This window comes from Enterobacter chuandaensis, assembly GCF_039718975.1.
GTDB lineage: Bacteria > Pseudomonadota > Gammaproteobacteria > Enterobacterales > Enterobacteriaceae > Enterobacter > Enterobacter chuandaensis.
In genome coordinates this window covers 1-57,671 of sequence record NZ_CP097174.1, presented here as the reverse complement: position 1 = coordinate 57,671, position 57,671 = coordinate 1, and the positions used below count along the sequence as shown (strand labels likewise).

General features: G+C 58.4%; 45 protein-coding genes and 5 pseudogenes (1 of these 50 running past the window's edge). 32 read left to right on the top strand and 18 right to left on the bottom strand.

Going from position 1 to position 57,671, the window contains the following annotated elements; genetic code table 11:
* On the top strand, positions 1–988 hold the 3' portion of the coding sequence (locus MX657_RS22635) for an Ig-like domain-containing protein (protein WP_258004138.1). 383 nt of this gene lie to the left of the window's left edge; the window shows 988 of its 1,371 coding nt (coding positions 384–1,371); its start codon lies beyond the left edge, outside the window; its stop codon occupies positions 986–988.
* Positions 989–2,095: 1,107 nt separating this feature from the next.
* Positions 2,096–3,184, top strand: a complete 1,089-nt coding sequence (gene repHI2 / locus MX657_RS22630; protein WP_000159528.1) for an IncHI-type plasmid replication initiator protein RepHI2 — start codon at positions 2,096–2,098, stop codon at positions 3,182–3,184.
* A gap of 2,170 nt (positions 3,185–5,354) precedes the next feature.
* On the opposite strand, the gene MX657_RS22625 is transcribed toward repHI2, so the two are convergent.
* Positions 5,355–6,323, bottom strand: a complete 969-nt coding sequence (locus tag MX657_RS22625; protein WP_185953913.1) for an IS5 family transposase — start codon at positions 6,321–6,323, stop codon at positions 5,355–5,357.
* 272 nt (positions 6,324–6,595) lie between these two features.
* Here MX657_RS22625 and MX657_RS22620 point away from each other — a divergent pair, with 272 nt between their 5' ends.
* The 11 genes and pseudogenes from MX657_RS22620 to crtB all read left to right on the top strand — a co-directional run bounded on the left by MX657_RS22620 (position 6,596) and on the right by crtB (position 14,043).
* The gene (locus MX657_RS22620; protein ID WP_001052325.1) at positions 6,596–6,853 is read left to right on the top strand and encodes a hypothetical protein; all 258 of its coding nucleotides are present in this window, start codon (positions 6,596–6,598) and stop codon (positions 6,851–6,853) included.
* 229 nt (positions 6,854–7,082) lie between these two features.
* On the top strand, positions 7,083–7,694 hold the full coding sequence (locus MX657_RS22615; RefSeq protein ID WP_346808605.1) for a hypothetical protein: 612 nt from the start codon (positions 7,083–7,085) through the stop codon (positions 7,692–7,694).
* A gap of 230 nt (positions 7,695–7,924) precedes the next feature.
* Entirely contained in the window at positions 7,925–8,374 is a 450-nt protein-coding gene (locus MX657_RS22610) for a hypothetical protein (RefSeq protein ID WP_346808604.1), read from the top strand.
* 168 nt (positions 8,375–8,542) lie between these two features.
* Complete coding sequence (locus MX657_RS22605) at positions 8,543–10,927, top strand: phosphoadenosine phosphosulfate reductase family protein (RefSeq protein WP_346808603.1); 2,385 nt, start codon at positions 8,543–8,545, stop codon at positions 10,925–10,927.
* Positions 10,928–11,176: 249 nt separating this feature from the next.
* Positions 11,177–11,416: a hypothetical protein gene (locus MX657_RS22600; RefSeq protein WP_346808602.1), complete on the top strand. Its 240-nt coding sequence runs from the start codon at positions 11,177–11,179 to the stop codon at positions 11,414–11,416.
* 62 nt (positions 11,417–11,478) lie between these two features.
* Positions 11,479–11,787 carry a hypothetical protein gene (locus tag MX657_RS22595; protein WP_346808601.1) on the top strand — a complete coding sequence of 103 codons (309 nt, stop codon included), beginning with the start codon at positions 11,479–11,481 and terminating at the stop codon, positions 11,785–11,787.
* On the top strand, positions 11,788–11,976 hold the full coding sequence (locus tag MX657_RS22590; protein WP_239910473.1) for a hypothetical protein: 189 nt from the start codon (positions 11,788–11,790) through the stop codon (positions 11,974–11,976).
* Positions 11,977–12,036: 60 nt separating this feature from the next.
* Positions 12,037–12,570, top strand: a complete 534-nt coding sequence (locus MX657_RS22585; protein WP_346808600.1) for an HNH endonuclease — start codon at positions 12,037–12,039, stop codon at positions 12,568–12,570.
* Positions 12,571–12,638: 68 nt separating this feature from the next.
* Positions 12,639–12,983: pseudogene (locus MX657_RS22580) on the top strand (DUF6012 family protein); the annotation flags it as partial.
* Positions 12,984–12,989: 6 nt separating this feature from the next.
* Positions 12,990–13,139 (top strand): annotated as a pseudogene (locus MX657_RS22575) (FAD-dependent oxidoreductase); the annotation flags it as partial.
* Positions 13,136–14,043 (top strand): annotated as a pseudogene (gene crtB, locus MX657_RS22570) (15-cis-phytoene synthase CrtB). The pseudogenes MX657_RS22575 and crtB, both read left to right, overlap by 4 nt.
* On the opposite strand, the gene MX657_RS22565 reads toward crtB, so the two are convergent.
* Together MX657_RS22565 and MX657_RS22560 are read right to left on the bottom strand one after the other, a co-directional pair.
* Entirely contained in the window at positions 13,961–14,530 is a 570-nt protein-coding gene (locus MX657_RS22565; protein ID WP_346808599.1) for a sterol desaturase family protein, read from the bottom strand. The pseudogene crtB and the gene MX657_RS22565 overlap by 83 nt on opposite strands.
* Before the next feature lie 162 nt (positions 14,531–14,692).
* Positions 14,693–15,703 carry a LacI family DNA-binding transcriptional regulator gene (locus MX657_RS22560; protein WP_346808614.1) on the bottom strand — a complete coding sequence of 337 codons (1,011 nt, stop codon included), beginning with the start codon at positions 15,701–15,703 and terminating at the stop codon, positions 14,693–14,695.
* A 904-nt stretch (positions 15,704–16,607) separates the two neighbouring features.
* Between MX657_RS22560 and ascF the strand changes: the two are divergent.
* The 5 genes and pseudogenes from ascF to MX657_RS22535 all read left to right on the top strand — a co-directional run bounded on the left by ascF (position 16,608) and on the right by MX657_RS22535 (position 27,321).
* Positions 16,608–18,070, top strand: a pseudogene (ascF, locus tag MX657_RS22555) (PTS cellobiose/arbutin/salicin transporter subunit IIBC).
* A gap of 12 nt (positions 18,071–18,082) precedes the next feature.
* A complete protein-coding gene (locus MX657_RS22550; protein ID WP_346808598.1) occupies positions 18,083–19,510 on the top strand; it encodes a 6-phospho-beta-glucosidase in 1,428 nt (475 codons plus the stop codon).
* Between the two features lie 653 nt (positions 19,511–20,163).
* On the top strand, positions 20,164–23,196 hold the full coding sequence (locus MX657_RS22545; protein ID WP_346808613.1) for an autotransporter outer membrane beta-barrel domain-containing protein: 3,033 nt from the start codon (positions 20,164–20,166) through the stop codon (positions 23,194–23,196).
* Between the two features lie 363 nt (positions 23,197–23,559).
* Positions 23,560–24,948, top strand: coding sequence for an MFS transporter (locus MX657_RS22540; RefSeq protein WP_346808597.1), 1,389 nt, complete (start codon positions 23,560–23,562; stop codon positions 24,946–24,948).
* Positions 24,949–24,951: 3 nt separating this feature from the next.
* Positions 24,952–27,321, top strand: a complete 2,370-nt coding sequence (locus MX657_RS22535) for a glycoside hydrolase family 3 N-terminal domain-containing protein (RefSeq protein WP_152391599.1) — start codon at positions 24,952–24,954, stop codon at positions 27,319–27,321.
* A gap of 78 nt (positions 27,322–27,399) precedes the next feature.
* Here MX657_RS22535 and MX657_RS22530 read toward each other — a convergent pair whose 3' ends face one another.
* The 3 genes from MX657_RS22530 to MX657_RS22520 form a co-directional block, all read right to left on the bottom strand.
* A complete protein-coding gene (locus tag MX657_RS22530) occupies positions 27,400–28,041 on the bottom strand; it encodes a response regulator (RefSeq protein ID WP_084971144.1) in 642 nt (213 codons plus the stop codon).
* Between the two features lie 7 nt (positions 28,042–28,048).
* The gene (locus tag MX657_RS22525) at positions 28,049–29,533 is read right to left on the bottom strand and encodes a PAS domain-containing sensor histidine kinase (protein WP_102752022.1); all 1,485 of its coding nucleotides are present in this window, start codon (positions 29,531–29,533) and stop codon (positions 28,049–28,051) included.
* A 115-nt stretch (positions 29,534–29,648) separates the two neighbouring features.
* Positions 29,649–30,194 (bottom strand): RNA polymerase sigma factor, encoded by a 546-nt coding sequence (locus MX657_RS22520; protein ID WP_102752021.1) that lies wholly within the window; start codon positions 30,192–30,194, stop codon positions 29,649–29,651.
* A gap of 286 nt (positions 30,195–30,480) precedes the next feature.
* Here MX657_RS22520 and sctW point away from each other — a divergent pair, with 286 nt between their 5' ends.
* From sctW to sctU, 11 genes are read left to right on the top strand one after another with little or no spacing between them, the layout of a single operon-like run.
* Complete coding sequence (gene sctW, locus MX657_RS22515; RefSeq protein WP_102752020.1) at positions 30,481–31,599, top strand: type III secretion system gatekeeper subunit SctW; 1,119 nt, start codon at positions 30,481–30,483, stop codon at positions 31,597–31,599.
* A 24-nt stretch (positions 31,600–31,623) separates the two neighbouring features.
* Positions 31,624–33,834, top strand: a complete 2,211-nt coding sequence (locus MX657_RS22510; protein WP_102752019.1) for an FHIPEP family type III secretion protein — start codon at positions 31,624–31,626, stop codon at positions 33,832–33,834.
* The gene (locus MX657_RS22505; protein WP_102752018.1) at positions 33,834–34,694 is read left to right on the top strand and encodes an FHA domain-containing protein; all 861 of its coding nucleotides are present in this window, start codon (positions 33,834–33,836) and stop codon (positions 34,692–34,694) included. Before MX657_RS22510 ends, MX657_RS22505 begins: the two co-directional genes overlap by 1 nt.
* Entirely contained in the window at positions 34,688–36,043 is a 1,356-nt protein-coding gene (gene sctN, locus MX657_RS22500) for a type III secretion system ATPase SctN (protein ID WP_346808596.1), read from the top strand. Before MX657_RS22505 ends, sctN begins: the two co-directional genes overlap by 7 nt.
* Positions 36,027–36,482: a type III secretion protein gene (locus MX657_RS22495; protein ID WP_152391597.1), complete on the top strand. Its 456-nt coding sequence runs from the start codon at positions 36,027–36,029 to the stop codon at positions 36,480–36,482. Before sctN ends, MX657_RS22495 begins: the two co-directional genes overlap by 17 nt.
* A complete protein-coding gene (locus MX657_RS22490) occupies positions 36,479–37,141 on the top strand; it encodes a type III secretion system HrpP C-terminal domain-containing protein (protein ID WP_102752015.1) in 663 nt (220 codons plus the stop codon). The genes MX657_RS22495 and MX657_RS22490 overlap by 4 nt, the downstream gene beginning before the upstream one ends.
* Positions 37,138–38,178 (top strand): FliM/FliN family flagellar motor switch protein, encoded by a 1,041-nt coding sequence (locus MX657_RS22485; protein WP_102752014.1) that lies wholly within the window; start codon positions 37,138–37,140, stop codon positions 38,176–38,178. The genes MX657_RS22490 and MX657_RS22485 overlap by 4 nt, the downstream gene beginning before the upstream one ends.
* A gap of 12 nt (positions 38,179–38,190) precedes the next feature.
* A complete protein-coding gene (gene sctR / locus MX657_RS22480; protein WP_102752026.1) occupies positions 38,191–38,838 on the top strand; it encodes a type III secretion system export apparatus subunit SctR in 648 nt (215 codons plus the stop codon).
* A gap of 7 nt (positions 38,839–38,845) precedes the next feature.
* Positions 38,846–39,106, top strand: a complete 261-nt coding sequence (gene sctS / locus MX657_RS22475) for a type III secretion system export apparatus subunit SctS (protein ID WP_038628616.1) — start codon at positions 38,846–38,848, stop codon at positions 39,104–39,106.
* Positions 39,106–39,921 (top strand): type III secretion system export apparatus subunit SctT, encoded by an 816-nt coding sequence (gene sctT, locus MX657_RS22470; RefSeq protein ID WP_102752013.1) that lies wholly within the window; start codon positions 39,106–39,108, stop codon positions 39,919–39,921. The genes sctS and sctT overlap by 1 nt, the downstream gene beginning before the upstream one ends.
* Entirely contained in the window at positions 39,914–40,999 is a 1,086-nt protein-coding gene (sctU, locus tag MX657_RS22465) for a type III secretion system export apparatus subunit SctU (protein WP_102752012.1), read from the top strand. Before sctT ends, sctU begins: the two co-directional genes overlap by 8 nt.
* Before the next feature lie 126 nt (positions 41,000–41,125).
* Here sctU and MX657_RS22460 read toward each other — a convergent pair whose 3' ends face one another.
* The 11 genes from MX657_RS22460 to MX657_RS22410 form a co-directional block, all read right to left on the bottom strand.
* Positions 41,126–41,557 carry a type III secretion system chaperone gene (locus MX657_RS22460; protein ID WP_038628609.1) on the bottom strand — a complete coding sequence of 144 codons (432 nt, stop codon included), beginning with the start codon at positions 41,555–41,557 and terminating at the stop codon, positions 41,126–41,128.
* Between the two features lie 12 nt (positions 41,558–41,569).
* Positions 41,570–46,945 carry an AvrE-family type 3 secretion system effector gene (locus MX657_RS22455; RefSeq protein WP_261300407.1) on the bottom strand — a complete coding sequence of 1,792 codons (5,376 nt, stop codon included), beginning with the start codon at positions 46,943–46,945 and terminating at the stop codon, positions 41,570–41,572.
* Positions 46,946–47,131: 186 nt separating this feature from the next.
* Entirely contained in the window at positions 47,132–47,320 is a 189-nt protein-coding gene (gene hrpT / locus MX657_RS22450) for an HrpT family type III secretion system protein (protein WP_102752010.1), read from the bottom strand.
* 8 nt (positions 47,321–47,328) lie between these two features.
* Entirely contained in the window at positions 47,329–49,392 is a 2,064-nt protein-coding gene (sctC, locus tag MX657_RS22445; RefSeq protein ID WP_258004099.1) for a type III secretion system outer membrane ring subunit SctC, read from the bottom strand.
* A 101-nt stretch (positions 49,393–49,493) separates the two neighbouring features.
* On the bottom strand, positions 49,494–49,721 hold the full coding sequence (locus MX657_RS22440) for an HrpF protein (RefSeq protein WP_102752009.1): 228 nt from the start codon (positions 49,719–49,721) through the stop codon (positions 49,494–49,496).
* Positions 49,722–49,795: 74 nt separating this feature from the next.
* A complete protein-coding gene (gene sctL / locus MX657_RS22435) occupies positions 49,796–50,398 on the bottom strand; it encodes a type III secretion system stator protein SctL (RefSeq protein ID WP_038628601.1) in 603 nt (200 codons plus the stop codon).
* On the bottom strand, positions 50,385–50,987 hold the full coding sequence (locus MX657_RS22430; RefSeq protein WP_346808595.1) for a serine kinase: 603 nt from the start codon (positions 50,985–50,987) through the stop codon (positions 50,385–50,387). Before MX657_RS22430 ends, sctL begins: the two co-directional genes overlap by 14 nt.
* Entirely contained in the window at positions 50,984–51,760 is a 777-nt protein-coding gene (sctJ, locus tag MX657_RS22425) for a type III secretion system inner membrane ring lipoprotein SctJ (protein ID WP_346808594.1), read from the bottom strand. The genes MX657_RS22430 and sctJ overlap by 4 nt, the downstream gene beginning before the upstream one ends.
* 5 nt (positions 51,761–51,765) lie before the next feature.
* Positions 51,766–52,137 (bottom strand): EscI/YscI/HrpB family type III secretion system inner rod protein, encoded by a 372-nt coding sequence (locus MX657_RS22420; protein ID WP_038628597.1) that lies wholly within the window; start codon positions 52,135–52,137, stop codon positions 51,766–51,768.
* Positions 52,138–52,204: 67 nt separating this feature from the next.
* Positions 52,205–52,444, bottom strand: a complete 240-nt coding sequence (locus tag MX657_RS22415) for a hypothetical protein (RefSeq protein ID WP_102752008.1) — start codon at positions 52,442–52,444, stop codon at positions 52,205–52,207.
* A 166-nt stretch (positions 52,445–52,610) separates the two neighbouring features.
* The gene (locus MX657_RS22410; RefSeq protein WP_102752007.1) at positions 52,611–53,603 is read right to left on the bottom strand and encodes a sigma 54-interacting transcriptional regulator; all 993 of its coding nucleotides are present in this window, start codon (positions 53,601–53,603) and stop codon (positions 52,611–52,613) included.
* Positions 53,604–54,069: 466 nt separating this feature from the next.
* On the opposite strand from MX657_RS22410, the gene MX657_RS22405 reads away from it, so the two are divergent.
* Positions 54,070–54,840: a hypothetical protein gene (locus MX657_RS22405; protein ID WP_038628591.1), complete on the top strand. Its 771-nt coding sequence runs from the start codon at positions 54,070–54,072 to the stop codon at positions 54,838–54,840.
* The gene (locus MX657_RS22400; protein ID WP_102752006.1) at positions 54,840–55,931 is read left to right on the top strand and encodes a hypothetical protein; all 1,092 of its coding nucleotides are present in this window, start codon (positions 54,840–54,842) and stop codon (positions 55,929–55,931) included. The genes MX657_RS22405 and MX657_RS22400 overlap by 1 nt, the downstream gene beginning before the upstream one ends.
* 107 nt (positions 55,932–56,038) lie before the next feature.
* On the opposite strand, the gene MX657_RS22395 is transcribed toward MX657_RS22400, so the two are convergent.
* Positions 56,039–57,028, bottom strand: a complete 990-nt coding sequence (locus MX657_RS22395; RefSeq protein WP_102752005.1) for a lytic transglycosylase domain-containing protein — start codon at positions 57,026–57,028, stop codon at positions 56,039–56,041.
* 191 nt (positions 57,029–57,219) lie between these two features.
* On the opposite strand from MX657_RS22395, the pseudogene MX657_RS22390 reads away from it, so the two are divergent.
* A pseudogene (locus MX657_RS22390) lies at positions 57,220–57,671 on the top strand (sigma 54-interacting transcriptional regulator); the annotation flags it as partial.

Below are 57,671 nucleotides of genomic sequence, written 5' to 3'. Positions count from 1 at the left end.
GGAGAATATAGCCTGGCATACACTGGGTCCCTCCGTCACTGGATTTGATTACAATGAAACCACCAACATTCTCCAGGTTTACGTGAATCAACCTGGAGATGGTTCATATTTCGACCATGTTTATGTAAATCGAGTTTGGTTGTCAGATAAAAACCGTAACAACGCAGAAATAAGCGTAACCGGCAAACAAACAGGTAGAAATATGGCGTCTGGGAACTACACGTATGAGTTCAACATGAAAGAGGTACCAGAAGGCAGTTATAACGTGGTAATTAATGCCCAAGATACATTCAACAATACCGGTAACCTCCCTTATCAAACTGTTGTCGTTGATAATACAGCACCATCTGTAAGTATTAGCTACGAAGGAAAACCGATCAGCAAAAACGTAACAGTATATGGGCTGGAGAACGTCCGTATACAGCTCACCGATGCTCTAACTAAACCATCCTTAAGCCGTATGACTCTTCGCGGTGGCCCTGTTTCTGATGCGGTGGAATTGTCTTGGGTGAATCTGGGAAACAACCTGTATGCACCTAATTATCCCAAGATCTTTCCGTCTCTTAATGAAGGCGAAACATACACTCTCACAGTTCAGGCCAAAGATGAGATGAACAACGTTAAAGAAAGCTCAGTCGAATTTAACTACCTTCCAAACAATCTCGTCAGGCTAGAGAATCTGAAAACCTTAGCTGTCAATGCTTCTCTCAAAACATCTGACAATACTCCTCTGGCTGTTCTGTATGCCAGCCAGCTGCGTAAAAAGGATGGTTCAATCGCTACAGGGCTTCAGGACGCAGTGCTTACTGTCCGTAAGGACGCTGCATTCGGCGTGACTGTAAATGGTGTTTCTGCGATGCCAGGTGAAAGCAAAGAGCTTCAACTGGATTTGGGGCTCGGGGACAGCCGTAGCTTTCCTATTTTCCCTGCTGTATCCGGCCTTACAGGCAGATCTGAGTTCATGATTAACATTGAAGAATTAAAATAAAGCAGGGCTGTTTTGCTGAAGCACAACGGCCGTCTTCTGATGCGCCGTAGCCCATGTTGTTGCAAATCAGTCCGACGTTCATTGCGTAAGTAACGCTTACTGCGGACCATGGTAGTGATTAGACTCACTACCATGGTCATTTCACCACATATCTTCTCTGCATTGCTCTTGTTGGGCAGACTAGTAACTCGTCACTAAATTGCAGCTTTTGTCTTGCTAAGTCGCTGGTATAACTGCACTACGAAATCGTCAAAAGATTTTATCCCTCATGTAGATCCAATAAATGATCCCAAAGGTGCCAGAGAGTACAAAGAAGATCCCGGTACGCTGTAGGCCGCATGGTTACTGGGCTGGAGCATTGTCACTGACAACAGTAGCGACATAAGTGACAACGGGAGTGACTTAAAAGACAATGGTAGAGACTATTTCGACGTTGGTAATGATTTTAAGTGACAATGGTAGTGAGGTTAGACTTAAACTTCCACTGTGAGGTAAGGTGACTCGCATTATTTAAATAAATTATTACTTTCAATTACTTGCGACACGAGTCTGCATGTATGCTTCTATTTCTCAAAAATTTATCCACCGAAAATGCCTGTGGCTGTGATTTAGCTTTGACGACAGTTTTTATGAGGGAGGCAAGTTGAGACCTGTATAAGAACTAAGCATTTATTTATCCCCATTTTCCACAAGGTAGTTCCAATAATTAGTACCTTAGTGTTCCTGATAGATCAAAAGAGATCCCCGCTGCCTCCAGGCCAGACGGCACAAGGCCTGAGACGTGATCAGTGACAACAGTAGTGATTATTTTGTCATTGGTAGTGATTATTATAACGTTGGTAATGAGTTTTTTGACATCAGTAGTGATCAGAGCGACAATAGTAGTGACTTTTCATTAGATCTTTTTAACTTGATCTGATCCGTTGTTGATAAGAGTTGCAGGTCATTGTATGCAAAGAGTTTTTGCCAAGTTTTAATGAGTGGAGTCGTTTTTTTAGGTAGAACTTATGCACAGATATGGATCATCACAATGACCCATCCAGTGACATAGAGTTCGCTGGGGCTTACTATTCACCAATCTGTTTACACATTCAGTGATAACTTATTATGACTAAAGAGAAAGATACTGAGCAGCAGGACCTGGTCACCAGGGCTTTCTCTGTTAGAGAGAAAGAATCAGGTAAAGACATCATTTTGCGTCCTAACAGCAACCGTACGGTGCAGTCTATTGCTTTGATGCGGCTCGGGCTGTTCGTCCCATCACCAAAGAGTGTGGGGCGTCAAAATCGGGAATATAAAACGGTTGGCTTTGACGCAACGAAAGAGTTACAGACGCTCTCTTTAATGGAGAGCGAGGGGTTCACCAATATTTCAATTGTCGGTGAGCGTCTTGATATGTCAGTAGATTTTAAGACGTGGATGGGCATCATTCGAACCTATGCCAATCATCCGATTAACAATGACACGATAAGCTTAAAATTCACTGAATTCCTCAAGCTATGTACGCCTGAAAATTATCGCTCATCTACAGCGTCCAGAAAACGTATAGACGCCTCCTTACGCAGGTTAGCATCCGTTACCTTGTCGTTCACCAGTAATAACTCGTCCAAAGTCTATACAACGCATCTGGTACAGTCTGCCCTGTTAGACCCGGAATCAGATCAGGTTGTCCTTCAGGTTGATCCTAAGATTTTCGAGCTCTATCAATACGATCATAAGGTTTTGATGCAGCTGAAGGCAATTAAGGAGTTGGCCAAGAAGGAAAGCGCCCAGGCTCTCTATACGTTCATAGAGTCATTACCGCCAAATCCTATACCGATATCCCTTACTCGGCTGAAAAATCGTCTGAACCTCAAAACACGAGCAAATAGTCAGAATGCTACCGTGAGAAAGGCTCTTGAAGAGTTGGCATCGATAGGATACCTCCAGTACACCGAAATTAAGAAAGACGGAAAAGTATACTTCCAGATTCATAAGCGGGATCCCGATCTGAATTTGAACAATACTCAGCCTCCTTTAGAAGTGGTTGAAGATGAAGAAGAGAACTCAGGGTCTTCTGTTTTAGAAGGTGAGTTATGCCCACCAGCTGACCCGATAGACGGCGATGATGTTCTTACCGTCCATGATTTAACCGCTGAAGAACTGCGCTATATTCGTAGTCTTCGAAGCCAGAAAAAGAACAGCAACGCCAGCTAAAGTTAACCCGGCGGTTCAGGCTCCGGGTGCTAAATTACTTCTTCGATTTTCGTTAGTCCCAGCCCGCTCTTTCACGTCAACGGTAATGAGTCAAAAGTCATTACCGTTGTCATTGTTCTCTACCACCCTATGTAGATCGAGATTGCGAATTCAACGCTTTCTCCTGAGTCACCTGTTAACACCCGGTTTCTACGCTTTACTTCATTGGCCAGTACATCCAACGGAAAATATCGTAACGGGGTGACAATGGCAGTGAGTTGACCCACTCACTACCATCGACATTCAAATCCCGGCTTCTCTGGTAGCTATAGTGACAATGGTAATGATGTGTACCTTACTGGCATTGTCATTGTCCTCCGAGTGTGCGTTCAGCTTTGGGAGGACACCGGAACTTAATGCGGCGAGTCACGGCCATTGTGAATCTCGATTGGATTGGCGAATACGGCTTCCGGTTGGGCCAGATGTCAATGGTTATGCTTCATCCAGCTCATTACTGTAGTCATTGCCGTTCAGCTGAGCTGATGCTCCTCTCATTCTATGTGGCGACAACGGTAGTGAGCCCAGAAAGTGACTACCGTTGTCATGGCCGTCCAGTAGAGCGGGTCAACCTCTTAAATCACAGGGTGACAACGGTATTGAGCCCAGAAAGTCACTACCGTTGTCATGGACGTCTGGTTAAGCGGATCTACCTCTCAATTCACAGGGTGACAATGGTAGTGAGCCCAGCAAGTCACTACCGTTGTCATAGTCGTCCCGTTGAGCAGATCAACCTCTTAACTTACAGGATGACAACGGTAGTGAGCCTATTAAGTCATTACCGTTGTCATTGCCATCCAGAAGAGCGGATGATCCTCTCAATTCATACGGCGACAATGGCACTGAGCCCAGCAAGTCACTTCCGTTGTCATAGCCTTCCAGAAGAGCAGATGAGCCTCTTAATTAACAGGGTGACAACGGTAGTGAGCTCATTAAGTCATTACTATTGTCATGGCCGTACAGCTGAGCTGATCATCCTCTCAATTCACACGCCGACAATGGTAGTGAGCTATTAAAGTCACTACCATTGTCATAGACGTCCAGTTAAGTGGACCATCCTCTCAATACACACGGTGACAACGGTAGTGAGCCATTAGAATCACTACCGTTGTCATTGCTTTTCAGGTGCACTGATAAGGCTCTCAATAGACACGACGACAATGGCAGTGAGCAATTAGAGTCACTTCCGTTGTCATTGCTTTCAGCTGAGCTGATAAGGTACGTCATTTACACGATGACAATGGCAGTGAGCCAATCGAGTCACTACCGTTGTTAATGCCGACCAACCGAGGGAAGGGTCCGCTCAAAGAACTGAGTGACAACAGTAGTGAGATCATCCAATCACTACCATTGTCAGCTTAAACCTGTAGGACGAAGAGGCTTGTCCGATAAAATGACGACAATGGAAATGAGCCTATCCATCACTACCACTGTCATTAAAGTCCAGCGGTTCAACGTTAATCAGTAGCTCCGGATGACAATGGTTGTGAGTCAGGCAATTCCAAGCATTAGGTGACAGCAGCGTAACACCTCTAAGCTCACTCCTGTTGTCAGGGGTTAGGGTATTGAGTCTCTACCGTCGTCAGTGTTTCTGAGACACCAGTATTGCAGATCACTACAATTGTCACTTAAGTATCGACGGGGGAATAGATGCAAGTGACTGGCTAACCAGTACCAGTTTAGATTCAAAACGATCCCATCTTTGTGGATGCACTTGAGTAAGCTCGTATGACGATATGTCAGAGAAGTGACAACGGGAGTGAGTTGCCGGACTCACTACCGTTGTCATCCCCGGTTGAAGGAAGAGGATCCCCGGGGCTGTATATTTACCGGGTATCTTTACTCAAGGGTTTCGACACTCACTCCCATTGTCGTAATCAACGAGTGTGCATTGTCTTTTAAAAGCATCGCTGGAAACGTACGATTAAAGTAACTTTTCTTTCGGTTCTTCCTTGCGAATCTCTGAAGACGTACTGGCTGATCGGAGTCAAGGAGGGCAGTAAAATTGAAGCCGTCAGTTTTACTGTCGGCTCCGGGTAGTTACTTCAACTCGTCGATCTGAATCATGAATTCTGAGGGGCTTTGTTGAATAAATCAGATTTCGGGTAAGTCTCCCCCGTAGCGGGTTGTGTTTTCAGGCAATACGCACGCTTTCAGGCATACCTGCTTTCGTCATTTTGTTCAGCGCTCGTACCAGGGCCATAGCCTCCGCAACCTGACCATCGTAGTCACGCAGCGTCAGTGAACCCCCGAACAGCTGTTTTACCCGGTACATCGCCGTTTCCGCTATCGAGCGACGGTTGTAATCTGTTGTCCATTTCCACCGCGCATTACTCCCGGTCATTCGCTGATTAGCCACTGCACGGTTACGGTCTGCATATTCACCGGGCCAGTAACCCGCACCTTTTCGGGGTGGGATAAGCGCGCTGATTTTCTTACGCCGCAGTTCATCGTGACAGAGCCGGGTGTCGTAAGCGCCGTCTGCCGATGCTGCCCTGATTTTTCTGTGAGTCTGCCGGATAAGACCCGGGAAGGCTTCTGAGTCCGTCACATTGTTCAGCGACAGGTCTGCACAGATGATTTCATGTGTGTTGCTGTCAACTGCCAGATGCAACTTTCGCCATATACGACGGCGTTCTTTGCCGTGTTTTTTGACTTTCCATTCGCCTTCACCAAAGACCTTCAGCCCGGTGGAATCAATCACCAGATGCGCGATTTCACCTCGGGTGAACGTTTTGAAACTGACATTAACCGACTTTGCGCGCTTGCTGACACTGGTGTAATCCGGGCAGCGCAACGGAACATTCATCAGTGTAAAAATGGAATCAATAAAACCCTGTGCAGCCCGCAGGGTCAACCTGAACACGCGTTTAATGACCAGAACGGTGGTGATGGCGAGATCAGAATAGCGCTGAGGTCTTCCCCGTGATGAAGGCGTTGCCGACTCATACCAGGCCTGAATAGCTTCATCATCCAGCCAGAAAGTTATGGAGCCACGGTTGATGAGGGCTTTATTGTAGGTGGGCCAGTTGGTGATTTTGAACTTTTGCTTTGCCACGGAACGGTCTGCGTTGTCGGGAAGATACGTGATCTGATCCTTCAACTCAGCAAAAGTTCGATTTATTCAACAAAGCCCTGGTCACTGTGCGGAAAAGATCCTCACCCAGAGTGGAGAAAGATGTCAGTAGATGAGTATCAGAAATTTGGACGCTCTGAAATGCTGCGTTATGCCACACCAGGTGAAATTCTCAGGGTGGCATCCGCTATTGGCCAGCCAATGAGCTTCCTCGATGGCAACCCTGCGTTTTAGCCCGAACCCTGGCGACGCCTTTTAAACCGGCGTCATTCTTTTTACGAGCAACAGACGGAGAAAAAATGAATCTGAACGAACGAAGCACGAGCGCAGCAACGCCAGATTTGAGCCGACTTTATCTCATTTCCGGGCGCATTATGTTTGATGATGATGATCAGGCCTACCTGGTCGAAGCCGACTCCCCTGGTGATGCAGAGGAGGCTTTCCGGCATCATATTGCTGACAGTGCCGACGACTTAGAAAAGGTGATTATAGTTTCCTCTACAAGTTTCGCTTCAGCTCACAGCAGTCGCGTAATTTGTCGGCCTGCCGTGAAGTAATTTCAACTTCCAATGATATTTCCCTCTTTATAAAAGCCGCCGTCTGGCGGTTTTTATTTGCAAAAATGAATATTAATCCTGAATGATATTAATTTAAGATGAGGTAGTGTTCATATTCTTCTTCTTAATATTTTTTCTAAAAAAACGCCTTAAGGTTATTAGTTGGTATTAGTGTATTTGTTATGATCTTCTCATCAAATACATTAATTAAATAATCAAGGAGTCAACTGTGGCAGATAATTATACTCAGGCGTCGTTTATTATTCCCTGCACTCAGGAGCAGGCAAAAATGGCACAAGAAGCAATCACATTCGTTACCGAAGCAGAAATTGCAGAAGGTGAGCGTTTGCTTGATAAGCCACTGACAGATTGTTCTCTGACTGAGAAGCTGATCCTCAGTATTATCGAGAACCACCCTGAGTATGACCCTTCTGAGCCGAGCTTTGGGCAACCATCCTGCCCAGACTGCAATTATGAACTGTTGTTCGCAACAGAAGTTACCAGCATTGGGCTGGCAGTTTTTCATGGAGAGACCATTGATCTTGACCATGCAATTTGCCTCACAACTGCCGTGCTGTCGGTATTCGACCTCCCGGAAATGGTAACAATTACTGCTGCATTTACATGCAGTAAAAGCCGGACAGATGAATTTGGGGGTATGACTATTCTGGTCACAAAGGATACCCACTATTACCAGGATGGCTGTCAGTTTTCTCGTCTCATGAATGAGGCTCACAAAGCCGGTATCCAGTATGCTCTGTGTAAAGTGACGCATTACCACGGTGAGAGCAGCTATGTGGCAAGCTATGTCCTGAGCTGCGACGTAGCGGATTCAGCATAGGAGGTCGTTAACAGACGACTGAAGGCGTGTGCCGGAAAAGAGCCAGAAGACGGAATCTATATTCTGAGTGAAGAAGACAACACCAGTCTTTCGGTCGAATTCGTTACAGAACTGTCTCCGCTCGATTACGACAAGCTGAGCAAGCTTCTCCCTTCCCTTGACACCCTTTGCGGCGCTTAAGCCTGCCAATTACCGTAGCCACCGGTTTCCCCGGTGGCCTGGAGCCTGCCATGACCAATAAATTCATAGTTTCTACCGTTGATTGTATCAATGAATATGCAAGTGACGTTCCGCAAAGTGTTTCCTTACGGATAGATACAATGCTTGAACAGCGTATCCGCAAATTGGCGGCATACGTGAAAGAAAACGATCTTCATTTAACTGAGTTTTACTTCTATGACGCTAACTGGTCATTTTGTGGTGAAGATGAAATTCAAGAAATAAAAGACATGGATGAATATAAGCATAGCGACAGCATAAAGCAGGAAGCGATGCTGCGGGAAGTAATGCCATCAGCACGTACGGAATGCCCGGTTATTAGGGTGATGAAAGATTCATTTCAGCTTTCAGCTCTACCACGCCATTGTGGTGATGACATGACTCTTAACACTCCTTCTATTCCGCTGTCTGAGTTGAAAACAAATAATACGGCATTTATTACGCCGCCAACCTATAACTAATGGCTGAGCCGGGTGATTAAATTACAATGGATTATTTTTATATATTTTTGCATTAAATCCGCGTGATTTTGATTTAATATAATTTCGCTAAATGGTTGCGCTGTGGTTATTTTAAAGTTCTAATAATAATATCAGTGATGCAGCATATACCGTGGTTCAGGAAAATATATGTTTATTGAAAAAAGCGACTCATTCCTTGAATTATCCTCAGAAGTTATTTTTCCTGAGGCGGCTAATGCTGCCATTTTGAAACATGATAAATGGGCGGATGTTTGGGAGACCCTGACAACCGATGCCGATCTGAACTATACCGATGAAAAGGAGACTGTGAGTCTTTCTTCTCTGGTCATGTCAGCCACATCTGCTATTTATCAGGCTATTACGGACGGCTGGACGATGTGCGTGGGATACAGTGGCGGCAAAGACTCCCATTCTCTTCTGCACCTGTTTCTGATGGCATTGATCAGGGCAGTACGTAACGGCACAAATATCAGCGAACATCATTTCATTCAGATGTCCGATACGCTGATCGAAAACCCTGAGATGCACTATCAGGCTTCACAGGTTCTCAACCAGCTCAGAATGTTCATTGCTGAACACCAGCTACCGGTCACAGTTCTTGTCGCCCGACCGTCTCTTACGCAGAGCTGGGTCGGCCGCATTCTGACTGGGCGCGGACTTCCGACCTGGACAAACTCCGCTACACGACAGTGTACAACCGATCTAAAGATCGCCCCCCTGCGCAAGGCCAAAGCGCTTTTTTTGAAAAACGCCCATGCATCCGTACGAAAAAGAGTTTGCCTGATGCTGGGTTCCAGGGATGATGAAAGCGCCCGTAGGGCCGGAAATATCCTCAAAATGGGAGGGCAGGCAAGTAAAGTTACCCTTACTGAGCACGGTGGTGAACTCTATCCGGTAAAGAAGTGGCGTACTCAGGACATCTGGTCCTTTCTGATGGCCTGTGGTTCCGAATCCCGCTTCCCTTTACCAAGCTTTATGCCGGATAACTTCAGCCTGGCAACGCTTTATAAAGACGCTACCGGAGAGTGTATCTGGTCCCCTGAGAAGTCCACACGCACCTCAGCTTGTGGGGCTCGCTATGGTTGTTCACTTTGCACAGCCGTCTTAGTTAACCACTCAATGGAAGCGCTTATACATGCTGACCCGGAGAAGTACGGTTATCAGGCAGGCCTGAGTCGTCTTCAGCGATTTCTTTCTAAGATCCAGTATGACTGGAGCCTGCGGGATTATATCGGTCGTAAAGTGTTTGAAGGCGGTTATGTACGTCTTCAACCCAATATCTTTTCTTCATCCCTGACTGAACGTCTCTTTCATGTCTGTTGCAGCCTTGATTATGTTGAAGCCAGACGTGCGGCAGAGAATCGCAGAAAGCTACTTTCCGGCGAGGTGGACGATACGGCTTATAACCGTCGTATGGCTGAGCCACAATTTCGGCTTGTACAGGAAGCAAACGTGATCCACGTTGATTTCCTCTGGTCGTTGCACTGTTTCAACCCTCGCCCGTTTCGGGCAATTGAGATCTATCGTAGGGTCTGGGAAGAGGCCGATCTGGACCTTCTTGAGGATGAGCCTGACATGCAGCCTGTGCCCCGTACACCAATGCCAGCTCCACTCTGGTTGAAACTGCCCGGAGGCCGGTTCGGTACAGCTTATGATGGACTGACTGATACGTTGCCGCTGATGACCTATTTTGACGGGCAGGCGGACCCCAGGGCTTCACGTAGCCTAAAGACCGGAGAGAGCAGTTCTGTCGTCGTGGCATTCGAGGAAGAGGATGAGCTGACTGTTGAAGAAGATACGGCGTCCTGGATTATCTGGCATGAATACGACGGGTTACGCCAGCCCATCGCTGGCGGTGAGTTTACTCCAACGACTGCTGCTCAGTATCTTCTTCGTTATGGCGCGGTCCGAATTTCAAAAGGCAAGGGCGCTGTCTATCATCGTCTCGCACAACGGGGACAAACCTTTTCCCGCCTGGGGATAGGCGACAGAGTGTCGCTTCCAGAGCTGGTTGCCAGTCGGCGTTTTAAAATACTCAGTGATTCTGCATACCGTCAGGTTGTAGCCCGGAAATTGCGTGGACAGATAAAAAAGTTCAGATTCTGGGCATGCGTAGCTGCCTGTGTTCAGTTGCACGTACACAACAAGACGGCACTCGGAGAAAGAATTTTAACGTTACTCGAAGGTGAGAGGGAACAGCAACAAGGTGCGATCCAGGCGAAGCTGAAGGCGGGAATGATGGATGCAGTTTTAACTCTGTGTAACCAGCGACTCCGGGTGAAAGAAAATACTAACCAGCCAGAGGAGTTCTGCTATTACCGTGCCGTTAGAGCTCGTTTCATGCGCCATTTATCTGAATGCCTTAAGCCAGAAAATGGCGGCGTTATCCGTGACGTTATCTGGGAACTGAGAGTGCTGAGCAGTGCTCACGGTACGACCAAAACAGGTTTTTACTATGTCGATAGCAATCGCCCGACAGCGAAAGGACTGTTAAACCGCCTTCTGATGAGGATGGTCAGGCAGGTCGTATAAGCGTCTGAAACGCGAAACACACGAAAATGGAGGGGTTATACAAAAAAAACTTAACTTTGATCGTGATGTAATGTGGACATCATGTCCAAGCGTTGCTGCATCCAGAAAAGTAACTTTAAACCTGTTGATACAGCCCTTGCATTACCTGTTTACGCATAGCCTGGAAACGTTCTAATTAAACCAGACAAATATAAATTTAAATTAATTCACTCACCCCCGGAATCGGGGAACTAAACAAAAGGATCATCAATGCAAAATCAAAATACACCCGCTCAGGAAAAACACACCGTATACCTTTTTAATGCCGAACATGCTGACAAGACAGCCGCCAAGCAAGCCGGGAAACTTTTCACGCTGGACATTGAACACCCAATGACCCTCAACGATCTCTCGCTGCTGTGTGAGTCGGTCGCGGACGCTGTGGGAGCCCCTGGCGGAATTAAATATGCAATCACAACAGAGCCTAATGGGGTTCAGGAGGAATACTGAATCAGTGTGGTGTGTGTCCATTTTAATTTGAGGTTTCATGAGTTCTATCGAGAGGCTGAAGTATGACTTTGAAAATGGGAAGTTCCGGGACTTCCAAGCCTGAGGGGCCATTTGTATTAATCACTTTTGAGGGGGACGAATTTCTTTTTGATGACAGACATAATGTCGTCAAGATAAATGGCAGGCCAAAAAAAATGGATGTAAAGCGACATTATTTTGAGTCCGATCTGGGAGAAGGGAAAGCGAAATACTGGACTTTAAATATCGAAGAGGCTCATCGGTTCAATTCGATTGATGAAGCGACAGAACAGCTTTGTAAACTGAATCGCCCTCATCTGATCAAAATTCGCAAAGTTGAGGGGGGTATCTGAATGACCAAAGAGATGTTTTTACGCATTTTAAATGAGGCACAGGCTCGTGTGGATAACGATTCGCTTCCGCTTGATGTTCGTATCCGGTCACGCACCACGGTAAATGATTGCGTCATCCGGGCAGATAAAGAGGGGTGGCCTATTGAGTATAAACAGAAGGTCTGGGTAGATGCAGTCAGTGGCTGTTAACTTCAGCGGTTACTTAAGCCAGTTCCTGTGCCCGTGAGTTTAGTAAAGGCGGAAAATGATATGGTCAAGGTGATAAATATCAACGGGAATTTAGTTGAATTACCTGAGCCCTCAGCAAAGTTATCCAAAGCTGAATCACCTGATGGTAGGTTCTCAAAACCTAAAAATAAGATCTCTAAAATACAGCGAGCTGAGCTGCGAATGAAATTTGGGGGGCGTTGTGCCTATTGTGGTTGCAAGCTTCCTGAAAAAGGGTGGCATGCCGATCATGTTGAGCCTGTTCGACGCGACTTTGAACTGGTGAGAGCCCCGGTCGGCAGCGGCGTAACTCATGTTGCCCGAAATACGGGTAAGGTTATGCACCCTGAACTGCATGCTATAGAAAACTTATTTCCATCATGCGCCCCCTGCAACCTTTTTAAAGGAGCTTTTAGTGTTGAAGGAATGAGAAAAGAAATTACCAAACAGGTTGAACGGGCTCGCGCATATAGCGTGAATTTCCGTACCGCAGAACGTTTTGGTTTGCTTCATATTGTAGAAAAACCGGTCGTCTTCTGGTTTGAGCAGTATAACGAACAGAAACAAAACGAATAATTTCTGTGAAACATAAAAGAAGTTAATCAGCAGTGGTTTACTAATTAAAGAGTGATTTAAATATTTTGATGCTGCTGAGGAGCTGCCTGGTATATCCTTCAAAGGAGAAAATGATGTATCTGCATCTTGTGCCCCGTATTCTTCACCATATGAAAAACAAGTGTACTCTCGTGTCAGTTTCTGTACCTGAATTGTCACTTGAGCTTAAAGCTGATTCGCTGGTGGCAATGAAACCCTATCCCAACAAGTCCTACCACGTTGTCATGTTGAAGGGGCGACGTGCATTAAATGGCTTTCTGGTAAAAAGCCCACGGACTTTAACTGAGTTCACAATGATAACAATCTGGGAAATTGAAGGTTTTGGAAAAATTAGTCATACCGTAAAAACGCTCGTTCAGGACAAAGACTATGACATGGTCTCCGCCTGGTTCCGCCCGCACAACCGCGACAGCCGTATTCCCAATCTCTATCTGGTCGGCGCGGGCACCCATCCGGGCGCGGGGATTCCCGGCGTGATCGGCTCGGCGAAAGCGACCGCCGGCCTGATGCTGGAGGCGCTGTCACGATGAACGGCACGCTGATGGATCACGCCACCGAAACCATGGCGGCAGGCTCGAAAAGCTTTAATACCGCTGCAAAGCTGTTTAACGCGTCGACCCGTCGCAGCGCGCTGATGCTCTACGCCTGGTGCCGCTATTGCGACGATGTGATTGACGGTCAGGCGCTGGGTTTCCGCGATGCGTCCGCCCTCAGCGGCAGCGCGACGCAGCGGCTGGCGATGTTGAAAACGCAAACGCAGCGCGCTTTTGCTGGCGCGGAGATGCAGGAGCCTGCCTTCGCCGCCTTTCAGGAGGTGGCGACGCGCCATGCCATTCCGCCGCAGCAGGCGTTCGATCATCTGGAAGGGTTCGCGATGGACGTGCGCGACACCCATTACGAAACCTTGGAGGATACGCTGCGCTACTGCTATCACGTCGCGGGCGTGGTGGGGCTGATGATGGCGCGGGTTATGGGCGTACGTAATGAAGCGGTGCTGGATCGCGCCTGCGATCTGGGGCTGGCGTTTCAGCTGACCAACATTGCGCGCGATATTGTTGAAGATGCGGAAACAGGGCGCTGTTATCTACCGGCGCAGTGGCTGGCGGAGGAGGGGATCGGCAGGCAGCAGATCGCCGATCCGGTTAACCGCGAGAAGCTGGCGCGTCTGGCTCAGCGGCTGGTGGCGGCCGCCGAGCCTTACTACGACTCCGCGCGCGTCGGGCTGGCTGGCCTGCCGCTGCGTTCCGCCTGGGCGATCGCGTCGGCGCACGGGGTTTATCGGGAGATCGGCGTCAGGGCACCAGCCGCGCGGAGAAAATCGCGCTGCTAATGAAAGGCGCGGCGCTGGCGATCAGTTCCCGCGTCGCGTCGACGCCGCCGCGTTCTTCCGATCTTTGGCAGCGTCCGCATCGGCATGGCGGTCACGCGGAGTAGCGTTTTCGCCGCGCGACGCTCTGGTGTTGCGGCTGCGCAGCACCGCCTGCAATTTTGACACCGGCGGCGCATAGAGAAAGCCGAAGGAGACGCAATCCTCTTTGCCGCGCACCGCATGATGCAGGCGGTGCGCCATATACAGCCGTTTCAGGTAGCCGCGGCGCGGAATATAGCGAAACGGCCAGCGCTGATGCACCAGGCCGTCATGCACCATAAAATAGAGCGCGCCGTAGAGCGTCATACCGGCGCCGATCCACTGCAACGGCCAGACGCCGGAGGTGCCGACAGCGATCAGCACAATCGCCAGCACGGCGAACAGCAATGCATAGAGATCGTTGACTTCGAACCAGCCGGTGCGCGGTTCATGGTGTGAAAGATGCCAGCCCCATCCCCAGCCGTGCATGATGTATTTGTGCGCCAGCGTCGCCACGATTTCCATGACGGCGACGGTCGCCAGCACAATCAGGGTGTTCCACAGCACGAGCATCGTGACTCCTGTTTTAGCGGATAAATAGCGTGTCCATCGCATTAAACGGCAAGGGCTCTGCTTTGCGTTGCCCGTGGTTGCAGGCGACTGAAAGGCGTCAGCCGCTTCGATGAGTGTACGTGATGCAGAGTATAGCAACAGAGTCGGCGGGCTGCCGCGTGCTCAGGAGGTGGCGTCGCTTACCGATTCGCGCAGCACCAGTCCGGAAATAAGCGCCTGCTGTGGGGTCATGTCGCCGCCGTCGAGCATTGAGATCAGGCGGTCGATCACCTCATGGATCATGCCGGTAACGGGATCTTTAACGCTGGAGAGCGCGGGGAGCAGGAAGGGAGCGACGGGGATGTCGTCAAAGCCGAGTAGCGAGACATCATCCGGCACGCGCAGTCCGGCCTGAGCCAGCTGCCTCAGGGCGCCGACCGCCATATCATCGTTGCTGGCGATCAGCGCGCTGAAGGCGACGTTGTTTGCCAGCAGGGTCGCCACCGCTTTTGCGCCGCAGGCGGGCGTCCATTTTCCTTCAACGATGCGCTGCGGTTCGACGACGATATCAGCCTGGCGCAGCGCCTCTTTATAACCGGCAAGGCGTTCCAGCGCAGTGGGTGAATCGAGCGATCCGGTAATAAAGGCGATTTCCCGGTGGCCGCGTTCGATCAGCGCCATGGCGGCATTAAACGCCGATCCTTTATGGTCGCAGAAGACGGCGTGGCTGGGATGTTTACGCAGCCGACGATTGACCACCATAATCGGCTGGCGCGTCTGCCCGATGATGTCGTCCATGTCGTCGATGGTGAGAAAGCGCGGGTAGAGGATAATGGCGTCACAGCGCAGATCGAGCAGGAATTCGATCGCCTCGCGCTCCTGCTGCGCGCTGTGTTTGCCGTCAACGAGGATCAGTTGTCGGCCGCTTTCTTCCACTTTTTTCGCCGCCTGGGAGAGGATTTCGCTGAAGTAGCTGCCGCTGTAGAGAGTGTTGGTGACGACCATGCCGATGCACTGGGATTTGCTGGTCGCCAGGTTACGCGCCAGCAGGTTAGGGCGGTAGCCCGCGGCTTCGATGGCGGCGAAGACCTGTTTGCGGGTTTCTTCGCTGACATAGCCTTTGCCTGACAGCACACGCGAGACCGTCGCTTTGGAGACGCCCGCTTTTTTCGCCACTTCCTGCATTGTTGACATCATCTTCCCCCAACCGTGATCCCTTGCGGCTCATTCTAAACATTTTTACGTCAGGATCGCGGATTATGTTGCGTGGTCCCTGGTGAACACGTCAAAGGCAACGCTTTCTTCAAGCTATATAAAACTCAGCACCCCAGTACCGAACCACAGAGTTGGGGGCGCAGGGGCAGGAACCTGCAGGCGGGTTGTTTGGGCAGCGGCGATGCGGCGTTGGCTGGCTGCTTAGTGAGTCAGCGGCGGTGCGGTGTTGGCTGGCTGTTTGGTGGGGCAGCGGCGATGCGGTGTTGGCGGGTTTTTCAGTGAGTCAGCGGCGGGCGGGCCGTTTCGTAAAGACGTCGTCAATCCATCCCTGGAGACTCCGCCGCGTCATCCCTGACGCGGAGGCTTTACTACACGGCCCGCCCGCCGCTTCCTTTAGCTTCAGTGTTGCCCGCGCCGCTGGGTGTCGCTTTGGAAGTCGTCTGTGCTGCTTTGCCTGGCTGATGTGAAACACAGAATTCACATACTAAAGCACAGAGTTAGGGGAGCGAGGGGGCCGGAACCTGTAGGCGGACCTCCCGCGCCAGGGAAGGCGCGGGCGGAGGCGCCATGGATGGCTTTATGCCGTTCCGCCGAAAGGTCCGGCCCCCTTGCGACCGGCACCTGACAGGGCCGCAAACCGACGCCCACCCGACCACGACCAGCACACGCGCGATCCTTATCACAAATCTGAAAGCTCAAAAAGAAATCAGTTGATCTCCATTCACAACTTAACCAATCTGATGTGAAACCGGTTACCTATTTTGTTGCAGACGGGAAGCGCCAGTGAAAACTTATGCAGGTTGCTTCCACAACTACCTGAATAAACTATAAAAATGCCGTCTACCCTACGGCACGGTGCGTCATAACGAGAGGTTTCACACTCATGTCAAAGAATTACGCAACAATCTCGCGTTCAATCGTTGAGGCGATAGGTGGTGGTGATAACGTGGCGGCAGTGACTCACTGCATGACGCGCCTGCGCTTTGTGCTGAACGACAGCACCAGCGTCAACAGCGCTGCGCTGAAGGCCATTCCCGGCGTCATGGGCGTGGTGCAAAACGACAACCAGTGCCAGGTTATCATCGGCAACACCGTTTCTCAGGCCTACGCTGAAGTCCTCAAACTGCTTCCCGCCGGGGCACAGGTGCTACGGGCCGAACCGCCAAAAGGGAAACTCACCCTGAGACGCATCGGCGCAGGGATCCTGGATGCATTGATCGGCACCATGTCCCCCCCCTGATCCCGGCGATCATTGGCGGATCGATGGTCAAACTGCTGGCGATGATCCTCGACATGACCGGTCTCTTTCCGAAAGGATCTTCCACCATCGCCATCCTGAACTTTATCGGCGACGGCGCTTTCTTCTTCCTGCCGGTTATGGTCGCCGCCTCCGCCGCGATCAAATTTAAAACCAATATGTCGCTGGCGATCGCCATTGCCGGCGTGCTGGTCCATCCCGGTTTTATCGATCTCATGGCGCAGGCGGCGAAGGGACAGCCCGTCGACTTCTTCGGCGTGCCGGTCACCGCGGTCAAATATACCTATACCGTCATCCCGGCGCTCTGCATGACCTGGATACTCTCGTATATCGAAAGATGGGTGGATAAAATCACCCCGGCTGTCACTAAAAACTTCCTCAAGCCGATGCTGATCGTCCTGTTCGCCGCGCCGATCACCATCCTGCTGATTGGGCCGATCGGCATCTGGATCGGCAGCGGCATCTCGGCGGTGGTCTATACCATCCACCACTATCTCGGTTGGCTCTCCGTCGCCATCATGGGCGCGCTCTGGCCGCTGCTGGTCATGACCGGTATGCACCGCGTCTTCACGCCGACCATCATTCAAACCATCGCTGAAACCGGCAAAGAGGGCATGGTCATGCCGTCTGAAATCGGCGCCAATCTCTCGCTGAGCGGATCTTCGCTGGCGGTCGCCTGGCGCACCAAAAACCCGGAGCTGCGTCAAACCGCCCTGGCGGCGGCGGCTTCCGCAATAGTGGCGGGCATCTCCGAGCCCGCGCTCTACGGCGTGGCGATTCGGCTCAAACGCCCGCTGGTGGCCAGCCTGATCAGCGGCTTTATCTGCGGCGCGGTGGCGGGCCTGGCCGGACTGGCGAGTCACTCCATGGCGGCGCCGGGGCTGTTCACCAGCGTGCAGTTCTTCGACCCCGCCAACCCGATGAGTATCGTCTGGGTATTTGCGGTTATGGCGCTGGCGGTCGTGATCTCCTTTATCACCACCCTGATTTTAGGCTTTGAAGACATTCCGGTGACGCCGGAGCAGACCAACGCGGTGTCAGCATCCGCCGACTGGCCCGCAAACTCTCAGGCCGTTAAAACGCATTAACAGAGGATGTATATGGAAACCAAATTTCCCGCAGGATTTTTATGGGGCGGCGCGATTGCGGCGAATCAGGCCGAGGGCGCCTGGCGCGAGGGCGGCAAAGGGCCAGGGACGATAGATATGAGCCCGCACGGCCCCGAGCGCATGGCGGTAAAGCTGGGCCAGCAGAAGCGTTTTAGCTGCCGTGACGACGAGTTTTATCCGTCGCACGAGGCGATCGATTTTTATCATCGCTACAAAGAAGATATCGCTCTGATGGCGGAAATGGGCTTTACGGTATTTCGCACCTCCATCGCCTGGAGCCGCATCTATCCGCAGGGCGACGAGCTGACGCCCAATGCGGAGGGCATTGCCTTTTACCGCGACCTGTTTCTTGAATGTAAGAAATACAACATTGAGCCGTTGGTCACCCTGTGCCACTTCGATGTGCCGATGCACCTGGTAAAAGAGTACGGTTCCTGGCGCAGCCGCAAAATGGTGGACTTCTTTACCCGCTATGCGCGCACCTGCTTTGAAGCCTTCGATGGGCTGGTGAAATACTGGCTCACCTTCAACGAAATAAATATTCTGCTGCACAGCCCGTTTTCCGGCGCCGGGCTGGCGTTCGACGAGGGGGAAAACCCGCAGCAGGTAAAATATCAGGCGGCGCACCACGAACTGATCGCCAGCGCGCTGGCGACCAAAATCGCCCACGAAGTCAACCCGCAAAACCAGGTCGGCTGTATGCTGGCGGGCGGCAACTTCTACCCTTACTCCTGCAAGCCAGAAGATGTCTGGGCGGCGCTGGAAAAGGATCGGGAAAACCTTTTCTTTATCGATGTGCAGGCGCGCGGCGCTTATCCCGCCTGGACCCGCCGCATGTTCCGCGAGCAGGGCATCACCCTCGAAACGCTGCCGGGCGACGACGAAATCCTGAAAGACACCGTCGATTTCGTCTCCTTCAGCTACTACGCTTCGCGCTGCGCCTCGGCGGAGATGAACAGCAACAACACCAGCGCCGCCAACGTAGTTAAATCGCTGAAAAACCCCTGGATTGAGGCGAGCGAATGGGGCTGGGCCATCGATCCGCTGGGGCTGCGCATCACCATGAACATGATGTATGACCGCTACCAGAAACCGCTGTTCTTGGTGGAAAACGGCCTGGGCGCCAGGGATGAGCCTGACGCCAACGGCGAAATTCATGACGACTACCGCATCAGCTACCTGCGCGAACATATCCGCGCAATGGCGGAAGCGATCGACGACGGTATTCCCATCATTGGCTACACCAGCTGGGGCTGCATCGATTTGGTCTCCGCCTCGACCGGCGAAATGAGCAAGCGCTACGGCTTTATCTACGTTGACCGCGACGACCAGGGCAAAGGCACGCTGGCGCGCACGCGTAAAAAATCGTTCTGGTGGTATAAAAAGGTTATCGCCAGCAACGGCGCCGATCTCGATTAATCAAATGGGCCGGTAACGGCCCGTTTTTTCCTAAGGTATTTTGCTACAGGCTTTATCTTTAATTACGCGATATTTGGCTACGTAAAACGATTCGCTCCCGCACGATATTTCCCATTTTTTCTGTCTCCGATCTTTTTATAAGCATATTCCGCTGTACGTCGCCTTTTTATTATTAATATTAAACGGATATCTTCCGCCTGACGCGCGCCGCGTATAATAATATGCGCAATGAAATTATTTCTTTTAAATAATTAACACATCTAAATCAATCCTTTGTTGCCGCACATTTTCTTCTTAATAAGATGATTCCTACTCATGATTGATAAATTATTTGTTGATTATTTTATTTTTTATTCTGTTTTTTCTTAATCATAAAGATATATGAAAATAGTATGAGTGAAATCACCTTTTTACGTATCAATATTTCCGCATGTAACTGGCGGAAATAATACTTTTCTGCTTTACCTGATATTTGCGCCGAGGCATTCAGCGCGGCGCATTCTTTTTTGCAAACTTAACGCTTTTAAAAATCCTTGTTTAAAAACCAATAATGGACGGTATCTGCAATGGTAAAAAGAAGCAGGTTGACTGTAGCTCAGCGCGTATTATCGCCTGAGTCAGATGGGCGGCGCGCGCGTTTAAGCGTTCTGGCGATGGCGGTATGCCTGGGATCGATGGGCCAGGCGGGGGCTGCCAGCTATATCGAGCAGGGCACGGCGGGCAATCCAGCCAGCTGGCGCAGCAGCGAGTTCAACGCTGAATGGGGGCTGGGAGCGATTCACGCTGAAGCGGCCTATGCCGCCGGCTACAGCGGCAAAGGGGTAAAACTGGGGATCTTCGATCAGCCGGTTTACGCAAAGCACCCGGAATTCTCCGGCGCGAATAAAGTGATCAACCTGGTGACCAAAGGCATCCGCGCCTATACCGATCCCTACATTCCGGTAAAAGCAGGCGATCCGTTTGAATATAACGGCACGCCGAGCGTTGATTCCGACGGCGAACTGGGATCGCATGGCACTCACGTCGGCGGCATTGCGGCAGGCAGCCGTGACGGCGGCGAAATGCACGGCGTGGCGTGGGGCGCGCAGATCGTCAGCGCGGAAAACGGCGATCCGGGCCCGGAAGACGGCATCATCCTCGGCAACGACGGCGCGGTCTATAAAGCGGGCTGGGATGCGCTGCGCGAAAGCGGCGTGCGCATCATTAACAATAGCTGGGGCATCGGCATCACCGATAAATTCGCCGAGGGCGGCAGCAATTCCGCTTATCCGCACTTCACCGTAAATGACGCGCAGAAACAGTTTGACCAGATTAAGCAGATCCTCGGCACCGTACCGGGCGGCGCCTATCAGGGCGCGATTGATGCGGCGCGTAGTGGCATCGTCACCATTTTCGCCGCCGGCAATGATGACAACCTCAACAACCCGGACGCGATGGCGGGGCTGGCTTACTTTGTGCCCGATATCGCGCCGAACTGGCTCTCCGTCGCCAGCCTGCAACAGAATGCCGCCTCCGCCGACGGCACCCCTTACACTATCAGCACCTTCTCCTCCCGCTGCGGCTACACCGCCAGCTTCTGCGTCTCGGCCCCCGGCTCGCGCGTCTACAGCTCGATAATCGAAGGCACCAGCGTCGATAACCTCACCACCGGCTACGCCAAATACAGCGGCACCTCAATGGCGGCGCCGCACGTGGCGGGCAGCGTCGCGGTGCTGATGGAGCGCTTTCCTTATATGACCGGCGCGCAGGTGGCGCAGGTACTGAAAACTACCGCCACCGACATGGGCGATCCCGGCATCGACGCGCTCTACGGCTGGGGCATGATCGATCTGAGCAAGGCGATCGATGGTCCGGGCATGTTCTATACCGTCGAGGATATTCCCGAAGCGCTGCGTATACCGGACCCGGAAGGCGTCGCCTACGGCCCGACGCAGTTTGTCGCCAATATCCCCGGCATCGGCGCCGAAGTGGATAAAGGCACGCCCTATGCACGCCTCTGCAATCAGGTACAGTGCGGCTTCGACGTCTGGTCGAACGACATTTCCGGCCACGGCGGGCTGACCAAAGAGGGCGCGGGCGCGCTCTGGCTCACGGGCAGCAACACCTACAGCGGCCCGACGCTGGTCAATGCCGGGCTGCTGTCGGTAAACGGCTCGCTCACCTCTGACGTCACGGTGCAGCGGCAGGGCGTGTTGGGCGGCAACGGCAGCATCGGGGCCTTACGGGTGGCGCGCGGCGGCACCGTGGCGCCGGGCAACTCGATCGGCACCCTGAACGTGGATGGCGACGTCACCTTTGATGAAGGCTCGCGCTACGCGGTAGAAGTGGCGCCGGACGGCCGCAGCGACCGCATCGCCAGCAGCCGCACCATCACCATTAACGGCGGCGAGGTGGCGGTATCGCTGGAAAACAGCGCTAACCTGCTGAGCCAGAGCGAAGTGCAAAGCCTTGCCGGACGTCAGTACAACATCCTGACGGCGACGCAAGGCGTCAGCGGCGCCTTTACCAGCGCATTGCCGAGCTACGCCTTCCTGGGCACCACGCTGGGCTACCAGGCAAACCAGGTCTCGCTGACGGTCGGGCGCAACGACGCCACCTTCGCCAGCGTGGCGGCCTCAGATAACGAGCGCGCGGTCGCGGCGGCGGCGGAAGCGCTGGGCGCGGGCAACCCGGTCTATGAAAGCCTGCTGCTCAGCGGATCGGCGGGCGAGGCGCGTCAGGCGTTCCGTCAGCTCTCCGGCCAGGTGCATGCGGATATCGCGTCGGCGCAGGTCAACGACAGCCGTTATCTGCGCGACACGCTCAACGATCGCCTGCGTCAGGCGGAAGGGCTGGGCGGCGTCAACGATATCAAGGCGGACGAGGGCGGCGCCTGGGCAAAACTGCTGGGCGCGTGGGATCACGCTTCCGGCGACGACAGCGCCACCGGCTATCAGGCTTCGACATGGGGCGTGCTGCTGGGGCTGGACTCCGCCTGGGCGGACGACTGGCGCATGGGCGTCGCGACCGGCTACACCCGCACCTCGCTGGATGGCGGCTACGGTTCTGACGCCGACAGCGACAACTATCATCTCGGCGTCTACGGCGGCAAAGAGTACGGTTCATTGGCGCTGCGTGCCGGCGCAGGATACACCTGGCACCGTTTCGATACCTCGCGCGCTGTGCGTTACGGCAGTCAGTCCGACCGCGCCAGCGCGCAGTACAGCGCGCGCACCGAGCAATTCTTCGCCGAAGCGGGCTACCGCATTCCGGCCGGACCGGTGAGCCTGGAGCCATTCGCCAATCTCTCTTACGTCAACTTCCAGAACAACCGCATCGCGGAGCAGGGCGGCACAGCGGCGCTGCATGGCGACAAGCAGCATATCGACGCCACGCTCTCCACCCTGGGCCTGCGCAGTGATGTCCAGTGGAACGTCACCCGTGAAACGGCGGTGGCGCTGCGCGGCGAGCTGGGCTGGCAGCATCAATACGGCGACCTCGATCGCGGCGTTGGGCTGAAGTTCAACGGCAGCGATACGCCGTTTGTGGTAAACAGCGTCTCCGCCTCGCGCGACGGGGCGGTGCTCAAAGCCAGCGCCGAGGTGGCGATCAACAGCAACGCCCGGCTGTCGCTGGGCTACAGCGGCCTGCTCTCCGGGAATTATCAGGACAACAGCGTCAACGCGGGCTTCAGCTGGAATTTCTGAAATCCGTCAACCACGGGGCCGACACGGCCCCGTTTTTTATACTTAATTCTCCGCCTGCCGTTTATTCTGCGCGAAGAACGGGCACGATATTCGCGCCGCCGTTAAATACGCGCTGTGATAGCGATCATATTTATAAAAAAGGTAAAGCCGTTATCGCTTTTCATCATTGACAGAAAAAGCGCTGGCGGTTTGGAAATATCTTTGTGTTCATTATTAATTCGCCTCGCGTCACATTTACGCAAAAACATAAAACGGCAAATAAATTTAGCAATTGTCATTCCCTCTCTCTTTTACAACATTAACGGGCACGGCTTAATCAAGCCCTCCGTTAAATAACGTGCTGCGGGTAGAAGGGGAGTAATAATGGCGACCTGTTCCGTATTGGGTAAAAAAGAAAAAATAGGCTACGGCCTGGGCGATATGGCCAGTGCGCTGGTCTGGCAAACGGCGACGCTGTTTCTCGCCTATTTTTATACCGACGTTTATGGGCTGCCCGCAGCGATTATGGGTACCATGTTTCTGCTGGTGCGCGCGCTGGACGCCTTCGTCGATCCCTGCATCGGCGCGCTGGTCGATCGCACCCGCACCCGCCATGGCCGCTTTCGTCCCTGGCTGCTCTGGTTCGCGGTGCCGTTTGGCGTCTGCTGCCTGATCACCTTCTACGTGCCGGACGCCGGGCCGACGGTGAAAATCATTTACGCCTGCGTTACTTACACGCTGCTGAGCCTGGTTTACTCCGCCATTAACGTGCCCTACTGCGCGTTGCCCGGCGCGCTGACGCTCGACCCACGCGAGCGCCATTCGCTCCAGTCCTGGCGATTCGGGCTGTCGTTTATCGGCGGGCTGATCGTCACGGTAATTGCGCTGCCGCTGGTGAACTGGTTGGGCGATGACAACCCGCAGAAAGGCTATTTCTATGCCATGAGCCTGATGGGAATGCTGGGCGTGGTGCTCTTTTTTTGCTGCTTCGCCATGACGCGTGAGCGTTATTATTCCGCAGCGGAAAACAGCGGTTCGATGCTGAGCGATTTAAAAACCCTGACGCGCAACAGTCAGTGGCGCATTATTTTCATCTTTAATATTTTGCTACTGACCGCGATAGTCACGCGCGGTTCCGCCACGCTCTATTACGTGAAATATGTGCTGCTGCGCCCGGAGCTGGTTTTCGCCTTTATTGTTTCCGGCATGGCGGCGGCGCTGCTGGGCGCCTTATTATCCGAACGGCTGTTGGGGAAATTCGACCGCGTGCGCGCTTACCAGTGGACGATTATCACTTTCGTGCTGCTCGGCTCGTTGATTTTCTTTTTACCGCCGGTCGCGCTCTGGTGGATATTCGGCATTAATATTGTCTTCAGCTTTATTCAGAACCTGACGACGCCGCTTCAGTGGGCCATGTTCTCCGACGTGGTGGATTATGAAGAACAGCGCAGCGGGCGGCGGCTTGACGGGCTGGTGTTCTCCACCGCGCTATTCGCCATTAAGTTCGGCCTGGCGCTCGGCGGCGCGCTGGTCGGCTGGATTCTGGCGCTGGTGGACTATCTGCCTAACCAGGCGCAGCAGTCGGCAGGCGTGCTGACCACCATCAACGCGCTTTTCACCCTAATTCCTTCGGCGTTGTTTCTCAGCATGGCGCTTCTGCTCTGCCTCTACAAACTCAGCAGCCGCAGAGTGGCTGAGATCGCCAGCCAGCTGGCGCAGAAGCGTCAGCATCACGAAGACACGCCTCCGCTTGTTTCCGCAATTCAGGAGTAATGTATGACCGCAATTTATCAGGACCCACAGCGCCCGGTGGCGGAACGCGTCGCCGATCTGCTGGCGCGCATGACGCCGGAAGAGAAATTCGCCCAGATGCACGCCTTCTGGCTCATCCTGTCTGTCGACGGCAACCACCGCGAACGCAGCGACCTCAGCGACAGTTTTTCCGGCGCCGGTCAGCTGAACGACCTGAACGCGCGGCTACGGCGCGGCGTTGGACAAATTACGCGCCCGCTGGGCACGCACGTAGTTGACGCGCGCGATGGTGTCAGAGCAGCCAACCGCCTGCAAAAAACGCTGATGGAGGAGACGCGGCTCGGCATCCCGGCGCTGTTTCATGAAGAGTGTCTGGTCGGCCTGCTGTGCAAGGACGCCACGCTGTTTCCGTCGCCGCTGAACTACGCCTCCACCTGGGACCCTGAGCTGATCGAGCAGGTGGCCGCGGCCATCGGCGAAGAGGCGCGATCTACTGGCTGTCGGCAGGGGCTGGCGCCGGTGCTGGACGTTTCGCGCGACGTGCGCTGGGGGCGCACTGAAGAAACCTTCGGCGAAGATCCCTGGCTGGTCGGCGTGATGGCGACCCATTTCGTCAGGGGGCTCCAGGGCGAAAAGCGTGACCTGCTGGCGACGCTGAAACACTATGTCGGCCACTCCTTCAGCGAAGGGGGACGCAACCATGCGCCGGTGCATCTCGGCTTCTGCGAGCTGAACGACACTTTCCTGCTGCCGTTTGAGATGGCGGTAAAGCTGGCCAATGCCGGTTCCGTGATGCCCGCCTATCACGACATCGATAATCAGCCTTCGCACAGCGACGCCTTCCTGCTGACCACGCTGCTGCGCGAGCGCTGGGGCTTTGACGGCATCATCGTCGCCGATTACGGCGGCGTCAGCCTGCTGCATCAGCATCACGGCGTGGCGCGCGACGCGGCGGAATCCGCTGCGCTGGCCTTTAACGCCGGGCTGGATATCGAACTGCCGAAAGATGATTGCGCGCAGCATCTGGCGCAAGCGGTCGAGCGCGGGCTGATTACGATGGAAAAAGTCGATGAGATCGTGGCGCGTCTGCTGACGGAAAAATTCCGTCTTGGACTGTTTGAACAGCCCTACGCCGATGAAAACCGCATCAGCCTGCAAAGCGAGAATGCGCGGCGGCTGGCGCGCGAGACGGCGACGCGCTCGATTACGCTGCTGGAGAACAACGGCGCGTTGCCGCTGAAGCCGGAACAGCGCGTAGCGGTGATCGGCCCGACGGCGGACGATCCGCTGGCGCTGCTCAGCGGCTACAGTTTTCCGGTACATCTGATCATCAGCGATATGCAGGACCAGGCGGCGCAGGTCACCACGCCATTGCAGGCGCTGGGCGACACGCAGGTCAGCTATGCGCGCGGCTGCCATATCATTGAAAAACGCATGGCGGGCGCGCCGGTTTTCCCCGGCGACAGCGCCGGCAAGCCGATGCAGCAGTCGCCGGTGTCGCAGGATACGTCCCTTATCGCCGAGGCGGTGGCGCTGGCGGAAAACAGCGACGTGGTGGTCGCCTGCGTTGGCGACCTGGCGGGCCTGTTCCAGAGCGGCACGGTGGGCGAAGGTTCGGACACGGACAGCCTCGCGCTGCCGGTCGTGCAGCAGCAACTGCTGGCGGCGCTGGTCGCGACCGGCAAGCCGGTGGTGGTGGCGCTGACCGGCGGACGGCCTTATCACCTGAGCGGGCTGGAGGATCGCGTGGCGGCGTTGCTGATGGCCTGGGCGCCGGGGCAGGAGGGCGGCTACGCGCTGGCCGATGTGCTGACCGGCCGCGCTGAACCGACAGGCAGGCTGGTGCTGTCGGTGCCGAAAAGCGCTGGCGCGATGCCCTACTACTACAACCACAAGCTGAAAAGCGGCGGCACGCCGTTCGCCTTTCATTTCGGCGCGCGCTATCCGTTCGGCTACGGCAAAACCTGGACGGAGTTTACCTACGGCCCGCTGAGCCTGGCGCAGCCGGAGACGCCGGTGGCGCAGGGCACCATTGAGGTTGCGCTGGAGATAACCAACAGCGGCCAACGCGCGGGCAGCGAGGTGGTACAGCTCTACGTGCGTGACAACATCGCCTCGATGGTCAGGCCGGTGCAGGAATTGAAAGCCTTTCAGCGCGTCATGCTGGAGCCGGGCGAAACGGCGCGGCTAACCTTCTTCCTGCCGACCGACATGCTGAACTTCACCAGCCGGGAAGGGGAGCGCATCGTCGAGCCTGGCGAGTTTGAATTGCAGGTGGGCGCCTCCAGCGGCGATATTCGTCAGCGGACGGTAGTGACGCTAACCGGCGAGACGCGGCGGCTGCCCCAGCAGTGGCGGATACTCAGCCACTGCGAAGTTGCGCGCGGTCGCTAGTGCGGCTAAGGGCGCTTTCACCGTTTCCACCCGCGTCGGGATGCCGAGGTTCGGCGCGGATATCGGTGAAAGCGCCCGCTACTGCACCAGATGATGACTGATGGCGTACTTTACAATCTCGGCGTTGGTGGTGAACTTCATCTTCTTCATCAGCCGCGATTTATAGGTGCTGACGGTTTTATTGCTGATCACCAGCGCGTCGGCGATGGCGTTGATGCTTTCGCCGTGCGCCAGCATGATCATAATTTGCCGCTCGCGCATCGTCAGGTTCTCATGCGGCGGTCGGTCGCCGCTCTGGTACTGCGAAAAGACAATCTCCTGCGCCAGCTCGTGATCGATATAGCGTGAGCCGCGCGCCACCTGGCGGATCGCCGCCAGCAGCGCCTCCGGGTTTTTATCTTTGGTGATATAGCCCAGCGCGCCGCAGTAGAGCACGCGGCGGGCGATCTGCGGCTCGTTATACATGCTCAGCACCAGGATGCGCAGCGCCGGATATTGCAGAGTGATGCGGTTGATCAGATCCTCACCGCTGATGCCGGGCATAGAGATATCCAGCAGCAGCAGATCCACGCCGCCTTCGCGCAGCCGTTCCAGCACCTGGCCGCCGTCGGCTGCCTCGCCCACCACCTTAATGCCGTCGTCCAGCAGGAAAATCTGCTTCAGTCCCTCGCGCATAATGGCGTGGTCGTCAGCGATCATCAGGCGAATTGCTTGTGTCATCGGTTACTCACTTATTTTTCTTCGTAAACAGCGTGCGGGAGAGGACCGGCGGCCGGTGGGGGAAGCTCAGCTGTACGCGTGTGCCTTCGCCGGGCTTGCTGTCGATCACCACCTCGCCGTTCAGCATCGCCGCCCGCTCCACCATGCCTGGCAACCCCCAGGCGTTAGGGCGCACGCGGCGCATATCGAAACCTTTGCCGTTATCGACCACATCAATGCGCAGCCTGTCGCCATCCTGCTTCATAAACAGATAGACGCTGCTGGCCCCGGCGTGGCGCTGCACGTTGGTCAGCGACTCCTGCACCACGCGAAAGGCGGCGGTGACGCACTCGTCGCTAAGGCGGAGATCTTTCCCGTGAGGCGGCACAAAGATACAGCGGGTCGTATTGTGCTTGTTGAACTCGTCGCGCAGCCACTCCAGCGCCGGCACCAGGCCGAGATTCAGCATATTGGGCCGCAGACGGGTAGAAACGTCGCGCACCACTTGAATGGTGCCGTCGACCAGCTGCATCAGATTATCCACCTGCTGATGCACCGCGTCGCCCGCTTCCGGCGACTGCATGCGGATCAGCGACAGTCCGACGCGCAGCGACGTCAAATGCTGTCCCAGCTCATCGTGGATCTCATGAGCGAGGTGTTTGCGCTCCGCTTCGCGCTGCGCCTCCTGATTACGCGCCAGCAGGCGCAGCTGCTGATGCGCTTCGCGCAGCTCCTCTTCCGCCAGCCGGATGGCGGTAATATCGCGCCCGACCGTCAGCACGCTCTCCAGCTCTCCGTGCAGATCGAACTCCGGCACGCTGCGCACATGCAGGATACGTTTGCGATCGCCGTGGTTCAGGGTCAGCTCGCCCTCCGCCTGCTCGCCGCTCGCCAGGCTGTGCGATACCAGCCGCAGCAGCGCCATGCCCGCCTCGTGGTGCGGCACCGCTTCGGTCAGCTGCCAGCGGTAAATATCCTGTTCCTGGCCGTCAAACCATTTCAGCACCGGCGGGTTGACGTAAACGCAGCGCAGCGACAGATCGAAGCGCGCGATCATATCCGGCGAGTTCTCCACCAGGGCGCGGAACTGCTTCTCGCGTAGCTGCTGGATCGCCTCTTTTTGTTTCAGCTCGCGCACGTCGCGCACCACGCACAGCGCATGCGGCACGCCGCCGTGCAGGTAGAGACTGGAGCTGACCTGAACGGAGATCGGCTCGCCCCGGCGCGGAGTATGCTGTGAGGTAAAGGTGATCCCTTCCGGTCGCATCGTCAGCTTCCACCACAGCGCCGCCACGTCATCATCTTTGAGTTCATGATCGAGCGCGGCGAAACTGACCTGCATCAGCGCGCGCTGGGAAAAGCCCATTAATTTGCATGCCTTTTCGTTGACATATTTTATCCGCAGCGCCCGGTCCACTAAATAAATCGCATCGTGAATACGATTTAACGCAATAGAGGAAAGGGTATCGGACGGCGTCAGCGCAGGATTAAGATAATCGGAATAATTCTGCAATCGCGGCTCTCCAGATCAGGTCTCATTCATGCGCGTAACAGGGAACTTCGCGCGATGCTAATAAAATAAACTTCCCTGTTGCCTTTCCGCTTTTCAATACAACCTCAGAATAATCTCAGGCGTAAACGCGGCTTTTTAATGTTTCTCTGGCGCGGGAAAGACGGGAGCGTACGGTGCCCACCGGAATATTAAGCTGCTGCGCCACATCCTGATAGCTGCCGTCATGACCAACCAGAATCGACAGCATGGTTTTTAGATCCTCCGGAAACGTTTCGATAGAGGCGAGGGTAGCGCCTAAAACCCGTTCATTTTCCGTGATATCGCTCGGATCGCTGTCATAAAGCATACTGGTAAGAATCTCATCGTTGAGCGTATCAAATAAAAAGCGACCCTGCTGATTTTTATAGTAATTACGGATCAGATTAATTGCAATGCCGAACATCCAGGTTTCCGGGCGCGAGGCGCCGATAAATTTATGACAGTTGCGCAGCACCTCCAGACAGGTCATCTGGGCAATATCTTCCACATCCTCATAGTTCGCCACGCGTTTGTGAATGAAATTCAGTAATTTCTTATTATTTTTCTTGAAAACATCAGACCAGTCGATATTGACGGCAACGGCTTCTACGGTTATTGGCTGGCTGGCAAGAGTGGTCATCATCTTATTTTCTCCAGAGGAATCAAAAGTGATTGCCTCATGGCTATAGCAAGTGCTGTGCCAGCAAAAATTAACGAACTAACAGCTTGTTTTTATTATTTACGCGCAACTCATCCAGGATATATCTGAGAAAAAAACGGCAAAACCGCTTTTATTTTCTGTGGCATTTTTTACACAAGTTTCGCTGATTAATTATTTCCTGCCGGTGAGGTTTTTTATTTCATCTTTTTTTGGAACCTGGCGCGCGGCGAGCCCACTTAACCGGGGTCAACCTGATGAGGAACGGGCGATGCTGAAGCCAAACCTGCCGCTAATGCCGCACCCTTTTAAAGCCCTGATGAAAGCCGCCGACAGTGGGCCGAACAAAAGCGCCGAGCGGGCGGGGCAAAGCGTGGCCGATACCAGCGCCAACGACATGAAAGAAGAGGTGGGGCTGATGTTTTCCGAGCGCGCCGAAAGCCAGAAAAAGGCCGAGCAGCGCCGTCAGCAGCAGCATGGGCTGCGCCATCGGCAGCAGGCGGGCAAAGTGCAGCTGCACAAGCTCTACGCCATGCTCGACTCCGGCGATCCGTCGCGGCGCGAAGCGCATCTGAGCCAGCTGCGTGACACGCTGAAGCGCAAACCGCCGGCGGATACCGATGAACTGCTGTCGCAGCTGGATAACGATCCGGCGCGCTGCGATCTGCTGCTGCGCGTGATGGAGCGCGAGGCGCGCGATCAGGGCGACAACGCGCTGTGCGAAACCATTAGCCGCCATCTGGAGACGCTGCAAACCCAGCACGGCGAACGCCTGCGCGCCGGGCTGAACACCGCCGCGGCGTTTGCGGAATACAGCGCGCACTCGCAGCAGCGTCAGACGCTGCGCAATCTCTATTACGACAGCATCGTGCATCAGCAGTCGGCGCTGGCGATGGTCGATCTGCTGCTGGCGCACACCGATCCGACGCAGTTCGTCTCCGGGCTGCGCACGCTGCAACGGGCGCTGGCCGACGATATCGCCGCGCTCGCCTCCTCGATCAGCACCGGCGCGCTGCGACATATCCAGAACGGCCTGGCCGAGGCACGTCAGGTGGGGCACACGCTGGAAGAGAGCCAGAAAATGCTGGACCGCATGGCGGGCAAGATGACGCTGCACGCCATCGGCGCGACGGAACTGACGCGCCGCCTGTTGCATTTCAGCCATCACGGCGCCTGGCAACAGGATCTGCAACAGCTGGGCGAAGACGTGGTGGCCAACGCCAGCCCGCGCCAGCTGTCGATGTTTTTCAACGCGGTGTTGCCGCTGGTGCGCAGCCTGCCGCTGGCGCTGTGGAAAGTGAAAGACGGACGCAAAACCGCGCTGACGCTGCTGGCGAACCACAGCGCGGCGCTGCTGGACAACGAACGTAAACAGGCGCATCGCGCCTGAAGCAAGCGGTAAGAGAGACGTGAGATGAACAGCCTGTTTTTAATCCTGAATAAAATCGCCATCAGCGCCATGCAGCGCTCTGAGATCGTCGGGGCCGCCTTCGCGCTGGCGCTGGTGTTTATGCTGATCATTCCGCTGCCGTTGCCGCTGATCGATACCCTGATCGCGCTCAATATCTGCCTCTCTTCGCTGTTGATCGTGCTGGCAATGTACCTGCCGAAACCGCTGGCGTTTTCCACCTTTCCGGCGGTGCTGCTGCTCACCACCATGTTCCGCCTGGCACTGTCTATTTCGGTCACGCGCCAGATTCTGATCCAGCAGGACGCCGGGCATATTGTCGAGGCGTTCGGCAGCTTCGTGGTAGGCGGCAACCTGGCGGTGGGAATGGTGATGTTCCTGATCCTGACCGTGGTCAACTTCCTGGTGATCACCAAAGGATCGGAGCGCGTGGCGGAAGTGGCGGCGCGCTTTACCCTCGACGCGATGCCGGGCAAGCAGATGTCGATCGACAGCGATCTGCGCGCCGGGCTGATCGACGTGCATCAGGCGAAGTCGCGTCGCAGCGATCTGGCGAAAGAGAGCCAACTGTTCGGCGCGATGGACGGCGCGATGAAGTTTGTAAAGGGCGACGCCATCGCCGCGCTGGTGATCCTGTTTATCAACCTGATCGGCGGCATCAGCATCGGCGTGTTACAGGTCGGGATGTCGGCGGGCGAAGCGATGCACGTCTTCTCGATCCTTACCATCGGCGACGGGCTGATCGCCCAGATCCCCGCGTTGCTGATCTCGCTGACGGCGGGGATGATCATCACCCGCGTCTCCTCAGACGCCGACACGATCGACGCGCCGAATATCGGCCGCGAGATCGCCGAGCAGCTTACCAGCCAGCCGAAGGCCTGGATCCTCGCCTCGATGGGAATGCTGGGCTTCGCGCTGGTGCCGGGAATGCCGGGAATGGTCTTTACCCTGCTGGCGCTGATTACCCTCAGCAGCGGCGGCTTTCAGGTATGGCGCGCGCGTCATACGCTGCGCCTTGCCCAGCCGCAGATGGAAAACGAAGTGATCCCGCCGGAGCTGAACGGTCGTGAAGATCTGCGCCAGTTCAACCCGACGCGCCCCTATCTGATCCAGTTCCCGACCGTCTGTCGCGGCAAAGCGGAAACCCTCGATCTGGTGCAGGAGATCCGCCGCCTGCGCAACCGCATCGTCTACCACTTCGGCTTTACCCTGCCGGCGTTCGATATCGAATTCAGCGACCGGCTGGAGGCGGACGAGTTCCGCTTCTCGGTCTATGAGATCCCGAAAGTCATGGGCACCTTTAACACCGGCTGCGTGGCGGTGGAGGCGCGCTGGCTGGAGAGCCTCAGCGCGCAGGAGCAGCAGGCGCTGAGCGCATCCGCAGAATCGACCGCCGTCGCCGCGCCCGCCTCAGGCCAGGAGGCGGCGCAGGCGGAAGCCGCGCCGCTCAAACCGGCGTTGGGCCAGGCGTTGCGTCAGGAAGCGGACTATCTCTGGCTGCCCGCCGACCATCCGCTGCTGGAAAATGAAGCGGTGGCGCGCTGGACCGCCGCCGAGCTGCTGCTGAAGCGCATGGAGAACGCCATTCATGCCAGCAGCCCGCACTTTATCGGCCTGCAAGAGACGCGCGCGCTGATGGGCTGGCTGGAGAGCGAACAGCCGGAGCTGGCGCAGGAGCTGCAACGCGTCATGCCGCTGGCGCGCTTCTCCAGCGTGCTGCAAAAGCTGGTGGCGGAACGTATTCCGCTGCGTTCGGTGCGCGCCATCGCCGAAGCGCTGATCGAACATGGCCAGCACGAGCGCGACGTCTTTTTGCTTACCGAGCAGGTGCGTATCACCCTGAAAACCCATCTGTGCCATCAGTACAGCCAGGCGGACGGCATTCACGCCTGGCTGCTGGCGCCGGAGCTGGAAGAGGCGTTGCGCGACAGCCTGCGTCAGACGCAAAACGACATCTTCTTCGCGCTCAGCCAGGAACAAATTCAGTCGGTGCATCAGCAGGTGCGCCGCGCCTTCACCACCGGCAACGAACGGCAGTCGGTGCTGCTGGCGGCGCAGGATCTGCGCGGCCCGCTGCGCGCGCTGATCGCCGAATCTTTCCATCAGGTGCCGGTGCTGTCGTTCGCTGAACTGGAACCGGCGCTGGCGGTGCATGTGCTTGGCCGCCTGGAAGCCGATCCCGCCTTTTATTCACTCACCAGCTGGGAGGGAGAATAATGTTTGAACTGCGCGTGCTGTCCGGCCTGCATTGCGGCGCCGCTTTACCGCTCAGCGGCGATCTCTGGCAGATCGGCGCCTCGCCGCAGGCGGATCTGCTGCTGAGCGATGAAAGCGCCGCCGACAGCGAACGCTGGCTGCGCCGTCATGAACAAAACTGGTGGCTGGCGCAGCAGGCGGAAGCCGAAGAGGGCGAACCGGTCACGCCGGAGGAGCCGTTTGTGCTGGGCGGCGTCTGGCTCTGCGTCGCGCGGGCCAGCACGCCGTGGCACGAGGCGGCGGCGCTGCCCGCCAGCGCGTTCGTCGCTCCGGCCGCCGCGCCGGAAGCGCCTGTGGCGCGCGCGTCCGGTACGCCGCGCTGGATGCGCGGCGTACTGTTCGGCCTGCTGCTGCTGTTCAGCTTTACCGTGGTGAGCTGGATATTACAGCCGACGGTGGCGCAGCCCGCCGCGGAGAGTTCGCGTCCGGCGTGGGGCACGGTAGAGGATCTGCGCGCGCCGTTGCAGATTATGCTGCGCGAGCGCGATCTGGCGAACAACGTTCAGATATCCCGTCAGGGCGAGCGTCTGCTGCTGAGCGGCACGTTGAACAAAGCGCAGATGAGCGTCTTCAACCGCATGATGACGCGCTTCTATGCGCGCTACAGCGCCAGCGCGCCGGTAAAAAGCGCGGTGCGTCCGCTGGAGAAAAAGCTGCCGTTTCGCATTGTGCAGATCGCCACCGGCGCGCGCGCCAATATCGTCACCGACGAGGGCGATCGGCTGTTTATCGGCGATCAGATCGGCGATCTGCGGCTGGTGGCGATCACTGACGATCGCGTGGAGTTCAGCGGCCGCGATCCGATTACGGTGAAATGGTGATGCGCGCGGATCTCGACAGCTGGTTCAGCCAGCAGCAGCAGCGCCTGCGCCAGCCCGACGCGGTCAGCGTCTGCGGCCGCATCACCGGCATCAGCGGCATTCTGCTGGAGTGCAGCCTGCCGCGCGCGCGCATCGGCGATCTCTGCCGCATCGAACGCGACGGCGACAGCGTGATGGCGGAAGTGGTGGGCTTCAATCCGCAGCATACATTGCTGTCGGCGCTCGGCCCGCTGGACGGCATCGCCCAGGGCGCGCGCGTGACGCCGCTCTATCTGCCGCACAGCATCTGCGTCTCCGATGCGCTGCTTGGCTGCGTGCTGGACGGCTTCGGCCGTCCGATAGATGGGCAGGGCGTCGGCGCTTTCGCGCTGCCGGGCGAGGCGGAACATACCATTCCGGTACTGGGCGACGCGCCGCCGCCCACCGCGCGTCCGCGTATTTCGACGCCTCTGCCGACCGGCGTGCGCGCCATCGACGGCATGCTGACCATCGGCGTCGGCCAGCGCGTCGGCGTTTTCGCTGGCGCGGGCTGCGGCAAAACCACGCTGCTGGCGGAACTGGCGCGCAACGCCCCTTGCGACGTCATCGTCTTTGGGTTGATCGGCGAACGCGGCCGCGAGCTGCGCGAATTCCTCGATCACGAGCTGGACGAGGCGCTGCGCAGCCGCACGGTGCTGATCTGTTCCACCTCCGATCGCAGCAGCATGGAACGCGCCCGCGCCGCCTTTACCGCCACCGCCATCGCCGAAGCCTTCCGTGAGCAAGGCAAAAGCGTGTTGCTGATCCTCGATTCCCTGACCCGTTTCGCCCGCGCCCAGCGCGAAATCGGCCTGGCGATGGGCGAGCCGCCCGGACGCGGCGGCCTGCCGCCCTCGGTCTACACCTTACTGCCGGGTCTGCTGGAGCGCGCGGGGCAGACGCAGAGCGGCGCGATCACCGCGCTCTATTCGGTGCTGATTGAGGCGGACTCGATGAACGATCCGGTCGCTGACGAGGTGCGCTCGCTGATCGACGGCCATATCGTGCTGTCGCGCCGCCTGGCGGAGCGCGGCCACTATCCGGCGATTGACGTGCTGACCAGCCTCAGCCGCACCATGAGCAACGTGGTGACGCGCGAACAGATGTGCGACGCCACCCAGCTGCGCCGCATGATGGCCGCCTGGCAGCAGGTGGAGATGCTGATCCGCCTCGGCGAATATCAGCCCGGCCACGACGCGATGACCGACGCCGCCGTCAACGCGCAGCCCGATATCAACGGCTATCTGCGCCAGGCGACGCGCGAGCCCAGCGAGTGGCAGCAGACGTTGCAGCATCTTTCGGAGGTAAGCGCCCATGCGCCGGAAAATTAATCTGCCTGACGAACTGCCCGCCGGGGAGAGCGGCGAAAACCTGCGCGAGGCGTTCGCGCTGCTGCTGCCGATCCGCCGTCAGCGTCTGCGCCGCAGCGAACGTCAACAGCGCCAGCATGAACAGCGGCTGGCGCAGCTGCAAAGCGCGCAGCGCGACGCCGAACGGCAGCTGACGCAGCGGCGGGCGGCGTATCAGACGCTGCGCGACGGTTTTGACGGGGCGCATCTTGGGCGTCAGCCGCTGACCGAATTACAGCGTGGGCTGCAACAGGAGCAGCGCGCCGCCGACGCGATGCAGCGCCAGCGTCAGACCTTAAGCGACTGCGCCGCGCAGTGCGACACGCAGAGCGCCCGGCTGGCGGCGGCGCGCGCGGAAACCCAGCAGCGCCAGCGCGAGCTGGAGAAACTGGAAATGCTGATGCAGGAGATGCCGTCATGAATCCTTTTATCACCGAGCGTCCCGCCACGAAGCTGCGCCCTGAACCGGAGCGGCGCGAACCGCGCGCGCAGGCGGAAGATCGTCCACGCGCCGCGCCGCAGCCGACGCGTCCGAAGCCCGCTCAGCCGCAGCCCGCCAATGCGCAGCCGAAACCGCAGCCGCGCGGCGCGGAGCGCGGCCGCAGCGAACGTAGCCCGACCAGCGCCCAGAGCGGGGCGGCGAAACGCGGCGAACAGCCGGAAAGCGCCTGCCCGGACGGCATGCTGTTCAGCGCCCTGCTGGATACATCGCCAGCGCCGCCGCCGCTCTCCATCGGCGTAACGGAACTCCCGACCCAGCCGCGCTTTGCGCCGCCCGCCGCTTCGGGCGCATCGTGCGCGGCGCCGATGGCACTCTGGCAGCCGCTGGAGGCGGAGCTGGGCCGCGTGGTCGATCGCCAGCCGGACGGCCCGGTCGCCATAACGCTGCTGCTGCCGCGCCTCGGCGAGGTGGACGCGCGTATGCAGCCGCTGACCGCCGGCGGCTGGGATATTGCGCTGCGTTTCTCCCCGTCGGCGCTGGGCGCGCTGGAGGCGCATCAGGAGCGCTGCCGTCAGGCGCTGCGCCGCCGCATGGCCTGTCGCGTGCGCCTGCGTTTTGAACAGCGGGGGCAGGCATGAAACGGATTTCGCTGCCACGCCTGAATGCGGAGGAGGCGCGGCTGCGCCAGCGTATCGGCGCCGGTCAGTGCTTCCCTTATCAGCTGAATGACGACGCGGGCGCGCTGACGCTGCGCCTGACCAGCGCCGCCCCAGCCAGCGACGCGCTGGCGCTGCGTTGCGACGGCGGCCCGCTGTGGATTGGCGAGGCGGAAAGCGTGCTGGCGCTGCTCTCCGACTGTCCTGCGCTGCCGTACGCTGAAGCGGCGCTGACGCCCTGGTACTGGCCGCTGTTCAACCAGGCGATCAGCCCGCAGATCGCCACGCTGCTCGGCGAGCTGGCGCCTGACGATGTCGCCGCGCCCGCCGCACCCTTTACGCTGCGGCTGACGCTGACGCTGGGCGACCTGCGCGCGCAGGGCAGCCTAACCGCCCCGATCGCCACGATCAACGCTCTGCTGGATAAGCCGGGCTGGCAGCCGGTGAACGCGGCGCTGCCCGATGCGCTGCCGCTGGGTTTCCCGTTGATCCTGGGGGCGCTGACCCTGAGCGTCGCGCAGCTTGCGCGGCTGCGGCCTGAGGATGTGCTGCTGCCCACGCGCGCCAGCTTCTCCCCCGACGGCGAAGGCAGGGTGCGGCTTGGCAGCCTGCAACTGACCGGCACGCTGAACGGCGAGGCGGACCGCGCCTTTTTTACTCTTTCTGACCTGGAGATCCCCTCTGTGACATTTCCCTACGATAACGATGATACGACCCCTGTTGAGCACTCTGAAGAGGAATGGCAGGACAAACCGACGTCGGAGGCCGCGGCGTTTGACGCGCTGCCGCTGGCGCTGACGGTGCGCTGCGGCCAGCTGCGCCTGACGCTGAGCGAGCTGCAGCGACTGAACCGCGGGGCGACGGTGATGGTGGATAACGTGCTGCCGGGCGAAGCGCTGCTCTGTCACGGCGATTTCCCGCTGGCGAAAGGCGAGCTGGTGGATGTGGAAGGGCGGCTGGGGCTACAAATCACCCATATGCTGCCGGGCAGCGTCAACCCCCTGAGCCACGGCAGGTAAGCGATGACGGAGATGCAGTCGCTTAACCCGATGATGCTGGCGCTGTTCCTCGGCGCGCTTTCGCTGGTGCCGATGTTGATGATTATCTGTACCTGTTTTCTGAAGATTTCGATGGTGCTGATGCTGACGCGCAACGCGATGGGCGTGCAGCAGGTGCCGCCTAACATGGCGCTTTACGGCATCGCGCTGGCCGCGACGCTGTTCGTGATGGCGCCCGTGTTCAACGATATCAGCCAGCGCGTGCAGGCGATGCCGCTCGATTTCAGCAATATGGAGCGGCTGGAATATACCTTCGGCAACGGCGCGGAGCCGCTGAGAAACTTTATGTCGCACAACACCGACCCCGATATTCTGGTGCATTTACAGGAGAACGGCGCGCGCATGTGGCCAAAAGAGATGGCGCAGAGCATCACGTCGCAGAGCCCGCTGCTGATTATTCCCGCCTTCGTGCTGTCGGAGCTGCAAAACGGCTTCAAAATCGGCTTTCTGATTTTTATTCCGTTCCTGGTGGTCGATCTCATCGTTTCCAACGTGCTGCTGGCGCTGGGGATGCAGATGGTGTCGCCGATGACCGTTTCGCTACCGCTGAAAATCCTGCTGTTTGTGCTGGTCAGCGGCTGGACGCGGCTGCTGGACGGCCTGTTCTATAGCTATCTGTGAGGCGGCGATGGAGATATTGACCTTTTTTCGCCAGGCGATGCTGCTGGTGGTGCTACTCTCCGCGCCGCCGCTGATCGTCGCGGTGCTGGTGGGGATTGTGATTTCGCTGGTGCAGGCGGCGATGCAGTTGCAGGACCAGACGCTGCCGTTCTGCCTGAAGCTGGTGGCGGTCGGCATGACGCTGGTGCTGACCGGACGCTGGGTTGGCGTGGAGCTGATTCAGCTGACGCAAAACGCCTTCGCCATGATGTCGCGGGTGGGCAGCTGATGCTGTGGAGCGACGCGCTCGACCAGCTGTTCAACGCGCTGCTGGCGCTGCTGCTCGGTATGGCGCGCATTTTCCCCTGTCTGCTGCTGACGCCGATTTTCTCCTTTTCCGCCATTAAAGGGGTACTGCGCACCGCGATCGTGGCGGCGCTGGCGCTGTTTATCGCGCCGCTGCTTTACCACGATATGCTCGGCGCTTCGCTGTCGCTGGTCGCTTATGCCGGGCTGGCGATCAAAGAGCTGATCCTCGGCACATTGATCGGCCTGATCCTCGGACTGCCGTTCTGGATGTATGAATCGGTGGGCGCGCTGTTCGACAACCAGCGCGGCGCGCTGATGGGCGGGCAGATCAACCCGCAGCTGGGGCCGGACGCCACGCCGCTGGGCTACCTGATGAAGCAGGTAATCATCCTGCTGCTGATCGTCGGGCCGGGCCTGAACGCGGCGACGCAGCTAATCTGGGACAGCTACCGCTTCTGGCCGCCGCTGACCTGGCTGCCGCCGCTGAGCGCGCAGGGCTGGGAAGTGTGGCTGGGGCTGCTGAAGGAGACCTTCGTCAGTATGGTGCTCTACGCCGGTCCGCTGGTAGGGCTGCTGCTGCTGCTTGATTTCGCCGTCGGCATCATCAGCATTTACAGTCCGCAGATCCAGGCGACGGTGCTGGCGATCCCGCTGAAATGTCTGCTCGGCCTGCTGTTTCTCGTGCTTTATCTGCCACTGCTCAACCACCTCGCCGGCGAACGGCTGTTTGAGCTGCGCGATCTGAGCCATCTGCTTCCCCATCTGTTTGACACAAAAGGCGCGGCACATGAGTGAAAAAACGGAAGACGCGACCCCGCAAAAATTGCAGGAGTCGCGCAAAAAAGGGCAGGTCAGCCAGAGCCAGGATATTCCCAAATTGCTGATTTCGATTGGCATTCTGGAAGCGATTTTCGCGCTGGTGGACAGCGGCATGCAGCGCATGGAATCGATGATCATGCTGCCGCTGATGCGTATCGGCCAGCCGTTCGGCCACGCGATGGAGGAGGTGGTGACCGACTCGCTGATGGTGCTGCTGCTGTTTTCCACCCTTGTCGGCGCAATCGCCATGCTGCTGCGCATTGTTGGCGGCTGGCTGCAATTCGGCCCGCTGTTCGCCGTGGAGGCGATGATGCCGAAGCTGGAAAGCCTGAACCCGGTGAACCACTTTAAAAATATGTTTTCGGCGCGGCAGTTCACCCAGCTGCTGACCAGCATTATCAAGGCGATGGTCATCGGCGTCGTACTGTGGTTCGCGCTGGAGCCGGAGATCGGCAATCTGGCGCGGCTGGCGCAGACCGATCTCAACACTTTCTGGCACGGCGTGCTGTCGCTGTTTATCAAGGCGGCGCGCCAGGTGCTGATGGCGCTGCTGGCGATGAGCGCGCTCGATTTCGGCCTGCAAAAATATTTCTACCTTAAGCAGCAGCGCATGAGCCACGAGGATATTCGCAACGAATATAAGCAGAGCGAAGGCGACCCGCATATGAAAGGGCACCGCCGCCAGGTGGCGCACGAAATCCTGAACGAAGCGCCCAGGGCGCCGCGTCAGGTGGCGGTGGAGGAAGCGGACGTGCTGCTGGTCAACCCGACCCATTTTGCCGTCGGGCTTTACTATCGTCCGGGGGAAACGCCGCTGCCGCGCCTGCTGTTTAAGGCCAGCGACGACGACGCGCACTATCTGATCGAGCAGGCGCAGCGCGCGCGCATTCCGGTGATCCGCTATATCTGGCTGGCGCGCACGCTTTATCGCACCACGCCGGAGGGCGGCTGGATCCCGCGCGAAACGCTGAAGGCGGTGGCGCAGGTTTATCGCCTGCTGCGCGAGCTGGAGGATCACTATATGGATGAGGTGATTGAAATGGAGGATGAATAACGTGAGCCAGCTGTTTAATGCTGACAGCTTTGCTGGCGCAGGCGTGGCCGCTTCCCTGAACCAGCCTGTTTCATCCGTGTATCGATACGCCTGACGGCCCATCTGTGCGACAGGCCGTCGCTCAGGCTAAGCGGCCGTCTCCGCCGTTTCCGCCAGGCGCGTCAGCAGCGTCGGCATAAAGCCCCGGATCTGCTCTCCCTGCTCGATAAAGGCGTTCACCAGCGTGGTGAAGCGCGGCGCATCCAGCTGCTCCAGCGGCTGCTGACAGCAGAGCCGCAGCGTCAGCTGCGCATCCAGCGCCAGCCAGCAGCCGCGCATCGCCTCCATCTCAAAATTCATTGCCAGCAGCGCGCGCCACATGGCTGGATCGTCCGCCATCTCCTCTGGCGGCATAATACGGCAGTGCAGCAGCAGGTTCTCGCCCGGCGGCAGCTCCATCACCACCAGCTCCTGTTGCTGCGCGTCCAGCAGGGCGCAGACGCCGTTCTCCAGCGTCAGTTCAGTATTCAGCGTGCGGCCATAGTGATCCAACAGGCGCTGTAAAAGGATATTGCTCATGTGTGGCTCCCGTTAACTTTTCAGTACCCGACCGTTCTGTTGCGCAAGGCCCAACGGAACGGCCAGTTGTTCGGTGCTGCGCTTCGCCAGCTCGCCTTCCAGCGTGTAAGAGAGCGGGCTTTGCTGATCGCGGCCATAGCTAAAGCTGATTTTCCCCAGGTTGCGGCTTTTGGCGATCGATACGCTGCTGCCGCCGCCCAGCAGAAACATCGGCGTGGCGACGCCGTCGCTTTTGCTTTTGCTTTCGGTAAAGGCGATCGACTTGATGCGCATATCGCTACGCGTTTGCAGGCGCTTCTCCAGTTCGTCGCGGCTGATGCGTCCGGCAAGCCAGTCGGCGTTCAGGCGCTCTTTCATTTCATCCTTCGGCTCCAGCGTCACTACCGCCTGGGTATCGCTGGAAAGCTGCATCTGCTGAAGCAGCCCGCTGAGATGCGTATCGTTCGCCATCATCGCGCGGATGCGGTTGGCATTGCTCAGCTCATGGTTGGACTCCGTTTCATGGCTGAAGAGATCGCCTATCCAGTGCAGCAGGCCGTTGCCGTTGATTTTGGCGAGGTTGTTATAGGTGGATTGATATTCCGCGCTGCCCGGCAGCGGCACGCGCTGGGTCAGCGCCTCACGCTGCTGGCGCAGCTTCACCAACTCGCGAATAGCGCCATACTGCGCGTTGTTGGTGACCTTGCCCTGCGCTTCGTGCTGGCCGAAAAAGGTCAGCAGCGCATCAAGCTTCTCATCGGGCGTTTTTGCCGTTTTATCGCTTTTCGCGTCGGGATCTTTCAGCGACGCCATCAGCTGCGCCGTGGCGCGATCGGTAAAGGCTTTCGACAGGCTTTCGGTCAGCTTATCGATATGGGTGCCCGCCAACCGCTGCGGCTGCGCCAGTTCCAGGCTCAGCGCCTGTTTGGTGCGGTTATCGAAGCTGAAGCGCACCCCCGCGCCGGTGATGGCGGAGATCGGCTGGCGCGCCTGATCGGTGCGGTTAGTCACGCCGGTGGGCGACATAAAGCGCGCGTCGGCGCTGCCCTGGTTAAAAAAGCGCGCGCGGTTATCGCTGCGGGTATGTTTGTTGCTGCTGGCGTTGCCGTTGTTGTTGCGCTCGCGCGATGCCGCCGCGATGTTGGCGCCGACCGAAACGCCGCCGCCGACGCGCGTCATGGCGATGTGCTCCTTCTCGTTTTTATTGGTCATCGGTACGCCGATGCTGGCCTGCGCCGCGCCGTTGGTGTCTAGGCTGGCGGTCCAGGTGCTGCCGTTTTTCACCTTATGGTCGTTGCCGCGATCCAGCAGCTCCAGCGGATCGATCTGGTCGCTGGCCAGGCGGCTGAGGAAGCTGTTCAGCTCGTTCTCGCCCAGGCTGAAGGTAACGCTGTTCTGCGCCTGACGTTGCAGATTCGCGGACGCCGCGACGCCCAGCCTGACCACCGGCGAAGCGGTGTGGCTGTCGTTTTTACCGAAGCTGACGTCGTTGGGGTCGACATGGCCGGTCAACACGTTGTAGCCCAGCGCGGTAAAGGGCGCGATGCCGCCAGAACCGTTGCGTCCCACGGTCACCGTCAGGCCATCTTCCCCGCGCGTAAAGGCGAGGCTGTAGCCGCGATCGGCGTTGACGCGCGCGCCCGTCACGTTAAGCGTCTGGCTGCCCGGCAGCACCATGGAGGAGGCGAAGGCGCCGTAGCCGCTGTTAAACGTCAGGCTCTCGCCGTTGCTCAGGGATTTCAGCTCTTTCTCGACGTTCTCAATCAGCTGCGCCTGGTTCGGCGCGTTAAACAGGGTGCGCGAGGTGAGGTTAAGGCCGTGGTGCGGCTTGCTGAAGGCGTTGGTCATCTTCCTGATGGCGTCATAGCTCGCCTCCACCTGCTGAAGATTGGCGAAGCCCTGGTCGGTGAGCTTTTTCACCGTATTGCCGCCCCAGGTCTCGTCGCGCAGCTTGCGGATATTCTTTTGCAGCTCGGCGCGCGCGGTCTCCTGGCTGTCGCCGAACGCCAGGCTGCGCTCATAAATATCGATCGCGCTGTGCAGGCCCTGCTGCGTCATCGCATCCAGAAACAGCCGCGACTTCACCAGCCCCAGCTCATCGCCGCTGTCGCGCACCGGCTTTTCGACGTTGGGCTTAAGGTGATCGATCGTCAACCGGCTCTTTTGCATGCCGGTCACCACGTTCTGCGCCGCCGTCGTGTGTGCCGAAGGGTGGTTGGCAATCATCTGATGCAGCGTGCCGACCATGCGGGTGTCGCGCTGGCGTGAACTGCTGAGATGGCCGCCATGCGTGTGTTTAAGCCTGGCTGCGTCGGTATTGATCTGGTTATTCTCGTTAAGCACGCCGTAATGCTGACCCACCGCGCGGCTTCGCAGCATCAGACTGTGTCCCAGATCTTCGGCGAAGGCGTTGATCTCTTCATGCAGCGCCGGATCGTGGGTATGAATATTCAGCTTTTGCAGGCGCTGCTCCAGCGGCGGTTTGCGCTGCGTGGTATGGGTATGCTGCGCAGTGATATCGTGCGCGATCTGGTTCTGCGCCTGATAGAGCGGCGATAGTCCCTCATGGCCTTTAAAGCGCTGCTTCACTTCATGGTTAAGGTTTTTCAGCGGACGCGGGCAGAGGCCGCCGGAGGTGCGCAGTACGAACGCCTCCATACGTTTTCTGAACGGGTTGTTCACTTTCGTCGTGTCGTTGCCGGTGCTGCCGAACAGATCGATCTCCCGCTTCCAACTGACGTGGGTACCGGGAATGCGTCCCGTTTTGCTCGCGTCGCCCAGCCGACCGAAGGTTTCGGCGGAGCTGTTGTTTTGGTGCGCGCTCAGCGCCTGCTGGCGGTTAACCGGCTGCCAGGCGCCCGCCTCCAGACGCGCGGCGTTGCCGTTGCTGTCCGCCGCCATCAGGCGACCTTTTTCGTCGGTATGCAGGCTGGCCAGCGTGCCGAGGTTCGGCGGCGCGCTTACCGGCTGCCAGCCGTTGCCGCCATTGCTCTGCCACTGCTTGCTGTCCAGCATAAACAGTTGACCGCCGCCGGTCAGGCCGAACAGCTTATTGTGTTCGTTGACCACTATATCTTTCAGTTGTGCCTGCTTCGCCGCGTCGCCGGTCAGCCCCTGCGTGGCGGGCAGCCCGACGGAGGTCAGCGTCTGCGTCGGCAGACGATCGCGGCGCTGGCCCGGCGACGTCTGGTGCAGCTTCACTTCGCCGCTCTCATTCAGCGACAGCAGACGCCCGTTGCCCAGCGGGGCGATAGTCTGCGTTTTGCTCTCTTTGCCCAGTCCGTGCACTGCCAGATCCGCTTTGACGCTGTTTTTCACCTGGGTCAGCTGGAACAGGTTGTTGTGATAGAGGGTTTTATTGCCCGCCTGATTGATTTTCAACGGCTTCGCTTCGCCATCCTCCACCTTCATCGGCATGCCGTCGCTGCCGCGCACCAGGCGGTCGGCTTTCTCCGAGGTCGGCTCCCAGCGCTGCGACGTCGAATCGTAAAAGTGCACGTTGCCGTCCATCAGCGCCAGCTTGCCGAGACGTCCACAATCCACCACCGCGTGCGGCAGCGGTTCGCTGCGCCGCAGGCCCTTCTGGTAATCCATCACCATGCTTTCGCTCAGGTTCCAGCCCGGCGTCACGCCGTTGGCGTCGAGCTGGCAGCTGTGTTCATTGTCCATGCGGTCTTTGACCGTCGCATGCAGACGGCCCTGGCCGTCGCTGTGCAGTGCGGCGATCTGCGCTCCCGCGCCAAACGCCGCCTGCACTGCCTGGTTGCGCGGATCTTCGCTGAAGTTGATTTCGCTGGCGCCTGCGGCGGGCGGCGCGGCGCTGAACAGCTTGCCGTCGGGATCGACCGCCAGAATCTGGCCGCCGTGCAGCGCGATGGCGCCGAGGTGAAAATCGCTCTGCTGGCCGTTTACGCTCTGCTTCATCGCCAGCTTCGGGCTTTGCCAGTCATGGGTGGTGATGCTGTTCAACAGCCGCAGGTGCTGCGCGTGCGTCTCTTTATCTTTTAATACCACCGCCATTTCGCCCTGCGAACCGGCGCTAAAGGCGGCGATTTTGTCATCGAACATCAGGCTTTTTTGCTGGCTGCTGAGGTTGTGCAGACGCTTGTCGCCCTGAATCGCATAGAGCTGGTTATCGCCCTGGCGGCTGAGCTTATCGAAGGTTTTTTCATCGACGCCGTGCGTCGGCTCCCAGCGCTGGCTGCTTTCATCGAACCGGTGGAGGCGCTTCTCATGCAGGCGCAGATGCTCGGTCTGGGCGCCGTCGGCGCGCTGGTGGCTGAAGATGCCGGTCAGCATGCTCTGCACCGCCTGATCGGGCAGCGGACGATGCTCGCGCACGCCGTTGTGAAGCAGCGCGATGCGCTGGCCCGCGCGGTCCATGCGGGGCTGTTGTTCCGGCGCAACGGGCTTGCTGTGTGCGATGGCGGTAAAGGCGAGCGGCGAATCCTGTACGTTCAGCAGGCGGCCGCTGCGATCGAGCAGCACGTGCTGATGCTGGCCGTTATTGGCGTGCCAGCGGTAGCGCTGGTCGGTTTTCCCCAGCGTCTGTTCCAGCAGCGGCGCGAGCGCGGGAGAGGCGTTGATGTTCAGGCGTTCGCCGTTCAGCGACAGGTTGTTCAGCAGCCCGTTCAGCGGCGTCGCCGCGCCCGACGGCGGCTGGCTTTCGGGAGAAGGGCGCTCCATCCGCTGACGCTGCGCCTGCTTCGCCGCCAGCGTGGTTTTTTCATCCGCGCTGAGGGCGGCGGCGTGGCGCTCCGAGATCTGATCGACCAGTTGCAGCATAGTGTTGCTCCAGTCGGCCAGCGACGCGGCGCTGTCCGTAACGGAAGCGGTTCTGCCGGAATGTGGTTCGGCGAGCGCGGAAAGCGAATGGCGGCGCGCCGGTGCGGCAGGACGAGGCGTTTCGCCGCTTCCGCTGAGGGAGTGTCGGCGCGCCGGCGGCGGCTTTACCGGCCTGCCGTCAACCGGCGTCGCGTTAGCCTCGCCGGTGGAGTGACGTCGCCGCAGCGCCGGGCCGTTGTCCGCCTGCTGAGCGGCATGTGGGGTTTCCGCGCCGCTCACTGAATGACGGCGCGCGGGCGGCGCATTGACCGGCCAGGCATCGACCGGCGTCGCGTTGGCGTCGCCGGTGGAGTGGCGGCGCTGCAATGCCGCTCCGCCTTCCGTCTGCTGGCCGCCGCGCGGCAGCTGCGGCTCCGAATGCTGACGGCGCAGCGAGGAAGCGGCGCCCGGCTGCTGGCGGGCAGAAGCGGGCGCCCGCGCCGCGCCCTGAAGTAAATTGCTACTGCTGCGCTGCGTGGCGCGCGCCGAGCCCTGGGCGACAGCGGATGAAACGCTGCTGCGGGCGCTCATGGCGCTCACGCCGCGCGCGGCGGCGGCGCCAGCGATAACAGGGGGAAAAGCCATTTAACCTCCTCGGCGAATAAACAGATAACGATGCGGACGCGTCGAACCGATTCCTGAGTGGCTTATGCGGTGAGGCGGTTCCAAAAAAAGCGCGGACAGCAAGAAAAATGGAGCGCGGCAGAGAGCGTAAAAAGCAGGAAAGCGGGCGAGCAAAACGCTGAAGCGGGTTTTGCTCGCCTGGAGAGATCAGGGATGCACCTGAACCTGCGTGTAGTCATACGGGCCGTTGCGCAGCTCCGGCTGCCACCAGATAGTGAGCTGTTGCAGATTGGACTGCGGACGACAGCGCATATCCTGACAGCCCGACGGCGCTTTCGGCGCGCAGGCGCCCAGCAGCAGAGTCGTCAGAACGGTTAACGCGAGTTTACGTAGCATAGCGATCCTTAACGTAACAGACGGCCGGCGCTGACGCCGCCGGAGGATGAGAGCAGCGAGACGCGGCCTGGACGGGCGGCGGCGCCGGGTTCAAAAGCGACGTAGACCTCGGCGGATTCGCCGGAACGCAGCTGGGCGCGCGGCCAGACAGCGACCGCCAGCGTGCGGTCGCTGCGGCAGCTCGCTTCGTCGAAGCGGCGGGTCACGTTGCTGTTATTGGTCACCACGCCGACGGCGATCTGCACCGAGCTGTTGTGGTACCACTGATGACGACGATAGTCGTTGAACAGGCCGCCCGGCAGGCGACAGAGCGCGCTCAGCGTTTCGCCGCTGCCGCCGGTCGAAAAGCCGGTCGGCACGCGGTTTTCCGCCAGGTCGCGCAGCGCCGTCTCCACCAGACTTTTCATATCGGTATATTTATGACGGCGGTTGACGTCGCCCATCGCTTCATTCAGCTGCGTGCGGTTCTCATCGGCGATGTAGCGCGAAGGATCGACCTGATCGCCCACCAGGTGCGGGGTGATGATAAACAGCCGTTCGCGCTGCGACGTTTCATGGCGGGTGGAAGTGAACAGCTTGCCGATCAGCGGAATGCTGCCGAGGATCGGCACGCGACGCTCGCGATCGCCGCTCTGCTTGGTGTGGAAGCCGCCCATCACCAGCGAGCGCCGCTCCTGCACCAGCGCCTGGGTGCTGATCACGCCGTTGCTGGTGCCTTCCGCTTCGCCGTCATCGTTTTTCTCCAGCTTGCCGTCTTCGACGTCGACAATCAGCTGCACCGACGACTGGCTGCTGCCGATGGCGCGCGGCGTGACGCGCAGGCTGGTGCCAGCGGTGACCGCCTGAATATCGGCAACCCGTTCGCCGACGGCGCGGATAAAAGCGGTGTCGCTGAAGTCGATCACTGCGGGCTGATTCTCCAGCGTCATGATCGACGGATTGGCGATGATCGAGGCGGTGCCTTCGCCTTCCAGCGCCTGAATATCGGCGAAGAAGCGGCGGAAATCGGTGACGAACAGCGTGCTGGGGCCGGAAAGCAGCGTCGATCCGCCGCTGACGTTGCCGAACTGGCCCGCCCAGCTGCTGGAAAGGCGCGCCAGTTCGTTGCGATCGATATCGACGATCAGCGCGTCAATTTCGATCAGCTTCTGCGGCACGTCGATCATGGCGATCAGCGACTGGTAGGCGCTGCGGTATTTCGGATCGTCACGCACCAGCAGGGCATTGTTGCGCACGTCGGCGGAAACCCGTCCCGCCATGGCGCTCAGCGCGCTGCCAGCGGAAGATCGATCCTGATGCGAACCGCGACCAATCAGCTGGTTGAGCACGTTCTGCGACTCCATCCGCATCTGCTCCATACCGTCATCGCCGCCCTGACCGCTGCTCATGCCTTTGGCGCTGTCGCTGCTGCTCTGTCCCAGCAGTTCGTTCAGCATGGTGGCGACGCCCGGCACCAGCAGCGTCTGATCGCGGTAGCGAATATTGCGGTCGGCCACCGAAGCGTACTTCAGCGGAAACGCCATCATCTCTTTCGGCGATTTATCCTCTTTTGGCGTGTCCGATTTTTTGGCGAAGTCGGCAATCAGATTGACGTACTCCGGCGGACCGGTGACCAGCACCACGCCCTCGTCGGGCAGCTCGCCCCAGCCGAAGCGCGGCTCCAGCAGGCCGACGCCCTTCAGCGCCTGTTTGATATCGGGCGCGGCGTCGGGCGAAATTTCCAGGCGGCGCGAGGTTTGCGCCGACAGCGGGCTGACATAGAGCGTGTTGTTATAGACGAACCACTGAAAACGGTACTCCAGCGCCAGACGATTCAGAAACGCCTCCGGGCTGGCGGCGCGCAGACGGCCGGTCACGTTGCTGTCGGGCAGCGTGCCGATATTGATGTCGACGCCGAAGCTGTTGGTGAAGTCTTCGAGAATAATATTGAGCGGCGTGTTGTCGGCGGAATAGGCGTAGGCGCCGTTCTTCCAGGCTTCCGGCGTGCTGGCGTACAGCGGGCTGCTACAGGCCAGCAGCAGCAGGGCGGCGGCCCAGCGCAGCGGTCTTGTTATTGCGGGCAGGGTGATCACACCTTACTCCTTTCTTCTTGATGTCACGATCGGGCGGGAAAGCCTGTTAGCGGCAGCCGTAGCTGCCGCGCGTCAGGGGAGCGGCGGCGGACGCCGACGCGTCAGTTAATGGCATCGATAATCGCTTTGCGGATGCCGAACTTGAACTGGGTGTACTGCGAGCTGACCCAGCTGGCGTTGGACATATCCAACAGCTGGTTCTGGAAGGCGTACATATCGCTGAGGCTGAACGGCTGGCCCGACATCTCTTTAGCGAATTGATAGGTCTCGTTGTGGGTGCGGCTGGACTGGCTGGATAACCGGCGTTGCAGTAAATCTTCGGAAGGCATGGCGCATCTCCTTTAGGTTAAGATCCTCCCTTGAGTGGCGCTGGCGCGCGTTGGGTTCCGCGCCTGATAAAAAATTATCCCTCTGCGCCCAAAGCCTGACAGAACGTTCGCCAGCCGATCGCCATTTCACCCTGGTCGGTCACCAGCCGCAGGCTCTCCGGCGGCAGCCCTTCGTCGGGCGCCAGCCGCCAGCGCAGCGCCGGACGTTCGCTGAGCCAGGCCGCCAGTGTCGGCTGCTGAGAAGGCGCGCAGCAGAGCGTCGCCTGGATTTCCGGCGCGCAGCGGTTCAGCAGCTGGGTCAGCAGCGCCTGCAGGCGATCCTGCGGCGGCACCTGCGCCAGACAGTGCGACAGCCCCTCGGCCAGCAGGCGGCTGGCCAGTTCGACCACCTGGCGCTGCTGCGCCTCGCGCTGTTGTTGCCAGTCGTCGAACAGCGGCTGCGCCTGTTGCCAGAAGCGCGCCTGCGCGTCTTCGCAGATCGAAATCGCGTCCGCTTCCGCCTGCTGGCGAATCTGTCGCGCCTCCTCCTGCGCCTGTTCGATCAGCGCCTGCGCCTGATATTGCGCGGCGTCCAGCAGCGATTGCGCCTGCGCCTGCTGCGCCAGATCGTCGCGGCTGAGGACTGCCTGCTGCGGTCCCGGCGGCGTAAAACAGGCGATCTGCTTAAGACGCCACATCGTCCGACTCCTGTTCTTCCTGTGTGGGCCGACAGCGCCACAGCGCCGCTTCCCAAATCGGCCGTAGCCGTCGGGCGGGCAGCGCCAGCGGCGGTGAGGGGCAGGCAAGGGCGGCGTCGCGCGGGAAGGCCATGCGCAGCCGAAGCCAGCAGTCGGGCGCGAGCGCCTGCAACAGCGTCAGCGCCGATGCCGATGTCGGAGAGACGTTTTCCGGCAGCCAGCTTTCCGGGCGCAGCCCTTTCGCCAGCCGTCGGCACCAGATTTTATCGTCGCCGGGCAGCGCGGTTTCCGCGCCGCAGACGGCGGCGACCAGCAGCAACAGGCGCGTTTTTTCCGCTTCATCCAGCGAGGCGATTGTCAGCAGCAGCGGCTGCGGCGCTGGCAGCGGCTGCGGCGCTGGCAGCGGCTGCGGCGCTGGCAGCGGCGCGGGGGCGATGCCCCATTGCCGTCCGATTGTCCCGGCGTGCAGGCGCGTCAGCCGTTGCTGTTGCGAAGGCGACAGGGCAAACCAGGCGTCGTGACGCCAGCTGTCATGCGCCGCGCGCCAGTAGCCGCTGTGCCACCACGTCAGCCACGCCTGCGCGGTCATGACGGTTTCCCTGGGTTGGCGACCGTATGGCGCGCGCTTTTTTTGCCGGCGCGCAGCGTCACGATGCCGAGAATCAACAGCAGCAGCACGCCCGCGACGCTTAAGACGCCTTTTGTCAGCGAATACTGCCCCGGCGAAAGGGTAAAAGGCCCCATCTTCACTGTTTCAACGCGATCTTCATACACTTTGGCCGGTACGAACACGATAGCGAGATCGCGATCGTCGCGCCCCACCAGGCCGGGAATACTGGTCGCCACCAGGCGGCGAATGCGCGGCTCGATGCTGTCAGGGTCGAGCGTGTCGTGATATTTGATAAACACCGAGGCGGAGGCGGGCTGTACCGGTTCGCCCGGCGCGATGCGCTCCGGCAGCACCACATGCACGCGCGCCACCACCACGCCGTCAATTTGCGCCAGCGTCGATTCCACCTCCTGCGACAGGGCGTAGATATAGCGCGCCCGCTCCTCCATCGGGCTGGAGATCACGCCGCTTTTCTGGAACACCTCGCCGAGATTGGTGCGCGCCTTGCGCGGCAGCCCGGCCGCGTCGAGAATATTGACCGAACGCTCAATATTTTCCGACGCCACCCACACCGAGACGCCCGTTTTATCCACCTGCTTGCTGGCGGCGATATGGTAGCGGTTCAGCTCAGCGATAATGTCGTTAGCGTCGTTTTCCGCCAGGTTGCTGTTCAGAACGGTATCGTCGCCGCAGCCGCTCAGCAGCAGAGCAAGCGCACCGATCAGCAAGGCTTTCACCAGAGAAGGTCGCATAGCGTTTACTGTAGGTTGGTTAATTTATCCAGACTCTGTACGCCTTTAGCGATGATCTTGGCGTTCATCAGGCTCTGTACGTAGTAGTCCGACAGCGCGGCGTTGGCGGCGCTAAAATCGAGCGAGCTGGTGGAGCGCGAAGCGGTCTCCAGATCGCGGAATGCGCTCTGCTGCGCCTGCTGGTTGCGCGCGATCGCCCCGGTCAGGCTGCCGATCAAATTGGGCGCCTCGCCGGAACCTGCGGATGCTGACGCTTCCGGCGCGTTGAGCGCCGCGCTGAACCACTGCGCGTCGGCGCCGTTGGCGGCTGGCGCGTCGTTGTCCGCTTCCAGCGTAACGGAAGGGGTCGGCAGAGAAGATGCGTGATTAACTTTCATCGGTTCGGCTCGCTGTGAAAGAAGAAGAGAGGGAGGAGTCAGGCGATCTCCTCCCTGCCCGCGACGCTTAGTACTGAATCTTCACCTGGGCGGCCGCCGAGCCCGCCTGCGCGGCGCTGTCGGCGATGCCATTGACGCGCTGGTTTTCCGCGTCCAGCTTGGCTTTCGCCACCTGGTTCTGCTGCATCTCTTTCTGTACGCCCTGCATTTCCATCATAAAGTCTGCGCCGCCCAACGCGCCTGAAATCTGGCTCAGGGAGCTGGCGCCGCCGGTGATGAAGTTAGAAATACCTGAAGTTGCACTCATGGTTGTTTCCTCGCTAATGGTTGATTGGTACTGCTGCAATGGTTTCGTTAGTTAGTGGCGAGGCGACGGCGGCGGTTCCAAAAAAGCGGATTTTTTTCTCACGGGCGAGATATGCGGGGCGCCGGGCGCGCAATCGGGCGCGCGGCGCTCAGGGCGGGAAGCGCCTTCAGGCGCTCAGCTTTAGCTGCTTCAGACGGTGGTAAAGGGTACGGCGCGGAATGCCCAGTTCATGCACCACCTCATCGATGCGGTGGCCATGACGATGCAGACACTCATGGATCAGGCTGCGCTCAATGCGGCGCAGACGCTCTTTCAGGACGATCGATTCCGCCTGCGGGATCGCCTGCTGGCAGAGCGGCGGCAGCCCTAACACAAAGCGCTCCGCCGCCGCTTTCAGCTCCCGGATGTTGCCCGGCCAGCTGTGCAGCAGCAACGCTTCGTCCAGCCCTGGCGCACGCGGCGGCAGCGGCTGATCGAGCCGCTGGGCGGCGTCCTGAGTGAACTGGCGGAACAGCGGAATAATCAGCTCCGGTCGCGAGCGCACCGTCGGCGTCGCCAGCGTAATGGTGTTCAGGCGGAAATAGAGGTCGCGGCGGAAACGGCCCTGCGTCACCAGCTGCTCCAGCGGCGTCTGGGCGGCGGCGATCACCCGCAACGTGAGCGGAATGCAGCGTGTGCTGCCGAGACGCTCGATGGCGCGCGTCTCCAGCATGCGCAGCAGCTTGGCTTGTACCGTCAGCGGCATACTGTCGATCTCGTCGAGAAACAGAATGCCGTTGTTCGCCGCCTCGATATAGCCGGGACGCGAGTGGCTGGCGCCGGTGTAGGCGCCGGAGACTACGCCGAACAGCTCGCTTTCCGCCAGGGTTTCCGGGATCGCGCCGCAGTTGACCGGCACCAGCGGGCCACGGCAGCCGGAGCGTTCGTAGATGCGGCGCGCCAGCGTATCTTTGCCGGTGCCGGTTTCGCCTTCCAGCAGCACATCCACATTCAGAGGGGCGATAGTCTCAACCAGTTTATGCAGATGCGCATGAATATCTGCCGTCGGAAAGGCGCACCCCGTGAGCCCAGGCGAATTCAGCGGGGACAAATCAGCATGGCCGGTGCGCCGGCTCTCTTGCGCCGGGCAGCGCGTGCTGGTGGTAATCGCTTTAACCATAATGTCTCCAGTAACTCGACACGAATTTTTGCTGCGCGTAGTTATACGCTGATGTGGCAATGACAATTGTGAAATTTTTTTTATGGCATGCCGGTCATAAAAAATTACAAAACCATTCGGTTTCCTTACTTTCCGCCATAACAATCTGCGACAGCTATCAGTCTGGGCTGATAAACACGTAGGGATTTCCAACGTCGCTGTAGGGATTTCCTGACAGGATGACGTTCAGCCCTGTTACCGTGCCGCTTGCGACGACGCCTTGTACATCAAGGGCGTCAGATGAAATTTTTATGTCTGTGCGCTGCCGCACACCTAATTTGCACAGAAATGGAACTCCCCATTCCCCTGCGCCACTTACAAAGCGAGTCAGAGCCTGCGAAGCCTTGAAAAATGTCGGCAACCGGCGAGCAGACTGGGCCTGTAAAGCTCAATTCATTCATAAATGTAACGTTTAACCGGAGGATGTATGGGATTCAAAATCGGCGGTTTCGGCGGCGGCAAAACAACCATGCCACCACCTGATTTATCCGGCAAAGGGCGTCAGGATATCGGTCCGAACGGGCCGCGTACCAACACCACGACGCCGGGCGGCAATATCACCAATAACAGCACCAGCCTCAATAACGGCCAGGGTGTGGACGGGAAAAACGGCAAGGGCGGCAAGTTGGGCGGTAACCTGCTCGACTTTGGTCTGAACGCTGGCGGCGGCGCGCTGGGCCTGACGGGCAGCGGCCTTACCGGCGGCACCGGCGCCACCGCCAATAACCTGTACTCGACCACCGCGCAGCCTGGCAATCAGAGCGGAGGCCTGCTCTCATCGGGCGGCAAAAGCGGCGGCGTCGGACAGATGCTGCAACAGCTGCTGATGCTGATTGGCCTGCAACAGCTGCTGAAAGGCGGCGGTCAAAATCCGTTGCAGCAGGCGAGCCAGCAACAGCAGCAGCCAGCTGGCAATCAGGCGGCGCAGGGCAATCAGGGCGGCGTTAACGGCATGATCCAGCAGGTTATGCAGATGATGCAGCAAATGATGCAGCTGATGCAGCAACTGACCGGCATGCAGCAGGGCGGCGGCAACAGCGCGGGCGCGCAAAGTAATAATGGCGGCCAGAACAACGCACAGTCCGGCGGCGGCAACATGCTGGGCAATCTGCTGAATTCGGTGATGCAGATGACCGGTCTGAATGCGCTGATGTCGCTGCTAGGCGGCGGTTCGCAGAATAACGGAGGCGTGAAGTAATGGCGTTAAACGTTAACGGAGGGGGCATCGCCCCCCTTTTTCCTGATAAACCCGCGCCCCCGTCCGGCGCGCTGTTGGCCAGCGTCACTGAGCAGCCCGCGCTAAAAAACAGCGGCGTGCTCAACTACGGCGGCGCGGCGGCTAACGCGCCGCTGCTGGACGATGTGTCCGGCGAAGCGCCGCAGGCGAGCGGCGGACAGCAGGGCGCTTTTTTACAAAGCCTGCTGATGCTGATGGGGTTACAGGCGCTGATGCTGAACCTGACGGCCGGACAACAGGCGCAGCAGACGGCGACGCCGGATGAGAAGCTGCAAAATCTTACGCCGCTCATTACCCAGAACGGCGGCGCAGGCAATGGACAGGTGCGCGCCAGCGAGCATGACACCAGCGTCAGACCGACGGAGGAGAACCTGACCGGCCGTCCGCCGGGCGATAACCGCAGCGCGGAAGCGATCCTTGACGAGAACCCGGTACTGAAAAATCTGGGCAATCAGAAGGATATCAAACGCGATCGGTTGAAAGAGCGCTTCGGCGACTGGACCGCCGATAACCCCGATCCGAAAAGCCGCGCCGACGCCGCCTACAATATGGCCTGCGTACTGAACAGCGTGAAAGGGCTCAACGATCGTGACGGCGAGAGCCGCGGCGATGTACACGGCAACGGGAAAATCGAGGGGATCACCAAGGATGGCGACGCGCGTCACGGTACCGAAGCGGGCGTATTGAAGGATATCGCCGAAAATGGATTGAGCGCGCTGCCTGCGGACGGCAATCTGCCGCAGACGAAGGATACCCACGTGCGCAAAGATGGCACCAACAAGGATAACTTCCAGTGGGGCATGGGCGAAATCGGCCGCGTGTTGTCCAATATCCCTATTCTGAAGTCGATCCTGGCGCCGATGTTTAACAATATCGGCGAAGCACGCACCCTGGGCGAGGTCTTTAGCGGCGGCTTTAAAGGACTGGCCGAGGGCGCAATGGGCCTGGCGCGCGGGCCGGTCGGCTGGGCGGTGACGGCGGCTACCGATACGATTTCCATCGTGCTGGAGAACAGCGGCAAAAACAAGAAAGACCCACCGCCTTTTTCATGAGGCAGAAGGCGCAATCCAGGTCCCTGCACCGCCGGCGCAGGGACTTTTTTACGAGTGGAATGCGGACGACGCTGCCTCCCCGCGCCTGACGCGCAGGGAGGCGGTTATCACGCGGGCAGAGTGCCCTGGCCGCTGCTGATGATCGAGGCGAAATTCATCACCTTGTTCACATAGGTGGCGTCGCCGGTGCCGGTTTTCGAGATATCGCTGAGATCGTTAACGTTGACGTTAAGCGGCCCGGAATTGTAGGCACGCAGCGCCGCGCCCATATTGCCGCCGAAGTCGCCCAACTGCTCTTTCATATAGAGCGCGCCCGCCATGATGTTGTCCGCAGGATTACTGGCGCTGGCGTTCGGCCCCAGCAGATCGGGGTTTTTGCTCTGCAAATCGGCGAAGGTGTTGCTGTTGACCTGCATCAGGCCGCTGTCCTGCAGGCCGTTGCCGCCGTTAACCGTGGCGGCGCCCAGGTTGCCGCGCGACTCCTGCCAGATTTGCGCCGCCAGCACCTCGCCGGGCACGCCGGTTTTTTGCGCTGCATTCTGGATCGCGCCTTCATACGGCTTCAGCGCCTCTGGCAGATGCAGCCCGCTGCCGCCGGACGGCGCGGTGACGTTGTTGCCCGCGCCGTTAACCGGCGTGGCCATGCCGTTGGCGGTCGGTCCGTTCGGCGTTGCCCCGCTCAGGCCGTCGGAGCCGGGTTGGGGGACGCTCTGGCCGCCGTCAGGCGCAGCAGTCAAATTTTGCGGCGAGCCGCCAACGCCTGAAGCGGCCGCGTTCTGCTGACCGCCGTCGCCGTTCTGCTGGCTGGCAAGCTGCTGGAGCAGCGGCATCAGCGACGAAATCAACGCGCTGATCAGCTGGGTCAGCGTCTGGGCGATAGCGTTATCCACCTTCTGCTGCGGATTGCCGCCGTTCTGGCCGAGCAGCGCCGCAAGATCGGTGCCGCCGCCGCCGCTCTGACCGAAATCGATCGGCGAATTCATCGCGCCGGATGCGAGTGGGCCGCCGGTCGCCAGCGGATTTTTGTCGCTCAGGTTGCTCAGATCGGGGGGCGGCAGCGTTTGCAGGGGGCCGGGCCCTCCGGGAAGTGTGATCATGCTCAGGTCCTTATTGCGTGTGGGGTCAGTCTGTTAAGTGGCGCAGACGCGCAAAGGGTTCCTGCTGCCCCGCAAAGGTGATGTGACAATCTGTGCGGCATGCCACAAAACGGCAATTCCCCGGCGCGACGAACGCCCGCATCGCTGACTTCGCGGCATCATAGCCCTTGATGTAAACCGGGGAAATCATGATGCGCAAAGATAAATTACTGAATTTTCTGCTTAATCAGACCGATTTTTTGACCCGCAGCACCTTAGCGAGGTCTTCACCGCCAGCTGGCTGGCGCAGCGCTTCGCCATGCAGCGCAACACCGCCAGCCACTATCTCAACCAGCTGGTCGCCGAGGGACAGCTGATAAAAATCAATACCCGCCCGGTCTGCTTTCTGCATAAGGGCAGCTTTGAGCAGCAGTTCTTTCCGCTGTCGCGCAGCGAATATAGCAGCGTCGATGAGCTGTTAGCGGAGGAGGGGGATCGCGCGCCCGCCGCCGACCATTTTGCGCTGCTGATCGGCCATGACGGCAGCCTGAAGAAACCGATCGAGCAGCTGAAAACCGCGCTGTTCTATCCCGACGGCGGACTGCCGCTGTTGATCACCGGCGACAGCGGCACCGGCAAAAGCTATATGGCGCAGCTGCTGCAT

Coding starts and splice junctions, on each gene's coding strand:
- MX657_RS22510 (WP_102752019.1), top strand. CDS start 31,624: ATGAACAGCCTGTTTTTAATCCTGAATAAAATCGCCATCAGCGCCATG.
- sctS (WP_038628616.1), top strand. CDS start 38,846: ATGGAGATATTGACCTTTTTTCGCCAGGCGATGCTGCTGGTGGTGCTA.
- sctN (WP_346808596.1), top strand. CDS start 34,688: ATGGTGATGCGCGCGGATCTCGACAGCTGGTTCAGCCAGCAGCAGCAG.
- repHI2 (WP_000159528.1), top strand. CDS start 2,096: ATGACTAAAGAGAAAGATACTGAGCAGCAGGACCTGGTCACCAGGGCT.
- MX657_RS22440 (WP_102752009.1), bottom strand. CDS start 49,721: ATGCCTTCCGAAGATTTACTGCAACGCCGGTTATCCAGCCAGTCCAGC.
- MX657_RS22415 (WP_102752008.1), bottom strand. CDS start 52,444: ATGAGTGCAACTTCAGGTATTTCTAACTTCATCACCGGCGGCGCCAGC.
- MX657_RS22505 (WP_102752018.1), top strand. CDS start 33,834: ATGTTTGAACTGCGCGTGCTGTCCGGCCTGCATTGCGGCGCCGCTTTA.
- MX657_RS22400 (WP_102752006.1), top strand. CDS start 54,840: ATGGCGTTAAACGTTAACGGAGGGGGCATCGCCCCCCTTTTTCCTGAT.
- MX657_RS22520 (WP_102752021.1), bottom strand. CDS start 30,194: ATGATGACCACTCTTGCCAGCCAGCCAATAACCGTAGAAGCCGTTGCC.
- sctR (WP_102752026.1), top strand. CDS start 38,191: ATGCAGTCGCTTAACCCGATGATGCTGGCGCTGTTCCTCGGCGCGCTT.
- MX657_RS22535 (WP_152391599.1), top strand. CDS start 24,952: ATGACCGCAATTTATCAGGACCCACAGCGCCCGGTGGCGGAACGCGTC.
- hrpT (WP_102752010.1), bottom strand. CDS start 47,320: ATGCTACGTAAACTCGCGTTAACCGTTCTGACGACTCTGCTGCTGGGC.
- MX657_RS22560 (WP_346808614.1), bottom strand. CDS start 15,703: ATGTCAACAATGCAGGAAGTGGCGAAAAAAGCGGGCGTCTCCAAAGCG.
- sctT (WP_102752013.1), top strand. CDS start 39,106: ATGCTGTGGAGCGACGCGCTCGACCAGCTGTTCAACGCGCTGCTGGCG.
- MX657_RS22485 (WP_102752014.1), top strand. CDS start 37,138: ATGAAACGGATTTCGCTGCCACGCCTGAATGCGGAGGAGGCGCGGCTG.
- MX657_RS22540 (WP_346808597.1), top strand. CDS start 23,560: ATGGCGACCTGTTCCGTATTGGGTAAAAAAGAAAAAATAGGCTACGGC.
- MX657_RS22550 (WP_346808598.1), top strand. CDS start 18,083: ATGGAAACCAAATTTCCCGCAGGATTTTTATGGGGCGGCGCGATTGCG.
- MX657_RS22430 (WP_346808595.1), bottom strand. CDS start 50,987: ATGACCGCGCAGGCGTGGCTGACGTGGTGGCACAGCGGCTACTGGCGC.
- MX657_RS22460 (WP_038628609.1), bottom strand. CDS start 41,557: ATGAGCAATATCCTTTTACAGCGCCTGTTGGATCACTATGGCCGCACG.
- MX657_RS22605 (WP_346808603.1), top strand. CDS start 8,543: ATGTTTATTGAAAAAAGCGACTCATTCCTTGAATTATCCTCAGAAGTT.
- MX657_RS22410 (WP_102752007.1), bottom strand. CDS start 53,603: ATGGTTAAAGCGATTACCACCAGCACGCGCTGCCCGGCGCAAGAGAGC.
- MX657_RS22420 (WP_038628597.1), bottom strand. CDS start 52,137: ATGAAAGTTAATCACGCATCTTCTCTGCCGACCCCTTCCGTTACGCTG.
- MX657_RS22620 (WP_001052325.1), top strand. CDS start 6,596: ATGAATCTGAACGAACGAAGCACGAGCGCAGCAACGCCAGATTTGAGC.
- sctU (WP_102752012.1), top strand. CDS start 39,914: ATGAGTGAAAAAACGGAAGACGCGACCCCGCAAAAATTGCAGGAGTCG.
- sctW (WP_102752020.1), top strand. CDS start 30,481: ATGCTGAAGCCAAACCTGCCGCTAATGCCGCACCCTTTTAAAGCCCTG.
- MX657_RS22530 (WP_084971144.1), bottom strand. CDS start 28,041: ATGACACAAGCAATTCGCCTGATGATCGCTGACGACCACGCCATTATG.
- MX657_RS22600 (WP_346808602.1), top strand. CDS start 11,177: ATGCAAAATCAAAATACACCCGCTCAGGAAAAACACACCGTATACCTT.
- sctL (WP_038628601.1), bottom strand. CDS start 50,398: ATGTGGCGTCTTAAGCAGATCGCCTGTTTTACGCCGCCGGGACCGCAG.
- MX657_RS22405 (WP_038628591.1), top strand. CDS start 54,070: ATGGGATTCAAAATCGGCGGTTTCGGCGGCGGCAAAACAACCATGCCA.
- MX657_RS22495 (WP_152391597.1), top strand. CDS start 36,027: ATGCGCCGGAAAATTAATCTGCCTGACGAACTGCCCGCCGGGGAGAGC.
- MX657_RS22455 (WP_261300407.1), bottom strand. CDS start 46,945: ATGGCTTTTCCCCCTGTTATCGCTGGCGCCGCCGCCGCGCGCGGCGTG.
- MX657_RS22585 (WP_346808600.1), top strand. CDS start 12,037: ATGGTCAAGGTGATAAATATCAACGGGAATTTAGTTGAATTACCTGAG.
- MX657_RS22595 (WP_346808601.1), top strand. CDS start 11,479: ATGACTTTGAAAATGGGAAGTTCCGGGACTTCCAAGCCTGAGGGGCCA.
- MX657_RS22565 (WP_346808599.1), bottom strand. CDS start 14,530: ATGCTCGTGCTGTGGAACACCCTGATTGTGCTGGCGACCGTCGCCGTC.
- sctJ (WP_346808594.1), bottom strand. CDS start 51,760: ATGCGACCTTCTCTGGTGAAAGCCTTGCTGATCGGTGCGCTTGCTCTG.
- MX657_RS22395 (WP_102752005.1), bottom strand. CDS start 57,028: ATGATCACACTTCCCGGAGGGCCCGGCCCCCTGCAAACGCTGCCGCCC.
- MX657_RS22490 (WP_102752015.1), top strand. CDS start 36,479: ATGAATCCTTTTATCACCGAGCGTCCCGCCACGAAGCTGCGCCCTGAA.
- MX657_RS22545 (WP_346808613.1), top strand. CDS start 20,164: ATGGCGGTATGCCTGGGATCGATGGGCCAGGCGGGGGCTGCCAGCTAT.
- MX657_RS22590 (WP_239910473.1), top strand. CDS start 11,788: ATGACCAAAGAGATGTTTTTACGCATTTTAAATGAGGCACAGGCTCGT.
- MX657_RS22610 (WP_346808604.1), top strand. CDS start 7,925: ATGACCAATAAATTCATAGTTTCTACCGTTGATTGTATCAATGAATAT.